The organism is Ectobacillus panaciterrae DSM 19096 (assembly GCF_000430785.1).
Lineage (GTDB): Bacteria > Bacillota > Bacilli > Bacillales > Bacillaceae_G > Ectobacillus > Ectobacillus panaciterrae.
The window spans coordinates 169,905-223,212 of record NZ_AUMR01000004.1 but is presented as its reverse complement, the minus strand read 5'-3'; the positions used below and the strand labels follow the sequence as shown (position 1 = coordinate 223,212).

At 40.3% G+C, this 53,308-nt stretch carries 46 protein-coding genes, 2 pseudogenes, 1 riboswitch and 4 other annotated features (1 of these 53 running past the window's edge); of the genes and pseudogenes, 35 read left to right on the top strand and 13 right to left on the bottom strand.

Annotation, left to right across the window (positions count from 1 at the left end):
- From H540_RS31710 to H540_RS0102675, 7 genes and pseudogenes are all read left to right on the top strand, one after another.
- A partial coding sequence (locus H540_RS31710; RefSeq protein ID WP_211241881.1) for a zinc ribbon domain-containing protein occupies positions 1-183 on the top strand: 183 nt, incomplete at its 5' end.
- A 430-nt stretch (positions 184-613) separates the two neighbouring features.
- Positions 614-724: pseudogene (locus H540_RS34355) on the top strand (SMI1/KNR4 family protein); the annotation flags it as partial.
- A gap of 32 nt (positions 725-756) precedes the next feature.
- Positions 757-1,464, top strand: a pseudogene (locus H540_RS28815) (aldehyde dehydrogenase family protein); the annotation flags it as partial.
- A 305-nt stretch (positions 1,465-1,769) separates the two neighbouring features.
- Positions 1,770-1,849, top strand: a riboswitch (ZMP/ZTP riboswitch).
- 58 nt (positions 1,850-1,907) lie between these two features.
- The gene (locus H540_RS0102690) at positions 1,908-3,530 is read left to right on the top strand and encodes a glutamate/serine transporter AimA (RefSeq protein WP_028399306.1); all 1,623 of its coding nucleotides are present in this window, start codon (positions 1,908-1,910) and stop codon (positions 3,528-3,530) included.
- Positions 3,531-3,787: 257 nt separating this feature from the next.
- A complete protein-coding gene (locus tag H540_RS0102685) occupies positions 3,788-4,483 on the top strand; it encodes a DsbA family protein (RefSeq protein WP_028399305.1) in 696 nt (231 codons plus the stop codon).
- Positions 4,480-4,896 carry a disulfide oxidoreductase gene (locus H540_RS0102680; protein WP_028399304.1) on the top strand — a complete coding sequence of 139 codons (417 nt, stop codon included), beginning with the start codon at positions 4,480-4,482 and terminating at the stop codon, positions 4,894-4,896. The genes H540_RS0102685 and H540_RS0102680 overlap by 4 nt, the downstream gene beginning before the upstream one ends.
- A 105-nt stretch (positions 4,897-5,001) precedes the next feature.
- Positions 5,002-5,228: a binding site (T-box leader), on the top strand.
- 47 nt (positions 5,229-5,275) lie between these two features.
- Positions 5,276-5,503: a binding site (T-box leader), on the top strand.
- Between the two features lie 54 nt (positions 5,504-5,557).
- Complete coding sequence (locus tag H540_RS0102675; RefSeq protein WP_028399303.1) at positions 5,558-6,904, top strand: amino acid permease; 1,347 nt, start codon at positions 5,558-5,560, stop codon at positions 6,902-6,904.
- A gap of 184 nt (positions 6,905-7,088) precedes the next feature.
- Here H540_RS0102675 and H540_RS0102670 read toward each other — a convergent pair whose 3' ends face one another.
- Positions 7,089-8,282, bottom strand: a complete 1,194-nt coding sequence (locus tag H540_RS0102670) for an MFS transporter (protein WP_028399302.1) — start codon at positions 8,280-8,282, stop codon at positions 7,089-7,091.
- A gap of 1 nt (position 8,283) precedes the next feature.
- Positions 8,284-8,715 carry a MarR family winged helix-turn-helix transcriptional regulator gene (locus tag H540_RS28810; protein WP_034670188.1) on the bottom strand — a complete coding sequence of 144 codons (432 nt, stop codon included), beginning with the start codon at positions 8,713-8,715 and terminating at the stop codon, positions 8,284-8,286.
- 409 nt (positions 8,716-9,124) lie between these two features.
- Between H540_RS28810 and lysA the strand changes: the two genes are divergently transcribed.
- A complete protein-coding gene (gene lysA, locus H540_RS0102660) occupies positions 9,125-10,423 on the top strand; it encodes a diaminopimelate decarboxylase (RefSeq protein ID WP_028399301.1) in 1,299 nt (432 codons plus the stop codon).
- Positions 10,424-10,560: 137 nt separating this feature from the next.
- On the opposite strand, the gene H540_RS0102655 is transcribed toward lysA, so the two are convergent.
- A complete protein-coding gene (locus H540_RS0102655; protein WP_028399300.1) occupies positions 10,561-11,535 on the bottom strand; it encodes a ring-cleaving dioxygenase in 975 nt (324 codons plus the stop codon).
- Between the two features lie 619 nt (positions 11,536-12,154).
- Here H540_RS0102655 and H540_RS0102650 point away from each other — a divergent pair.
- Positions 12,155-13,243, top strand: coding sequence for a DNA alkylation repair protein (locus tag H540_RS0102650; protein WP_028399299.1), 1,089 nt, complete (start codon positions 12,155-12,157; stop codon positions 13,241-13,243).
- A gap of 88 nt (positions 13,244-13,331) precedes the next feature.
- Complete coding sequence (locus tag H540_RS32895; protein WP_155890916.1) at positions 13,332-13,472, top strand: hypothetical protein; 141 nt, start codon at positions 13,332-13,334, stop codon at positions 13,470-13,472.
- 86 nt (positions 13,473-13,558) lie between these two features.
- On the opposite strand, the gene H540_RS0102640 is transcribed toward H540_RS32895, so the two are convergent.
- On the bottom strand, positions 13,559-14,593 hold the full coding sequence (locus H540_RS0102640; protein WP_028399298.1) for a YeiH family protein: 1,035 nt from the start codon (positions 14,591-14,593) through the stop codon (positions 13,559-13,561).
- Positions 14,594-14,744: 151 nt separating this feature from the next.
- Here H540_RS0102640 and H540_RS0102635 point away from each other — a divergent pair, with 151 nt between their 5' ends.
- Both H540_RS0102635 and H540_RS32890 read left to right on the top strand, forming a co-directional pair.
- Positions 14,745-15,644: a LysR family transcriptional regulator gene (locus H540_RS0102635; RefSeq protein WP_028399297.1), complete on the top strand. Its 900-nt coding sequence runs from the start codon at positions 14,745-14,747 to the stop codon at positions 15,642-15,644.
- Between the two features lie 69 nt (positions 15,645-15,713).
- The gene (locus H540_RS32890) at positions 15,714-15,851 is read left to right on the top strand and encodes a hypothetical protein (RefSeq protein WP_155890915.1); all 138 of its coding nucleotides are present in this window, start codon (positions 15,714-15,716) and stop codon (positions 15,849-15,851) included.
- Between the two features lie 53 nt (positions 15,852-15,904).
- Here the strand turns inward: H540_RS32890 and H540_RS31270 are convergent, their stop codons facing one another.
- Together H540_RS31270 and H540_RS0102620 are read right to left on the bottom strand one after the other, a co-directional pair.
- Positions 15,905-16,855, bottom strand: coding sequence for a 3'-5' exonuclease (locus tag H540_RS31270; RefSeq protein ID WP_051316963.1), 951 nt, complete (start codon positions 16,853-16,855; stop codon positions 15,905-15,907).
- A 233-nt stretch (positions 16,856-17,088) separates the two neighbouring features.
- Positions 17,089-18,456 (bottom strand): amino acid permease, encoded by a 1,368-nt coding sequence (locus H540_RS0102620; protein ID WP_028399296.1) that lies wholly within the window; start codon positions 18,454-18,456, stop codon positions 17,089-17,091.
- A gap of 155 nt (positions 18,457-18,611) precedes the next feature.
- Positions 18,612-18,845: a binding site (T-box leader), on the bottom strand.
- Positions 18,846-18,891: 46 nt separating this feature from the next.
- Positions 18,892-19,125 (bottom strand) — a binding site (T-box leader).
- Between the two features lie 554 nt (positions 19,126-19,679).
- Between H540_RS0102620 and H540_RS0102610 the strand changes: the two genes are divergently transcribed.
- The 7 genes from H540_RS0102610 (at position 19,680) to H540_RS0102575 (ending at position 29,012) form a co-directional block, all read left to right on the top strand.
- Positions 19,680-21,053, top strand: coding sequence for a sigma-54 interaction domain-containing protein (locus H540_RS0102610; RefSeq protein WP_028399295.1), 1,374 nt, complete (start codon positions 19,680-19,682; stop codon positions 21,051-21,053).
- A 126-nt stretch (positions 21,054-21,179) separates the two neighbouring features.
- Positions 21,180-22,139 carry an agmatinase gene (gene speB, locus H540_RS0102605; protein ID WP_028399294.1) on the top strand — a complete coding sequence of 320 codons (960 nt, stop codon included), beginning with the start codon at positions 21,180-21,182 and terminating at the stop codon, positions 22,137-22,139.
- Positions 22,140-22,166: 27 nt separating this feature from the next.
- A complete protein-coding gene (locus H540_RS0102600; protein ID WP_028399293.1) occupies positions 22,167-23,585 on the top strand; it encodes a sodium:solute symporter family protein in 1,419 nt (472 codons plus the stop codon).
- Positions 23,586-23,776: 191 nt separating this feature from the next.
- A complete protein-coding gene (locus tag H540_RS0102595) occupies positions 23,777-25,102 on the top strand; it encodes an aspartate aminotransferase family protein (protein ID WP_028399292.1) in 1,326 nt (441 codons plus the stop codon).
- A gap of 833 nt (positions 25,103-25,935) precedes the next feature.
- The gene (gene uptA / locus H540_RS0102590) at positions 25,936-26,538 is read left to right on the top strand and encodes an undecaprenyl phosphate transporter UptA (protein WP_028399291.1); all 603 of its coding nucleotides are present in this window, start codon (positions 25,936-25,938) and stop codon (positions 26,536-26,538) included.
- Between the two features lie 505 nt (positions 26,539-27,043).
- Positions 27,044-28,234, top strand: a complete 1,191-nt coding sequence (locus H540_RS28800; protein WP_051316961.1) for an MGDG synthase family glycosyltransferase — start codon at positions 27,044-27,046, stop codon at positions 28,232-28,234.
- Between the two features lie 55 nt (positions 28,235-28,289).
- Positions 28,290-29,012, top strand: coding sequence for a polysaccharide deacetylase family protein (locus H540_RS0102575; RefSeq protein WP_028399290.1), 723 nt, complete (start codon positions 28,290-28,292; stop codon positions 29,010-29,012).
- A 511-nt stretch (positions 29,013-29,523) separates the two neighbouring features.
- Here H540_RS0102575 and H540_RS0102570 read toward each other — a convergent pair.
- Positions 29,524-30,663 (bottom strand): MGDG synthase family glycosyltransferase, encoded by a 1,140-nt coding sequence (locus H540_RS0102570; RefSeq protein ID WP_028399289.1) that lies wholly within the window; start codon positions 30,661-30,663, stop codon positions 29,524-29,526.
- A gap of 1,046 nt (positions 30,664-31,709) precedes the next feature.
- Between H540_RS0102570 and H540_RS0102565 the strand changes: the two genes are divergently transcribed.
- Positions 31,710-32,384 (top strand): response regulator transcription factor, encoded by a 675-nt coding sequence (locus H540_RS0102565; RefSeq protein WP_028399288.1) that lies wholly within the window; start codon positions 31,710-31,712, stop codon positions 32,382-32,384.
- Positions 32,381-33,805 carry a HAMP domain-containing sensor histidine kinase gene (locus H540_RS0102560; RefSeq protein ID WP_028399287.1) on the top strand — a complete coding sequence of 475 codons (1,425 nt, stop codon included), beginning with the start codon at positions 32,381-32,383 and terminating at the stop codon, positions 33,803-33,805. Before H540_RS0102565 ends, H540_RS0102560 begins: the two co-directional genes overlap by 4 nt.
- A 288-nt stretch (positions 33,806-34,093) precedes the next feature.
- Here H540_RS0102560 and H540_RS0102555 read toward each other — a convergent pair whose 3' ends face one another.
- From H540_RS0102555 to H540_RS0102540, 3 genes are all read right to left on the bottom strand, one after another.
- Complete coding sequence (locus H540_RS0102555) at positions 34,094-34,753, bottom strand: PspA/IM30 family protein (RefSeq protein WP_028399286.1); 660 nt, start codon at positions 34,751-34,753, stop codon at positions 34,094-34,096.
- 3 nt (positions 34,754-34,756) lie between these two features.
- Positions 34,757-35,383 carry a hypothetical protein gene (locus tag H540_RS0102550; protein WP_028399285.1) on the bottom strand — a complete coding sequence of 209 codons (627 nt, stop codon included), beginning with the start codon at positions 35,381-35,383 and terminating at the stop codon, positions 34,757-34,759.
- Between the two features lie 461 nt (positions 35,384-35,844).
- Complete coding sequence (locus H540_RS0102540; RefSeq protein WP_028399284.1) at positions 35,845-37,182, bottom strand: amino acid permease; 1,338 nt, start codon at positions 37,180-37,182, stop codon at positions 35,845-35,847.
- Positions 37,183-37,807: 625 nt separating this feature from the next.
- Here H540_RS0102540 and H540_RS0102535 point away from each other — a divergent pair.
- Together H540_RS0102535 and H540_RS0102530 are read left to right on the top strand one after the other, a co-directional pair.
- Positions 37,808-39,910, top strand: coding sequence for an RNA degradosome polyphosphate kinase (locus H540_RS0102535; RefSeq protein WP_034670182.1), 2,103 nt, complete (start codon positions 37,808-37,810; stop codon positions 39,908-39,910).
- Between the two features lie 78 nt (positions 39,911-39,988).
- A complete protein-coding gene (locus H540_RS0102530) occupies positions 39,989-41,095 on the top strand; it encodes a GGDEF domain-containing protein (protein WP_028399282.1) in 1,107 nt (368 codons plus the stop codon).
- 418 nt (positions 41,096-41,513) lie between these two features.
- Here the strand turns inward: H540_RS0102530 and H540_RS0102525 are convergent, their stop codons facing one another.
- Positions 41,514-42,701 carry an acetyl-CoA C-acetyltransferase gene (locus tag H540_RS0102525; protein WP_028399281.1) on the bottom strand — a complete coding sequence of 396 codons (1,188 nt, stop codon included), beginning with the start codon at positions 42,699-42,701 and terminating at the stop codon, positions 41,514-41,516.
- Positions 42,702-43,153: 452 nt separating this feature from the next.
- On the opposite strand from H540_RS0102525, the gene tnpB reads away from it, so the two are divergent.
- The 3 genes from tnpB to H540_RS0102505 all read left to right on the top strand — a co-directional run bounded on the left by tnpB (position 43,154) and on the right by H540_RS0102505 (position 46,444).
- Positions 43,154-44,275: an IS200/IS605 family element RNA-guided endonuclease TnpB gene (tnpB, locus tag H540_RS0102515; protein WP_028399279.1), complete on the top strand. Its 1,122-nt coding sequence runs from the start codon at positions 43,154-43,156 to the stop codon at positions 44,273-44,275.
- 435 nt (positions 44,276-44,710) lie between these two features.
- Complete coding sequence (gene sigK, locus H540_RS0102510; protein ID WP_028399278.1) at positions 44,711-45,421, top strand: RNA polymerase sporulation sigma factor SigK; 711 nt, start codon at positions 44,711-44,713, stop codon at positions 45,419-45,421.
- Between the two features lie 243 nt (positions 45,422-45,664).
- A complete protein-coding gene (locus tag H540_RS0102505) occupies positions 45,665-46,444 on the top strand; it encodes a phosphatidylserine decarboxylase (protein WP_028399277.1) in 780 nt (259 codons plus the stop codon).
- Positions 46,445-46,511: 67 nt separating this feature from the next.
- Here H540_RS0102505 and sda read toward each other — a convergent pair whose 3' ends face one another.
- Positions 46,512-46,667 carry a sporulation histidine kinase inhibitor Sda gene (sda, locus tag H540_RS0102500; RefSeq protein ID WP_028399276.1) on the bottom strand — a complete coding sequence of 52 codons (156 nt, stop codon included), beginning with the start codon at positions 46,665-46,667 and terminating at the stop codon, positions 46,512-46,514.
- Positions 46,668-46,944: 277 nt separating this feature from the next.
- On the opposite strand from sda, the gene H540_RS0102495 reads away from it, so the two are divergent.
- The 8 genes from H540_RS0102495 to H540_RS0102460 are packed head-to-tail and all read left to right on the top strand — an operon-like array spanning position 46,945 to position 51,930.
- A complete protein-coding gene (locus H540_RS0102495) occupies positions 46,945-47,457 on the top strand; it encodes a YqeG family HAD IIIA-type phosphatase (protein WP_028399275.1) in 513 nt (170 codons plus the stop codon).
- Positions 47,458-47,460: 3 nt separating this feature from the next.
- Positions 47,461-48,567 (top strand): ribosome biogenesis GTPase YqeH, encoded by a 1,107-nt coding sequence (yqeH, locus tag H540_RS0102490; RefSeq protein WP_028399274.1) that lies wholly within the window; start codon positions 47,461-47,463, stop codon positions 48,565-48,567.
- Between the two features lie 14 nt (positions 48,568-48,581).
- Entirely contained in the window at positions 48,582-49,415 is an 834-nt protein-coding gene (gene aroE / locus H540_RS0102485; RefSeq protein ID WP_028399273.1) for a shikimate dehydrogenase, read from the top strand.
- A gap of 3 nt (positions 49,416-49,418) precedes the next feature.
- Positions 49,419-49,709: a ribosome assembly RNA-binding protein YhbY gene (yhbY, locus tag H540_RS0102480; protein ID WP_028399272.1), complete on the top strand. Its 291-nt coding sequence runs from the start codon at positions 49,419-49,421 to the stop codon at positions 49,707-49,709.
- Complete coding sequence (locus H540_RS0102475) at positions 49,706-50,299, top strand: nicotinate-nucleotide adenylyltransferase (protein WP_028399271.1); 594 nt, start codon at positions 49,706-49,708, stop codon at positions 50,297-50,299. Before yhbY ends, H540_RS0102475 begins: the two co-directional genes overlap by 4 nt.
- The gene (yqeK, locus tag H540_RS0102470) at positions 50,265-50,834 is read left to right on the top strand and encodes a bis(5'-nucleosyl)-tetraphosphatase (symmetrical) YqeK (RefSeq protein WP_028399270.1); all 570 of its coding nucleotides are present in this window, start codon (positions 50,265-50,267) and stop codon (positions 50,832-50,834) included. Before H540_RS0102475 ends, yqeK begins: the two co-directional genes overlap by 35 nt.
- A complete protein-coding gene (gene rsfS / locus H540_RS0102465; protein WP_028399269.1) occupies positions 50,831-51,187 on the top strand; it encodes a ribosome silencing factor in 357 nt (118 codons plus the stop codon). The genes yqeK and rsfS overlap by 4 nt, the downstream gene beginning before the upstream one ends.
- The gene (locus H540_RS0102460; protein WP_028399268.1) at positions 51,184-51,930 is read left to right on the top strand and encodes a class I SAM-dependent DNA methyltransferase; all 747 of its coding nucleotides are present in this window, start codon (positions 51,184-51,186) and stop codon (positions 51,928-51,930) included. The genes rsfS and H540_RS0102460 overlap by 4 nt, the downstream gene beginning before the upstream one ends.
- Before the next feature lie 281 nt (positions 51,931-52,211).
- On the opposite strand, the gene comER is transcribed toward H540_RS0102460, so the two are convergent.
- Positions 52,212-53,036: a late competence protein ComER gene (gene comER / locus H540_RS0102455; protein WP_028399267.1), complete on the bottom strand. Its 825-nt coding sequence runs from the start codon at positions 53,034-53,036 to the stop codon at positions 52,212-52,214.
- A gap of 157 nt (positions 53,037-53,193) precedes the next feature.
- On the opposite strand from comER, the gene H540_RS0102450 reads away from it, so the two are divergent.
- Positions 53,194-53,308, top strand: partial view of a helix-hairpin-helix domain-containing protein gene (locus tag H540_RS0102450; protein ID WP_081414981.1) — the start only. The gene runs 395 nt beyond the window's last position; the window shows 115 of its 510 coding nt (coding positions 1-115); its start codon is at positions 53,194-53,196; its stop codon lies beyond the right edge, outside the window.

Sequence of the window (53,308 nt, the reverse complement as noted above, 5' to 3'; positions counted from 1 at the left end):
TCTCAAGCATGTCCATGTTGCCAAAGAAGAAAGAAAGTGCGGACACGCAACTACGTTTGTGCGTGCGGCTACGAAGAACACCGGGACATTCACGGTGCCCGCAACATCTTGGCAAAAGAACTGTACGGGAAGATGTGTCATATTCCGGAAGAAACAAAGAGAAAGTATCTACGGATTGCGTAAGCAAAAAGTAGTAGACGGTGTGTTCCCACCCTTCTGCATGTGCAGAAGTTGCTTAGTCAAATGAAGAAAAGGAGCCCCTGCATAGGTGCAGAGAGGAGATGGCAAATCCGCTTCTCATGGGACCTTGTCTTTGTTGGTGCTAAGAAACCTCCACTTCAAGGAGCGGAAGCGAGTAAGTGGGGGAGGCTCATTCAGATGTTCTTTTTCTTTTAGTCATAAAAACACCCCTTCAAACAAAAATATCCAAAGGGGTAAAACATCGTAACTTTTTTATAAACATCTCGTCTTTATTCAAAACATCGCATCTTTTTTATAAACATCGTGACTTTATTTCAAATCTACAGCAGTCGCTATATTTAGGATTTATCACCTTTATTATTGCTGGTGATCTTTGTGCCATTCGGTTGTTTAACACCTTTGCTTGCATAAGGTTTGGCATAATAAGTTGGCATTTTTTGATATAGGGAATGGAGATATGTTTGCTTTTGATCTAGATAAAAACCCATTAGATCCACCAGTTATATATTTAAGTCATGATGAGAAAAACGTTTGAAACATGCGCTTTGGTAGGCGAAGATGTCGCTTGAACTTGGCGGACACGCACCGTTTATTGTGATGGATGATGCTGATTTAAAAAAGGCAGCCAAAGGGCTGGTGCAGTCTAAGTTCCGTAACGCGGGACAAACGTGTATTTGTACAAACCGAGTGTATGTACAAGAATCGGTAGTGGATGCATTTATCCTTATTTTTCAAAACGAACTGGAGCAGCTAAAGGTTGGGAACGGACTCGAAGAAGGAATTGATATTGGTTCGTTAATTGATAAGTTTGCACTGGAAAAAGTAGAAGAATTGCTGAGCGATGCAGTGAAAAAAGGCGGGAAAGTCGTATATAGCGGCAGTAAGCCGGAGCAAGAGGACGGCCTTTATTATGCACCGACAATTGTATCCGGTACAACAGATGAGATGCTTTGCATGAAGGAAGAAATTTTTGGTCCGCTCGCTCCGATTGCATCATTTCAAACAGAAGAAGAAGTCATTGAGCGTGCCAATGCTTTGAATTACGGTTTAGCCGCTTATGTATATACAGAAAATCTAAGCCGTGCATTTCGCATCACGGAACAGCTGGAATACGGTATTGTCGGATTAAACGATGCAATGCCGTCTGCGGTGCAAGTTCCTTTTGGCGGCTATAAGGAAAGCGGACTGGGCAGAGAAGGCGGTCATTATGGCATTGAAGAATTTTTGGAAGTGAAATATATTTCTATCGGTTTAGATTTATAAGAATATCGTGTTCATGAGTAAACGGCAAGGAAAAATGAAAGGATGCTGACTTTGTTCGTTTGAAGGAAGCTCTGTAGAGTCTGTAAATGCATAAAAACGTTTTTCTGTAAACGTAAAGAGCAGCAAATCAAGAAAACAAAACGAGTGACCTGATAAGGTTACTTTTTTAGCAATACTTATATATACAAGTATCGATTTCTTAACATTTTTATATGAATTAGTGTAGAATGTAACGGGAATCTCATGGTGTTTCATAAAAAGTATTGAAAATCATTCGTTTATATATTATTCTTAAATAAGAATTCAGCTCTATATGCGACTGGCGTAACATGGAATACCATGAGGAAGCATATAGATATATGAGCCGTACGCCTGGGCAAGCACTTGATTGAAAAATCGGGTGCTTTTTGTTTTTCTATAAAAAGAAAAAGGAGTAGGGAAATATGAATCATATGCAAAGGAAAATGGGAACTTTTGCACTTACCATGACAGGCCTGGGCTCGATAATAGGATCAGGGTGGTTATTTGGAGCGTGGAAGGCGGCGCAAATTGCTGGACCAGCTGCCATTTTTGCCTGGCTAATAGGAATGGTCGTCGTTTTGTTCATTGCCTTGTCTTATGCAGAGCTTGGAACAATGTTCCCAGAAGCAGGTGGAATGGTGAAGTATCCTCAATACTCTCATGGATCCTTCGTTGGATTTTTGGCGGCGTGGGCGAACTGGATTGCGATTGCATCTACGGTTCCCGTTGAATCGATCGCTTCCGTTCAATACATGAGTACATGGCCTTGGGAGTGGGCAAGATGGACGCGTACTCTCGTACACAACAATACATTGACTTTTAAAGGATTGCTTATCGCATGTGTATTGCTTCTAGTCTACTTTTTCTTAAACTATTGGACAGTGAATCTTTTTGCTAAAGCAAATTCGTTCATTACTGTATTTAAGATTATTATTCCGGGCACGACAGCCGGAACTTTATTATTCACAGGCTTTCAAGGAGAGAATTTTACAAGTGGCGGAGTTGCGCCTTATGGCTGGGCAAGTGTTCTGACAGCGGTAGCGACATCAGGAATTGTCTTTGCTTTTAACGGTTTTCAAAGCCCGATTAATATGGCTGGAGAAGCAAAAAAGCCGAGCCGCTCCATACCGATTGCAGTGATCGGTTCGATTGTTGCGGCGGCACTTATTTATGTGTTACTGCAAATTGCCTTTATCGGTGCTATAGATGCATCTACTCTTGCGAAAGGCTGGAGTCATATTAACTTCAATTCTCCATTTGCAGATTTAGCGATTGCTCTTAGTATAAATTGGCTTGCGATTTTATTGTACGCAGATGCGTTTGTATCTCCATCTGGATCAGGAACGACTTATACAGCTACGACAGCACGCATGATTTACGGTATGCAAAAGAATGGATATATGCCTGAAGTTTTCGGCAGCATCCATCCTTTTTACGGCGTTCCGCGTCCGGCAATGATTTTCAATCTAGGAATAAGCTTTCTCTTTTTATTTTTATTCCGCGGTTGGGGTGTTTTAGCGGAGGTTACTTCTGTAGCGACGTTAATGTCCTTTATCATGGGACCGGTAGCGCTTATGGTATTGCGCCGAACAGCTAATCACCTGTATCGTCCATTTAAGTTGAAAGGTGCAGCAGTTATCGCACCTTGCGGATTTATTTTCGCTTCTCTGACATTGTATTGGGCGCGTTGGCCGCTTACTGGGGAAGTATTATTCATTATACTAATAGGATTACCGATTTATTTTTATTATCAGGCCAAAAACAAATGGTGTGGTTTCCGAGAGCAGTTTTCATCAGGTATTTGGATGCTTATCTATTTATTGTGTATGATGCTTATCTCTTATTTGGGCAGCGATAAGTTTGGTGGGCAAAATATCATCAAATATGGTTGGGATATGCTTATTATTGCAGTTGTCTCGCTCATGTTCTACTACTGGGGTGTGAAAAGCGGAAGGAAGACCGAGTATATGGCAGCAGCTGAGGAGATAAATAAAGATATAGCTCGTAAGAAATCATTCGATTATGAGAAAGAAGAGGCAATGTAATACGAAAAGGGGATTAGATGGGCGGAAAGAGTTACGAGAGGTGTATAATTGAGTATATTTTAAATTAAGGAAAAAGCAGCTTCCTCCGTCGGAGGCTGCTTTTTTTGTAACAAAATACGATTATTTTTAATTCTAAATATGATATATTCTATTTGAAATAAGTTATATAAAACAATTATCTATACAGGTAAATGCTTATTGTTTATGATTGAATTTGAAAGGAATTTTTCTTATAGAATATGTGATGAGGTGGAGTTATGGCAAAATCTAAGAAGAAATCAAAATCGGCAGCAAAGCAATCTTCAAAGTGGATATTTTGGATCATCGGCGTGTTCAGTTTATGTATATTAGGGTTAATCCTTATAGGCAATGCTCCTAAAAAGGGAGCAAACTTTGACTATAAAGGACAGCCGTATTTAGGAAAAGAATCTGCTCCTGTTCAAATTGTTGAATTCGGCGATTATAAATGCCCGGTTTGCAAAAACTTCAATAAATCTTTCTTTCCGCAAATCGAAAAGGATTTTATAAATACAGGAAAAGCGAAGTTTTACTTTATGAATTACCCGTTCATCAATGTGGATTCTACACGTGCTGCAGCATTTGCTGAAACGGTTTATCAAGAGCTTGGAAATGGAGCGTTCTGGAAATTCCATGAGCTTTTGTACAGCAAGCAGCCTGAAGATGCAAAATATGAGAAGATCGATGTATATACAGAATCGTTTCTAGCAGACGTATTAAGAGAAGCAACTAATGATGCGCAGACGGAGAAAGTGGTGAAGGCTTTTCAGCAGAACAAGGCTAAAGCTGCTTTAGATAAAGATGAGTCGTATGTAACAAAACTCGGAATCAACTCAACACCAACGCTGTTCGTTAATGGAAAAGAATTTAAAGGAAATACGATGGAGGACTTTAAAAAAATGGTAGAAGAAGCAGCGAAGGAGAAAGAAAAATGAGTAAGCCATTAGTTTTCTCTTGGCTGACAGCTATTACAGCTATGCTCGGAAGCTTGTTTTTCAGCGAGGTTATGCATTTCATTCCATGCACGCTTTGTTGGTATCAGCGCATTTTAATGTACCCTTTAGCTGTTTTAATCGGGATTGCGTTTTACAATGATGACCGCCGCATTTATAAATACGTTCTGCCCCTTTCGATTATAGGGATGATGATTTCTGGGTATCACTACGCTTTGCAAAAAATACCGTTTTTGCAAAAATTTGAAGTGTGTACGAGCGGAGTGCCATGTTCCGGCGAGTACATTAACTGGTTAGGGTTTATTACGATTCCCTTGCTTGCATTTACCGCTTTTACTATCATTACAGCGAGTATGTTTATGTTGAAAAAACAATACAACAGGGAAGTAGAATAAGTTTTAAGTAAAAGAGTGAAAAATTAAATAAGAAGAATCTGTTGACAGATTGAGAGAGACCGTTTTATAATACAAAACATACTTAAGTGAATGAATATTCTGTACGCAAAAGCAATGAAGGGAATACAGTAGGATTTACCTCCCTGTTTTAGAGAGCTGATGAGTGGTGAAAATCAGTACAAAGGTAAATGTGAATTTCGATCCCGGAGCATCTTTTTCGTAGTAAAGGCACGTCCTTTATGAAGGGAAAGACGGTCATATGATCGTTAACAAAGGAAAGTGGCAGACATAGTCTGCAATGAGGGTGGTACCGCGATTATGTCGTCCCTGCTGAGAAATCAGCAGGGGCTTTTTTGTTTTAGAAGATAAATGAATACATTTATATGCAATGAAAGGAATACAGTAGTACATATTTCCCTGTTTCAGAGAGCTGATGGTCGGTGTGAATCAGCACATAAATATGCATGAATTTCGATCCTGGAGCATCTTTTTTAAAGTAAAGGCAAGTTCTTTATGAAGGGAAAGACGGTCATATGACCGTTAACAAAGGAAAGAGGCAGACATGGTCTGCAATGAGGGTGGTACCGCGGTTTTAATCGTCCCTGTCGAGGAATCGACAGGGGCGTTTTTTTTATAACAACACGATGGAGGAGAGAGAAAAATGGATACAAGTCATACAGAGCTGCAAAAGAAGCTGCTGCCGCGTCATATTCGTTTTATGGCATTAGGGGGAGCAATTGGAACAGGAATTTTTAAAGGGACTTCTGAAACAGTATCTATCGCAGGGCCAGGTGTTATTTTTTCCTATTTGTTTGCGGGGCTGCTGCTTCTTGTCGTGATGACCGCAATGGCTGAGATGGCGATTGCTTACCCTGGTTTGAATATGAAGGGCTTTATTCGTAAAGCTTTTGGCACCGAGGTATCCTTTGTCATCGGCTGGCTGTATTGCTTCATGTGGCTGATCGTGTGCGTCATTGAAGTTATTGCGGCGGGAAGCTTTTTGCAATATTGGTTCCCATCTGTTTCGCTTTGGATCTTAAGCTTAGGGTGTGCCTTGCTGATTGTTGGCATTAACCTTCTGAATGTGAAGCATTATGGTGAATTTGAGTTTTGGTTTGCAGGCATTAAAATTACAATGATTGTGATTTTTATTTTACTGGGAGCAAGCATTCTCTTTGGAATTATTCCAAGCAGCCAAACTGGTTATATACAAAACTATGTAAATCATCAAGGATTTTTCCCGCATGGCTGGGGTGGTGTATTTTCGGCTTTATTAGTAGTTATCTTTTCATATGGCGGCTCTGAGCTGGTGGGATTAACTTTAAGTGAAACAAAGGGTGCGGAGAAGGTTTTACCTAAAGTCATTAAAGGCATAATTGGAAGAATCGTCTTATTTTATACGATCCCTATCATGGTAATTTGTGGACTGATTCCCTGGAATGAAATTAGCAATGAAGCGAGTCCGTTCGTACAGGTGTTGTCCACAGCCGGTTTTCAAGGTTCGGCACATATCATGAACTTTGTACTTATTACAGCTGTCTTATCCGCAGCGAATTCCGGTATATACGGCAGTACACGTATGCTGCATTCTTTGGCAATAGAAGGAGAAGCGCCTAAAGCTTTTGCTTATGTATCCAAAAACGGGATTCCTATATACAGCTTGATTCTAAGTGCGATTGTGCTTATTGGGGGTGCTTTTATCGCGTATCTTTCACCGGACCGCGTGTTTGGTTATCTGATGGCGATTCCAGGATTTACGGTATCTGTTGTATGGATCAGCATTTGCCTGGCGCAGTTGAAACTTCGTAAGACTTACGTGAATGTCCCGAACTTTAAGGTTTGGGGATTTCCATATATAACGGCGCTTACTGCGGGAGCGCTGGGTATAAGCTGTATAGCATTTATGTTCAGTCCACAAAATAGAATCAGTGTTTTTGTTTGCTTAGGCATGCTACTTGTATTGCTGACAGCCTCTCTGGTTACAAGCCGAAAAACAAAAGCAAGATAAGGAGATGCAGTGTATATAAAGGAATATGAACTGTATTTCGGTTTACATTTCATACTAAACGGTATATGGGAAAGGTTGTCGCGATTTGGAGAGTATGCTTTACTTGTATGAAATTTAGATGATGCAAAATAAAACAAAGCTCGCTGTTACCAGCGAGCTTTGTTTTACTTGATCCAAAAGTCTGCTAAGCGCTCTGTTTGGTCTCTTTGATAGAAGCAACAGCCGCTTTTTTATTCAATGCATAATACACACCGATTCCAAGCAAAACAAGAATTGAGCAGTAAAAGTATAAAGAACTAAATCCGACCTTCACAACGGTAAGTCCGACTATAAAGGAACCGATTCCGATGCCTAAATCGAAAATCGAAAGAAATGTCGCTGTTGCCAATCCTCTTCTTGCCGGAGGCGCCGCTTGAATCGCGAGCGTTTGAAAGCTTGGAAACAGCGTTCCCCATCCGAGGCCGATAAGGGCAGCTGCCGTTAGAAAAGAAGGTGCTGTTTTGGCTGCGCTTAGAAGGAACATGCCGCATGCAAAGCATACAATAGCGGGATATATAATACGATTGGCTCCATATATGTCGAACCATCTTCCAGTGAAAGGCCGAGATAACAGCAGAACGAAAGCATATATGACAAAGAAATAGCTCGCAGCCGCCGCTAAACCGATTTCCTTCGCATATATGGATACGAAAGAAAGAATAGAGGCATAGACTAATCCGAATAGAGCGGCTGTTAAGGATATACGAATGGCGGAAATCTCAAATAAGCTTTGTAGCTGTGCGTCTTTCACTGCAGGTTTGTTTTTCAACTGTTCTATCTTTGGAAGATGAATGAACAAGCCCATTATGAGTGCAAATAAAGCACAGCATGTACTAATCGTAAACACCATGTGTATGCCCCACTGACGAAAAATTGTCAAACCTAAAAACGGGCCTATTACCATTGCGAGATTCATAGACATCGCATAGTATCCCATTCCTTCTCCGCGCCGGAAATCGGGAATGATATCAGCAACAATGGTACCTGTAGCCGTCGTAGCCATGCCGAAACCGATTCCATGGAAAAAACGAAGAACGAGTAGGCCTGTCATAGAATTAGGAATAAAATAAAAGGCGCAGGCAGCTCCAAAAATGAGGAGCGATGTTATTAAAACCGGGCGCTTTCCGAAACGCTGAATCCATTGACCTGTCAACGGACGGCTAATGATGGCCGAAATCAAAAATACCGTTACGATCAAACCGGCTTCTGACTCACGGCCGTGCAGGCTTTGCAGTGCATAAATAGGCAGCGTGACCAGCAAAGCATAAAAGGTCAAGAACAGAAAAAAGCTGCTGCCGGAGACATTGATAAAATCTTTTGTCCATAATTTTGTTTTCAATTTACTTTCCTCCTGATAGCTGAAGCTGGTGAATCCATTCGGACACGAGTGCGTACAGCTCCTCTTGTGAAGACTCCGGAAAATGCGTGAGCAATGAGGCATTTACTTCCAAAATAGCATGCTCCCATTTCGGATATTCCGTAAGCGCCTGCTCCGTCAATTGAATATGCTTTGTTCGCTTATCCCCTCCTGGCACTTGTTTCACGTATCCTTGTTTAACAAGACGTTGAATCGTTCTCGTCATAGGCGGGGCTTCGACAGACAGGTATTCGCAAAGCTCTGTTTGCGTTAAAGTTCCTTTTACTTTTAACGTGTATAACACAGACCATTGTGCACTATAAATCCCAAACGGCTGTAAAGCTTCATTTACATTTTTGGTAAGGTTCCTGGACAACTGATGCACAGAGTGGAATAAGCTATGATTGTGTAACAAGATAATCACTCCTGAAATTGTTTATCTAGGTAAGTATATAATCAAAAATAACTGTTTATACAAAATAGTTACCTAGGTAAATGTATCATGAAAAAAGAGAAAGAGTCAAATTCATATACAAGTGAATAAAAAAATCGTTTTTTATAGTGGGGAGAGATTATCCGGCGACGTGCAGAAGCGATCAAACCTTTGTAGTGGTTCATGCAAGGGGAAACCAGAGAGAAGAAGCATACCATACTCCCTTTTGGTTGCACATCGCACATGGAAATGCCGAAATTATAATTCACTCATATGTAATTAGGAATTTTAATATAAATTAGCTTATTGGAGAGAAATCTATTAAAAGTCTCTTTCGCATACATATATAAAATAAGGGACAAAGCAGTACACAAGAGAGGAGGAAAAAATGATGTACCTGCATGGAACGAGTAAGATTAACGAAAAGGGACATTTGGAAATCGGCGGAGCAGATGCCGTTGAGATTACCGCAACGTACGGTACGCCTGTAATCGTATATGATGAAGAGTTGATTCGCGCACAGTGCCGGGCATATAAGCAAGCATTTCAAAAAGCTGGTGTTTCCTATAAAGTTTCTTACGCCAGCAAGGCTTTTCTCTGTATCAAGCTGGCTCACCTTATTCAAGAAGAGGGGCTCGCCTTGGATGTAGTTTCAGGTGGAGAACTGTATACGGCTTTACAGGCAGGATTTCCTGCGGAACGAATTCACTTTCATGGCAATAATAAAACAAAATCCGAAATCTGTATGGCTTTGGAAGCGAATATCGGATGTTTTGTCGTCGATAACTTTTGGGAGCTGGAGCTGCTGCATGAACTTGCAGAAGGACGCAAGCAGTCGGTAAATATTTTGCTTCGCATCACGCCGGGCGTAGAAGCGAGCACGCATGAATACATTACAACGGGGCAAGATGATTCGAAGTTCGGGTTCAGCGTAAAGAACGGTCAGGCGTTACAAGCGGTGCAAATGGTGATTGCAAAACCGCTTTATCGGCTTATCGGCATTCATTCGCATATCGGGTCGCAAATTTTCGAAACAAGCGGATTTATAAAATCCATTGAGATACTTGCTTGTTTTTTTAAACAGGTTCACAAAGAGACAGGACATACGATGGACGTATTGAACTTGGGCGGGGGGTTCAGCATTCGATACACAGACAAAGATGCCCCATTGCCAGTTCAACAATATATTGAGGTTATCATTCGTGAGACACGTAAACGGTTTGTTGATTATAAATATAAACTCCCTGCAATTTGGGTGGAGCCGGGTCGCAGTATTGTCGGAGAAGCGGGTACCACTTTGTATGCAATAGGAGCCATAAAGGAAATTCCCGGTGTACGCAAATACGTATCGGTCGATGGAGGAATGAGCGACAACATTCGGCCGGCGCTGTATAAAGCCCGGCATGAAGCCATGTTGGCAAATCGTGCATATGGGAGGCAAAAAGAGCTTGTGTCTATCGCCGGAAAATGCTGCGAATCAGGCGATATGCTCATTTGGAACGTTTTACTGCCGAAAGTGCAGCACGGAGATCTTTTAGCCGTCTCTTGTACGGGTGCCTACACCTATGCCATGGCCAACAACTACAACCGTATGCAGCGTCCCGCTGTAGTGTTTGCTTATAATGGGAAAGTGCAGGAAGTGATTCGAAGAGAGACGTACGAGGATTTGATTAGAAATGATATAGGGTGATTGGAGTCACCGAATATAATAAGGCAGTTAGTATTAACTGCTATATGTATTTTGTTAATTTAAGAAAAACTGAGCACGGGAAAACGCCCGTGCTCAGTTTTTTAGCTTTAGCTGCTTTCATTAGAATGTACTAGTGCTCATTCCGGCTTGGTGTTTAAAGGCTTCAGACGAGCTTCAATTTGTTTTCGCTGCGGTTCAAGAAACGGCGGCAAAGCGAGGGATTCGCCCAAATGCTCTATATCTTCGTCAGTATCGAAACCAGGTCCGTCCGTTGCCAGTTCAAACAGAATACCGTTCGGCTCTCTGAAGTAGAGGGAGCGGAAGTAAAAGCGGTCGACAAATCCGGAATTAGGAAATCCTGCTTGTTGGATTCGCTGCGCCCATTGACGAAGTTCGTCTTCATTGTCCACACGAAATGCAACGTGATGAACTCCGCCTCGGCCAAGGCGCTCAGGAGGAAGGTCCTTTCTTTCTTCCACGTGAACTTCCGCACCTGTTCCACCTTCGCCGGTTTCAAAAACCAAAATATCGGACTGACCATCTATGAAGGATGGATATTGTCCTTTTTTACGAAAGCCCATGAGTTCTGTCAAGACTTTCACGGTTGGTTCGGCAGAGCGGACAGTTAATTTGACCGGACCGAGCCCTCGGATTCCATACTCTTGAGGAACCGGGCTCTTATCCCAAGGAATTCCTCCTGCAACTCCTTCGTTTGTTTCGTCTGACACTAAGATGAAACGCTGCTCTTCAAAATCTTTAAAGGCAAGAGTAGAACGGCCGGCACGTTCCGCGATGTCCTCATGCTCAATATTCAATTCTTCAAAACGCTGCTTCCAATATGTTAATGCTTGATCATTTGGGACGCGAAGAGAGATGGCTGATATACTGCTGACTCCTTCGTAAGTGTGCCCAGCCATTGGAATTTCAAAGAAAGTCAACTCGGTTCCGGGGTTTCCTTTCTCATCTCCGTAAAACAAATGGTACACAGATGTGTCATCTTGATTGACCGTTTTCTTGATTAAACGAAGACCCAGCGCTTTTGTGTAAAAATCAAAGTTCTTTGAAGCTTTGGCAGTTAATGCGGATACGTGATGGATTCCTTTTAATTCCATAGTGATTGCCTCCTTAGTAAGGTGTTAATGAATAGTTTATCTTTACCAAATCTAATTTTTTTTGCAAAAACCAAATGTTTGAAATGATTTCAAGTATTACATTTTAAAAACATGATTTTAAATTAACTAACTTTATGTAAGTTAATATACTCCTTTGGAGGACTGTTTGTCAACTCATTATAAAAGTATAAAAACAGCTGCTTTTATTGTGTTCTGCAAAAAATTTGTAATTCATTAAAAGAGTGGTTATTATCTTTTGTAGAACAAAAAATAACTATTAAGCAGTTAAAAGAAAGAAAGCTTGTTTATTTTGAATTTTTTTCTCCGAATATAAGATTCACCTTGCACCATGCTAAAAGAGAATAAAAGTTGATCTTAAAGATAAACAGTAAGAGTCTGCATAGATATAAAATTGACTAGACAATAGTTGACTTGACAATTGTAGAAAGGGAATGTGATGAACAAATGAAATTGATGGATAAAGAAATTGTGAAACTGAAAGAGGTAATGGAGAGTTAATACAATAATTCAGATGGAATAAGAGTTTATCGCAGCGATGATAAGCTCTTGTTTTGTGTCGTATTGCAATCACACTTTTATGATAGGTGGAACGAAAACAATGACTAAAGCGTTAAAGGATATTTATAGCAAGGAGTTCATTTTTCATTTTGCGGGCGTAGTAAAACAAGTATATCAGGGGTTTCATGCGGAAGTTTTTTGTGAAATGATATTCGAGGGGAATTGGAAGGAAAAAGCACTTAAAGAGCGCATGAGACATATTACTAGATGTTTACATCAAACTTTGCCTCCCGATTATAGGGAAGCAATTGATATTTTGCTTCAGACGGTACCATATATACATGACCAAGAGTTGGCATATTTGTTTTTGCCGGATTTTGTGGAAGCGTATGGTTTGGATGATTGGGAAACTTCAATCTCTGCACTAGAAACCTTCACGCAATATACGACTTCTGAATTTGCAGTGCGGCCGTTTATTTTAAAAGACCAAGAACGAATGGTGATACAGATGGCACAGTGGGCAGTCCATTCCAATCACCGTGTAAGAAGATTGGCAAGTGAAGGATGTCGGCCGCGATTGCCTTGGGGGATGGCGTTGCAGGGTCTAAAGGGAAATCCGCTCCCCGTTATATCCGTATTGGAAAATTTGAAACAAGATGAATCGCTATACGTTCGAAAAAGTGTGGCCAATAATTTGAATGATATATCAAAGGACCATCCTGATTTTGTGCTGCGAATTGCCAAGGAATGGTATGGGAGCAATCCATATACAGATTGGATTGTTAAGCACGCGTGCCGTACGTTGTTAAAACAAGGAAATAAACAGGCCCTCTCCCTATTTGGCTTTGAAAATGCGTATGCCGTCCAAGTGGAAGATTTCTCATTAGATACTGATAGGGTCAGGATTGGCGACAGTCTCCATTTTTCATTCCGGGTTATCGCTGAAGATGAGATGCCGTGTACGGTTCGAATTGAATATGCTGTAGATTTTGTAAAAGCAAAAGGACATCGCTCGAAGCGAATGTTTAAAATAGCCGAAAATGTATTAAGAAAAGGCAGTGCCTTAGTATATAATAGAAAGCAAAATTTTAAGGATTTAACAACTAGGAAGCATTACGCAGGAGTTCATACGTTATCTATCCTAATTAATGGAGAAGTAAAGGCTTCTAAAGATTTTATAGTCGAGTAGAGCCTGATCTGTTTTGAATGGAAGAAGCCGAGGCTGTTTATTCGTTTGTAAAAGGAACTAAACGAATCTGGTGGAGGGGATGGATTGTATGAATGTAGCGACTTATTTATCTAGAATAGGCATGAATGCCGCTGTGAAAAGGCAGGGAGTGGAATTGCTTCGGGAATTGCAAGAGAAGCTGGAGAATGGTCTGCTGAGTATCAATTTACGACCATTCCCAGAACACTAAATGATTTCCAAGAGTTTTAAAGCAATACTTTAATATCAATTAAATACAAATTTTGTATTGGCACATGTTCACTCTTTTAATATGCATTACGCCAAGCCAAGTATATATACTAACCCATACCCTAAAACTGAGAGTAATATAGACCCAATTAAACCTGCTGCAAAAGACTTTAACCCCATCCGTCTAAACGCAGCAACATCCACGTTTAACCCTAATCCGGCCATTGCCATAGCAATCAGCATATATGCAACAAGCACTACACTGTTTGAAATAGAGGAAGAAAAAATTCCTAATGAATGAATCCCGCTCATCGCTAGAAATCCAAGAATGAACCAAGGAATAGGAATAGACTTCCATGAGGCTTTGGCATTTGAACTGTTTTGAGAACGTTCTTGTCGGTTTGACCATATACCTATAACAATAGCGACGGGTACGAGCAGTGCTACGCGCGTCAATTTTACGATAACTGCTGTATCTATAGCGATATTTCCTCCCGGAGCTGCAGCGGCGATAACATGGGCGATTTCATGAAGTGTGGCACCGGAAAAAACGCCGTACCCATGTGCTGATAATCCGATAACCGGGTAAAGTATCGTATAAATTAATGTAAAAATAGTCCCCAGTATAGCAACTGTCGCAGCTCCGATTGCCGTTTCATCGTCATTCGCTTTAATTTGAGACGAAATTGCGACGACAGCTGCAGCTCCGCAAATTGCTGTTCCGCATGCGGTTAAAATTCCCAGCTTCTTTTCAACTTTAAATAGACGACTTAATGCATAGACAACAATTAAGGTAAAAATGATATTAATAACTGCGATGGCAAATACTTTAGGACCGGCATGCAAAATATCAATTACATTCAGCCGCATGCCTAAAAGAATGATACCGAGGCGAAGCAGTTTCTTACTTGAAAAATTTGTACCTGCCGCTGCATAATCAGGCACCCCTGTCAAAGCCCTCCATGCCATGCCAATCAAAATGGCAATCACCAGTTGCCCCATAATACTTAAAAACGGGAGCTGTGCCAAGTATTTTGCAGCAATCGCAATCAGAAAGGTCAATCCGATTCCTATTGAAAAGCCTAGATAGTGCTGTTTTGGTTCAGCAAGTATTTGGTCCATTTATGAATCACTCCAATGTATGTTACATGTTCGGTATACATCCACTATAAAGAGAATTTAACAATAAGTGAAATATATATTTGATATGTTAATGATTAAAAAAACTTATGATAAAATAATAAGCGTAAGTGCGGTAAAGAGGAGGAGTGAAATGATTGTCGATACATTAAAAATTTTTGTAACAGTTGTAGAGCAAAAGCATTTTTCAAGAGCTGCCGAAATATTGAATCTGTCGCAGCCGGGCGTTAGTTTGCATATTCGGAATTTGGAAAACGAACTTGGCGTTAAGCTCATTACTCGTTCCCCCAAGCATGTACAGGTTACGGAGGCTGGAGAGATTTTATATATACGCTCTAAACAAATACTGTCTCATTATGAGGAAGCAAAGAAGGAAATCAATGAACTTTTTCATGTGGTAACCGGCAATTTGAGAATAGGCGCCAGCTTCACGATTGGTGAATATATTCTCCCTAAAGTGTTAGCGGAATATACAAACCAGCACCCCCGTGTAGACATACAAGTGATGATTTCTAATACAGAAGAAGTTATACAAGCTCTCCGGTTCAATACGATTGATATAGGACTAATTGAGGGGAAAGTCATACATGCGGATATAGAGGCAGACCCTTTCATGGAGGATGAAATGATTGTAATCGTTCCGCCGCAACACCCTCTTTCGCAGAGGAGAGTAATCGAAAAGGAGAGGCTGCAGAACCAAGTATGGATTCTTAGAGAACAAGGATCGGGAACACGTACTTATAGCGATCAGTTTATACGTGATTTACATTTAAAAATGCAGCGGCATTTTATTTTCAGTAGCATTCAAGGAGTAAAAGAGGCAGTTGCAGCTGGTTTGGGAATTGCCGTTTTATCAAGCTGGACAGTCCGGAAAGAGCTGGAAGCACGGGAAGTACATACATTTCGTATTAAGAATGTAACATTAAAAAGGCAATTTTCGATTGTACGCCAAAAGCAATCCGATGCTTCATCTAAAGCAGTAGAAGTTTTTTTACGGAAAATAGAAGAGTTTGCTGCTGAGCATAAGCTGTAAAACCTTAACAGCAAGATAAGTTATGATATTAAAGAATTTTACAATAAAGTGCTAAAGAATCCAAATAGTATGCCAAAAGATATGGAGTTTGAAGCGCTCTTGTATATCGCATCGGAAGCATACGAATATAAACATAATGAAGAGTTTGAATATGTGGCTGAATATGATTATGAAACATTTCGCAATAAAGAGAAATGGAAGGATTGAATCAGCAATTGATTAAAAAAAGCCCAACTACAGGGCTTTTTCACTAGGAATCTTCATTGGACCGAATCATCACGAAATGCTTCGTATATAGCATGCACAGCGAGTGCATCATCTTGTGCTCGGTGTGCTTGGGGAATGACATGACCGAAGTAAGAAGCTACATCTCCCAACTTGAAGGAGTTGATCTTATATTCCTGTTTGGCGCGCGCCAGCTTTCGTTTGGCGATACTGAGGGTGTCTTCTGTCTTTATCTTTAATTCTCCTTCAGTGTAGTGTTTCAAAAATGCGAGGTCGAAGGGCAGGTTATGGGCAATCAGCGGATGAGCGCCTGCAAACTCATAAAATTGCAGCAACGCCTCTTGAACAAGCGGAGCGCCCGCAACATCCGCGCTTGTGATACCTGTTAAATCGGTAATCTTCTTAGGTATACCCTTCTTCGGTTTTACAAATGTTTGAAAGACGGCAACCGGCCAGCCGTCAATTACTTTAACGGCAGCTATTTCAATAATTTCTGCACCTCTGCCAGGGTGAAAGCCAGTCGTCTCTAAGTCAAAAGCTACATACTCTCGATAAGGTTTCCGATTAGCGTATTTTAGCTGCAATTGCTTCTTCATCTCAGCAGTGATTTTTTTCAGCCCTTGGTCGTGCCAGGTTTGGAGTAATTCTAAATCGCCTTCAATGCAGCTAGTCATGTAATGCGGTGAATAACCGAGCGCTTTCCATTCAATAAATGGACTGGAGCGTAAATGTGAATGATGCTGGTTTGCTTCCGTCAGCAGCTCTAAACGTTTGGCAATGTTATTTTCCCGGTGGATGAACGTTGCTGTATGATTCAAAGCAAGCAAGCTCGGTATATATTGCTCTGCTTCCCGTGAAAAACACGTCCGGCATAAATGATGGGTTCCGCGGACACCGGATATAGCATCCTCACAACTTTGACAAATTGGAGCAAAAGAGGATGCTCGTTCTGAAGACTTCTCTAATGAGCGTTGCAGCCTATTCATAAAGTTTCCTCCTTTGTATATGCGGCTTTTTGCCATCTGCATAGAGTGATAGTTACATTATACAACTGTAAGAAGGAGAATGGATTATCTCTCATAACTTTTCTGTCTTGCAGAAATGAAAGAGGCAATGAGAAAGGTGCTGTAATTATTAAAAGGGAACCATTTTGAAATGGTTCCCCTTTCTGATTTACTACGTATGGTAAATACGTTATTGAAAAGATGAAATCTTTTTCTTAGCCGTGTAAAGTTTCCTTTAAGTTTGATTTATGTTTGCTTTTTTTTCCTTGCGCTATAGACATGATAGTTAAAGTAACGAGTATTATGACACAAACACTAGATCCTATTACATTATCTTTATTAAATAGAAAAGAGATAAAAATGACAGATAAGCATACTATGGCTGAGATGGTAGTATATGGGAACGCTCGGACGCGGAAAAAAGGCATATTTTCATATTTCGGCCGCAATTTCAATTGAGCAAGACAAATACTAATCCATAAAAGAATAACCGTGAATCCAGGTATAGACATAAGATAACCGATTACTTTATCAGGTGTCATGTATGCAAGCAATACTCCAGCTGCTAAACAAACACCATTTAATAAGATACCGAATACTGGAACACCCGTCTTTGATAGAGTAGAAAAAATCTTATGTGCTTCACCGTTTTGGGACATCGCATGCAATGTTCTTGATGTTGCATACATGCCGGAATTAGCTGCTGAAAGAACTGCAGTTAAAAGAACAAAGTTCATAATATGTGCTGCTCCCGGCAATCCAATTGCAGAAAATACTTGTACAAACGGACTATCTGTTCCTGAAACTTGATTCCAAGGAATTAAGCCGCATATCACAAGAATAGGAAGGACGTAAAAAATGACTACTCTCCATACCACTCCTTTGATAACACGGGGTAACACTTTTTCTGCGTCTTTGGTCTCTGTTATCGCTACCCCGATCAATTCAGAACCGCCGTATGAGAACATAACAATCAAAAATCCAGTCAAAATGCCTTTTATGCCATGAGGAAAGAAGCCCCCATGAGAAACATAGTTAGAGAAAGGCTGCTCCGGCGAAGATGAAGTAAATCCAAATAGAACGAGTGCACCTAACACGATAAATGCAATCAGTGCTGTTATTTTAATTCCTGCGAACCAGAATTCCAGTTCCCCGTAGTATTTTACTTGGAATGTATTTAATGCCACTATAAATATGGCACAAATGAGACTTAAAACCCATAGAGGAACCGTTGAAAACCAGTATTTCAAAAAGCTTCCTGCAGCTAGAATTTCTACAATTGTTACAATCATCCAATTTATCCAGTACAACCATCCAACCACAAAGGAAATTTGAAATCCAAAGGCCTTGTACATCAAGTGCTGAATATTAAGATTAGGATAAACAACAGCTAACTCGGCTAGTGCTGCCATCACGATTAATAGCAGAATCCCTCCTAATAGGTATGCAAAAATTACACTGGGGCCTGCTATATGTAATGTATCTGCACTCCCCTTAAATATTCCTGTACCAATCATCCCTGCCAAGGCAAGAAGTTGAACGTGCCTTGGCAATAACCCTCTTTTCAATTGTTGTTTTTCCATCTCTAAGTCTCTACCTTTCTATACTAATAAAATTTGTAAAGTTGTTGTTTCGCTTTTATCTTTTTTTGTTGTAAGTTCACTTCACAAGATAAACGAATCTTCCGTTCTAGTTTTTCACCTCCTTTATTCCATAAAAAAGTCCCTACTGGATTTCCAGTAGGGACGAATAGATTTCGCGGTACCACCCTAGTTGTGAGCATGCTTACGCTCACCACTTCATTACAATAACGGTTTTTACCGTCTTTCCCTTCATAAAGATAGTTAATCTTTATTACGAAAAAGATGCTCCGGGAGTGTAATTCACACTTAGATATGTACTGATTTGCACCAACCATCAGTTCTCTGTAACAGTGATCTAAGTCCTACTCGATTCCTTTCAACGCCTTATCTATTTTATTATGAGAATCCAAATAAAAAAGTCCCTACTGGATTTCCAGTAGGGACGAATAGATTTCGCGGTACCACCCTAGTTGTGAACATACTTACGCTCACCACTTCATTATAATAACGGTTTTTACCGTCTTTCCCTTCATAAAGACAGTCAATCTTTACTACGAAAAAGATGCTCCAGGAGTGTAATTCACACTTAGATATGTACTGATTTGCACCAACCATCAGTTCTCTGTAACAGTAATCTAAGTCCTACTTGATTCCTTTCAACGCTCTATATAAAAGTTTCATACACGTTAATTTCATTTGAATAAGTTATAGTCTAATAGTATATGAGTATCATTGTCAAGAACTTTAACATTTCCTATTATAAATAATCTAGTAAAAGATATAAGGGCTCACCACTTTTACTACTCCTTTCTCTATGTATCATTCAATTTGATGTTGCAAAGGGGAGTATTCACTTTTCTAAGAAAGCATGAATAAGGCTTCTATTCTGCTTAAGAAGAAAAGTTCTTTTATATAAGTTCACTTTGTTATTCCGACATATCTATCGTTTGCCACGTAGAACAAAAGGGAAACTGCGCTCCCTCTCTCTCTCCCTCTCCCTGCATGGGCTACGAAAAGGGTTTGACCGCTTCTACGCTTATTCGGATGATCTCTCCCCCCTAAAAGAAAAGTTTTATGTCGATTTTTTTAGTTGCATTTATATAGGTTTTATGGGCAACATTTAAGTTTAGTAAATGCAAGTTATACTTTACTTAAATGAACAAAAACGAATAAAATATTTATAAATGAATATTTTGAATATTTCAAGAAAGAAGGTGAACCATTTGATAGATATACAATACTTTGGTGATACGGAAGCCATCTTGGAATCTTTAAAGGATGATTTAATGGTTACAGATATAAATGGCATCATTCTAAAAGCTACAAAATCTACAGCTGCTATATACGGCCTTAAGTATGAGGATTTAATTGGCAGTTCCATTTATGAGTTAGAACGTGCTGGGATAATGACCCCTATTCTAACCCCTCTCGTTATTCAAAAACAAGAAAAGGTTACTCTTGTTCAGCTAACAATGACGGGGAAAAAGCTGCTTGTGACAGGCCTTCCTGTACTTAACGCAAAAGGGGATGTATATCGCATTGTAAGCTATTCACACGATGTTACAGATCTATTGGATATTCAAAATTATTTGCATCATATGCAAGATGAGCTGGAGCTTGTAAAGCTGGAGCTGCAGAGTCAATGGCAGCAGAAGTTTTTATCTCTAGGTTTAGTAGCTGATGATCCGGCTATGAGCAAAATAATGGAGACAATCCATCAAGTGGCGGAAGTAGACGTTAGTACTGTTTTACTTGGTGAATCGGGTGTAGGAAAGACAGCTATTGCAAGATATATACATAATGAAGGGCCTAGAAAAACCGGTCCGTTTATTGAGGTCAATTGTGGATCTATACCGGAATCGCTATTTGAAGCGGAGTTTTTCGGATATGAAGCTGGTTCTTTTACAGGTGCGAAAAAGAGTGGAAAGGTCGGGCTTGCGGAGCTTGCTGAGGGAGGAACTTTATTTCTTGATGAAGTAGGGGAGCTTTCTCTTGAGAATCAAGTGAAAATCCTGAAACTTATTGAAGAGAAGCAGTTTTATCGCGTCGGGGGCACGAAGCCACGAAAAGTAGATTTTCGCTTGATTGCTGCTACACATCGGAATCTGAAAGAATTTGTAGAGGAGAAGAAATTTCGGCAGGACTTATATTTCCGCTTAAACGTAATACCTATTATCGTTCCGCCGCTGCGTGAGCGGCCGGCAGACTTGATGAATTTTATTTATTTATTTTTGAATAAATTTTGTAAGCAATATGAAAGAGAACGGGAATTGGACGAAGCAGTTATACAATTTCTGCTGCGGCAAAAGTGGGAAGGGAATGTCAGAGAATTAATGAATTTAATGGAAAGGCTTGTTATTACGTCCCGCTCTAGATTAATTACAATAGAAAATATACCAGATTATTATAAGCAAGAGCATTACACTAAGAACTTTTCGGGCTCAGCCCGAACGCTTACTGAAACCTTAGAAATAGTAGAGAAGGAAGTATTATTAGAGGCTAAAAGAAAGCATAAAAAAACAGTGAAAATAGCCGAAGCATTAGGGATTAGTCAGCCTTCGGTAGTAAGGAAGCTGAAAAAATATGGAATCAATTAAGGATATTTGCTAGGGATGGCTATGCCATCTTTTTTCTTTTTAGTTTAAAAAAATGAGGGGTACCTCCCTGCTTGGCATAGTTCTTGCATTATTAAAAGGCGAGTAAAGAAATCGGGGAGGGAAACAATGTATAAGCCAAAAGATTCTTCTATGTCACCACGTTTTTGCGGTGTAAAAACGTTTATGAGACTCGAACAAAAAAGTACCACTGAAGGCGTAGATTTTGCTGTGTTGGGAGTTCCTTTCGATACGGCCCAATCTTATCGTGTAGGAGCACGTTTAGGTCCCAATCATATACGCAATGCTTCTAGCTTATTGCGTCCGTACAATCCAGACCAGGATATCGATATCTTTGAGTATTGTTCAGGTGTAGACTATGGGGATTTAGATGTTATACCGGGAAACATCCAGCGAACTTACGACAACATCGTAGAAGGATTGACACCTCTATTGCAAAAAGGAATAACCCCAATCATTTTAGGCGGGGACCATTCAATTTCCTTAGGAAACTTGAGAGCGTTCGCAAAGCAATTTGGTCCGATTGCGCTTATTCATTTCGATTCTCATAGTGATACATGGGATCACTATTATGGAGAAAAGTATATGCACGGAACCCCGTTTCGAAGAGCTGTTGAAGAGGGATTAATCGATGTAAGACACTCTATTCAAATCGGGATGCGCGGACCTTTATACGGGCCAAATGATATCGATGATGCAAGAGCGCTGGGATTTGAAGTCATCACAATGAAAGAAGTACGGAAAATAGGATATCAAGAAGTTCTTCAAAGAATCCATTCACGAGTTCAAAATGCATTGGTTTTTGTCTCATTCGACATAGATTTCATCGATCCGGCATATGCTCCTGGAACTGGAACACCCGAAATAGGGGGTCCTACTAGTATTGAAGCTGTTGAACTTGTTCAAGGATTGGATGGACTAAACATCGTGGGCTTTGATTTAGTAGAGGTTTTGCCTGCATACGATAGCGGAGAAATAACAGCTGTCGCAGCATCGAGCATCGCATATGAAATGATTACACTGGCGGCTTTGCAAAAGCGTCGAAGTTTAGTTGCTTCAAATAAATAATAAATACTGAGGAGAGGTGCATTCTTAATGAGCAAAATCGATATTATTGAGGTTCTTCTATATTTTGCACTCCTAATTATTGTTGGGGTTATCGGTTCCAAAAGAGCCAAAACATCCGAGGATTATGCTCTGGCTGGTAGGAACCTTGGCTTTTTCATGTATCTCGGCTGCCTGGCTGCTGTAATTTTAGGTGGTGCTTCGACAATCGGGACGGCTTCACTTGGTTATAAATTTGGTATTTCCGGTGCTTGGTTTGTGTTTTCGATTGGGCTTGGTATCGCTGTATTAGGTCTTTTCTTTATCACTAAAATTTCGAAATATAAAGTACTAACTATCAGTGAACTTTTAGGAAAGCGCTATAATGAGCGAGCGAGGCTCATTAGCGGCGTGGTGGCCGCCATTTATACGCTCATGGTATCAGTGACGCAGGTCATCGGGATCGGCACGATTTTTAACGTTCTTCTTGGCTGGGATTTAAAGATAACCATGGTTTTAGGCGGCGGAATTGTGGTGTTTTATACGATCCTCGGTGGCATGTGGAGTGTAACGGTTACAGACATCATCCAGTTTGTTGTCAAAACAACAGGTGTGTTTTTCATTATGCTTCCAATCTCGCTCTCTCATGCAGGTGGTTGGAAAGCGCTTACGGCGACGCTCCCAGCAAATTATTTCGATTTGTCCAACATGGGGTATGATAAGATTTTTCAATACTTTATGCTTTACACCCTGGGCATGGTAGTCTCGCAAGATATCTGGCAGCGTATTTTCACGGCGAAAACTGCGAAAATCTCTAAATGGGGCGCGATTTTCGCAGGTGCATACAGCGTTGCTTATGCGGTCGCTCTGAGTATTATTGGAATGTGCGGAGTGATTTTACTGCCTAACTTGGCTGATCCGCAGAATGTATTTGCACATATGGCAATTTCCATTCTGCCGCATGGTGTTCTAGGGATTATACTAGCAGCGGTTTGCTCGGCTCTAATGTCTACGTCTTCAGGTACATTGCTCGCGTCCTCCACAATTATAACGAATGATCTTTTAAAACAACACGTTTTAAAAAATATTAGCGATAAGCAGCTTGTTTTCGTATCACGTGTCACTACATTGACGGTTGGCCTGTTGGCAATTGTGTTTGCTCTTTGGATTCAAAATATATTGGTAGCATTAGATGTGGCATATGCGATCTTATCAGGCGCGATTTTTGTACCTACTGTAATGGGCTTTTTCTGGAAACGAGCTACAGCAAAAGCAGGCTTCTATTCGATTATTGTGAGTACAATTGTTGTTCTGGGAGGACTTGCGGTTGAAGGATTAAGCGCTACGAATCCGATACTTTACGGGATTGCAGCGGGGGTTGTAGTGATGTGCGTCACTACTCTACTTTTTAGCAAAAATGAAACAAGTTTAATCATGCATTCACAGGAGGAAGAACAGATTTTATCCTAAGGAAGTGAAAGCATAGAACTCGCGAGAAACTGAATTTGATCCTGTAAGCAACAAATTTCCTTCAGAAAAGCAAAATGGTCAATAGAGATGTTGATATGAAGCCATCTTAAATAAAATATAAAAATTATCTTTACACACAAGGATAGCAACAGCAGCACTAGGAAAATAAATCATTGCAAAGGAGAATTCATATGACTACAAATTGGAGCCATTTAATCGAAAGAATGCCGGAGCTATTAGCCCCAAGCATGGCTAAAGATCATCCAAATCTGCCGGTAATAAAAGAAGAAGGATGCTATTACTATGGGCTGGATGGCAAAAAGTATTTGGATTTCACATCAGGAATCGCGACGACGAACGTTGGACATCGTCATCCTAAAGTTGTACAAGCCATTAAAGACGGTGCCGATTCTCTTGTGCATGGTCCATCTGGAGTCATTATGTATGAAGCCATTTTACGCTTGGCAGAAGAGCTTGGGAAAATCCTGCCTGGGAACCTGGACTGTTTCTTCTTTGCCAATAGCGGCACAGAAGCGATAGAAGGTGCTATTAAGCTAGCGAAATATGTTACAAAGAGACCGTATGTCATTTCTTTTCTCGGCTGCTTTCACGGGCGTTCCATGGGCTCTTTGAGTGTAACTACTTCAAAAAGCAAATACAGAAAGTTTTTACAGCCTAATGGATTAACGTATCAAATTCCATATGCAAGTACGAAAGATTGTCCGCAAGGTATGGACCCAGAATTATATTGTATAGAGAAATTAGAAAGAGATTTTGCAACTCTCTTCAATCATCAGGTAACTCCGGAAGAAGTGGCGTGTGTCATTGTGGAGCCTGTCTTGGGAGAGGGGGGATATATTGTGCCGCCGGCAGGATGGCTCAAGAAAATCCGCGAGATTTGCGATCGCCATGGCATACTGTTAATTTTCGATGAGGTTCAAACAGGTTTTGGACGTACAGGCGATTGGTTTGCTGCTCAAGCATTTGGCGTAACGCCGGATATTATGGCAATTGCAAAGGGAATTGCATCCGGTCTGCCGCTTAGTGCAACTGTTGCATCAAAAGAATTAATGCAGCAATGGCCCCTTGGAACGCATGGAACTACTTTTGGAGGAAATCCTATTGCGTGCTCGGCTGCGCTTGCTACATTGGAAGTCATGAAGGAAGAAAGACTTGTAGAGAATGCGAAAGAAATGGGAAGCTATGCTGTACAAAAGCTCCATGAGCTAAAGAAGAAGCATTCTGTTATTGGTAATATTCGTGCTATCGGACTAATGATAGGGATTGAAATTGTTTATCCAGAAGCGCATACTCCGAATGGAGAGGGATTATTTAAAATTTTGGACATTGCACTGAAAAAGGGAGTATTATTTTATTTCTGTGGAAATTCAAGTGAGGTAGTTCGAATGATTCCTCCTCTTTCGGTAAATAAAGATCAGATCGATTATGGATTAGCTGTTCTAGACTCGGCGATCACGGAATACGAAGAAGAATTAAAAGTTTTAATTAGGAACTAAGGTGTTTCGTCTTAAAGAAACCCGCATGGCTTAGCCGCATCCCCGGATGAAAAAAACTGTTTTTTTTTCGGGATGGACTAGAGCAGCCTCCGTGTGAGATAGCGGTCAAACCCTTCAAGGTGTCCTCTAGGGGCGATAAAACCTACGGGTATATCCTTGTTGTATATCACGGGGTGTAAATAAGGAAATATCATTTTCACAGAAACACCTCTCTTGATAATATTTTAAAAATTCTGTATACTTAAAAATTCCTAAAAAGAAAGTGGAGACTTCCACTTTCTTTTTTTAGATAAGAATTCTTTCCTTTGTTTACAACCCATGCTGCTCGCAGTATACGACAAACAAACGAATCAATCTGTATGTTTCGTTACAAACACAGGGAGGCGTCTAAAAGGGTTTGTCTTTTACTACACGCAGCAGGCACACTATGCCCATCTAAAAAAGGACTGAGCACGGGCAGGTGCTTTGAAATTTCCGGCACAGTCTCCTTCTCCTACCCAGGAACTCGCAATCGAATGACTAGCAAAGAAGCCAAATGTAATAGTACGAAGGAGATTTTTTAGCATGAAGCAGCTTGTGAGTAGGAACTGCTTAAGTATGCATTAATCTATAATTATGAGAAAATTTTAATGTAATTCTAATCAATTTTTTAATATCTATTCAGTTTAACTTAAAAAACAATATGTAAAATAACTACAAAATGTATTGAGTAGAAAGTGAGTACTTTTTATGCAGAAGGTGATATTCAATCAAATTTATTTATAGAAGAGGCATTAGTCCATCTTATTTTTAGTAGGAGTTGTCATTGCAATATATCTTAAAGGAGAAAATATATGAGCGGATTTATTCATTCCTTTTTACTCATTCTAATGAAGTTAGGATACGCAGGAATTGCTCTCGGATTAATGGTAGAGGTGATTCCAAGTGAGATTGTGTTGGCATATGCAGGGTATCTCGTTTCACGAGGGGAAATCAATTTCTTAGGGGCAATTCTGGTCGGCACGATTGGGGGAGTCATTGCACAGTTATTTTTGTATTGGATTGGGAAATTCGGTGGAAGAGCATTTCTGAAAAAATACGGCAAGTTCTTTTTGATACGTGAGAAACATATTAGTGTAGCGGAAGCATGGTTTGAGAAGTATGGGGTAGGAGTTATTTTTACCGCCCGTTTTATTCCGGTCGTTAGACATGCCATTTCGATTCCAGCAGGTATTTCTAAGATGTCGTTCCGTAAATTCACCGTGTATACGACGTTGGCTATTCTTCCATGGTCAGCTTTTTTTATTTTTCTTGGACAGAAACTCGCATCAAATTGGGAACGAGTCAATGAAATGGCGAAACCGTATGTTCAACCGGTTATGGTAGTTGCAATATTGGCATCCATCGTCTATCTAATTGTCTTGACTAGAAAAAGAAACACACAGCATCATGCTTAAGGCAGAGCCTTTCGCACAACTGATAGTACTTATGATAAATTAGCGAAACGGGTTCCTATATTATTAAGGTATAACCATACGTCACAAAATGATATGTAGTTATAAAAAGAGCCTATGCATGTAGCACATAGGTTCTTTTATATTAGATGTTATAATTAGGTAACAATTAGGTTATATCTTAAATTACGGCTTAAAATGCTGTTAATAATAATTATGTTGGTATCAGAAGTAAATGGTGTTGAATAAAATTAGCAGTGTACTTCTCGTTTTTTGTATTCTTGTTTTAGGCTGTACGCATAAGGCGTTATTTTTTGTATGGATAAGAGAAGGAGGAGCGCTTTCTGTATTCATAAGTATCGTATTCGTCATTTTAATAATAAATTATGTTTTTATTTATAAAAAAATCGAAATTTGAGATAGGATTCAAAAACTACAGGAGAAAGAAAGGATTGTAGGAGGTCAGCTAGAATGAACTTGAAGATATGGAACAAGGGAGCTAATATATATGAAACCAAGCCGAAGAGATAAGATTCTTATTCTTTCTAGCACCTTTGGGGAAGGACATCAACAGGCTGCCTATGCGATTCATGAAGCTACGCAGCTACGCCAACCGGTTATGGAATCAGTTGTTTTGGATTTTATGGCATGGGCTCATCCTTACCTATATCCTGCTAGTCATTATCTCTATATGAAAGGAATTCAAATTTTTCCTGCTATATATGATTATTTGTATCAAAAAACTAGGAGAAGAAATTCCTTTTCAATGAGTCTTAAAACAATTTTATCACTTGAGAAGGGTCAAATGTTAAAGTTATTGCAGGAGGTTCAGCCGTCGGTAGTTGTGAGTACATTTCCTTATCCGGCAGCAATCATGTCGAAGTTAAAGGAATACGGATTAACAACTGTCCCAACTGTCACCATTATTACAGATTATACCGATCACAGCTATTGGATTCATCCTTATACTGACCAATATATCGTCGGATCAAGCCTGATTCGACAAGCTTTGCATCGCCAAGGAATTCCAGATGATAAAATCACCGATACAGGAATCCCTATTAAAGCGGCATTTTCTAATTTCCACTCCAGTGAAAGGTTGGCTATGAAATATGGGTTAGATTCAAAGGTGCCTACGATACTGGTGATGGGTGGAGGATACGGAATGATGGGCGATGGATTATCAATATTTCAAGTTTTAAATGAGTTACCAGAACCGATACAGATTCTGATTGTATGTGGTCACAATGAGAAATTGCGGCATCAAGTAAGAGAGGGACTGAAGCACTCGAAGCATCGTATCCATTTGGCGGGATATATTGACTATGTGCATGAGCTCATGGCTGTTTCTAATCTTATTATTACAAAAGCAGGCGGAATAACAACTTCAGAAGCTCTAGCGATGGGGTTGCCTATGCTGCTTTATAACCCTCTGCCTGGACAGGAACAGGATAATGCACGATTTTTGGTGCAATCGGGAGTCGCGGTACAGGCTGAAAATCTTACTGATTTACGTACTAAACTCTCCAACATGTTATGTAATCCAAAGTTCTTATCGAACATGAAAGAGAATGCGAATCGATTTCATGCAAAAGCGGCCACTGCTGCCGCTCTGGATGTTATTGTTCGGGCAAGCCATCAAGAACCTAGTCCCATTGCCAAACTTGCTCAGGATAGGCCTATTAAATTTCAGTCTTAATTACAAAATCTGATATAGATAACAATATGTAATACAGTGAGGTGAGAGATTTAACATGGAGAATATATTACTATGGACGGCTTTAACTCTATTGTTGGCATATGGAATTATTCCAAGTATACTGTCACGCGGTTTAGGTTTAGGTGTATTTCAAAGAAGCCGCACGAACCATGAGGTAGCCTTCACATTCGATGATGGTCCCGATCCGAAGTATACACCACAACTCCTTGATCTTCTAAAGAAATATAATATCAAAGCCGCATTTTTTGTCTTAGGCTCGAAAGCAGAACAAGTTCCTGAATTGATTATTCGTATGCATCAAGAAGGACATTTGATTGGAATTCATAATTATGTACATCGGTCCAATTGGTTAATGACACCTTGGACAGTACGTCGTCAACTGAATCGTTCCGCTTCAATTATTGAACGAATTACAGGTGTGCGTCCGGTCTACTACCGCCCTCCATGGGGATTATTAAACTTGTTTGATTTTTTATTACACAAAAAATTTCAGGTTGTATTATGGTCTATAATGGTAGGTGATTGGCGAAGTAGGGGCGGGAGTGAAAGAATTAAAAGAAGACTGCTTCATAAGATGCACGGAGGAGCTGTCATTGTTTTACACGACAGTGGAGAAACATGGGGAGCCGATATAGATGCACCTTTACACACCATCAAGGCATTAGAGGATGTTTTCAAAGAGATCCGATTTCGGGATTATACATGTGTGCGGATAGATGAAATGATTCCGCTAGAAAACAGAATTAAGTTAAGCTAGAAACAGCACTATATAAATGCAACTAAAAAATCGACATAAAAACTTTTCTTTTAGGGGGGAGAGAGCATCCGACTAAGCATAGAAGCGGTCAAACCCTTTTCGTGGCCCATGCAGGGGTAAGCCATAGAGAGGGAGCGAGTGCAGTTTCCCTTTTGTTCTACGTGGCAAACGATAGATATGTCGGAATAACAAAGTGGACTTATATAGATATATCTGCCTTATGTTAATTATAAAAAATATAAAGCTATTATTAAAGATAAGTAAAGTAAGAAACACGATACAGGTTCATCTGTATCGTGTTTCTTTTCCAATTATGGAGCAGCAGTACCAGTATCTCTAATTTGTCACCCTATTTTTTATGGTTAAGTGATTTTTTTAATATTCCAATAGGTAAGCTTGTAAAAACTAAAGACATAATAGCATCCCGCGGTCTAATATGTTTGTCTAGATTTTAATGAAAATGATGAATGATATCTCAGGGTATTTCTGCTAAAACCGAAATTCCATTTCCTTAATTAGCATTTTGCGCTACCTTATGTTGATAAAAAGAGTGCAGGATATCTGACGTGATTTGGTGAGAACTTTCTTTTTTGTATAAATTCTCTAACGCTGTACGCATCTTATCCAATTTATTGGAGTGAGATAGCAAATGCAATGTTTCTTGAACAACTGTTTCTTTGTTCCTCAAAACAATTGAGGCTCCTTTTATATCAAAGAACATGGAATTTTCTTTTTCTTGGCCTGGAACAGCTTTATATAAAATGGTCGGAAGTTTTTTGGCAATTGCTTCTGATAAAGTAATGCCTCCAGGTTTTGTAATCATTACATCTGCTACTTCATACAATTCATGAATATGTTCTACATATCCAAAAACCTTTAGTTGATGTTTATACATTGTTTGTATGTTTTGTAATTGATTATACAAGCGTTCATTTCGCCCGCAAACTACTATCACTTGGGTGTCACTTTCACGCAACAGGCGACTCGTAATCCATTTGATATTCTTTACAACCCCTTGCGCACCAGCCAAGATAAGGATTTTTTTTCGATTTGGATCTAGTTTGTATGTTTGTATCACATCCCCATAACTTTTAATACTTTCAAATTCCTTTCGGATGGGGATTCCGCTTACATATATCTTTTCAATCGGAATTCCGTTTGAGAGAATTTTGTGCTTTACTTCTTCTGTAGCTACATAGTAGCGATCTATCTCATCATGAAGCCATGTGCGATGAAGGCAGTAATCTGTTACAATTGTGTAAAGCTGAAATTTCCCCTTTGTTTTTTTCCTCCATTCAGGAACCGTTCCAACTGGAAATGTAGTGATAACAATATCAGGCTGTTCGGTTTGTAAAAGAGCCTCGAGCCTTTGCTCGCCTAGTTTTACATACCAATGAGTAGCTTTTGTTCCATACATTTTGTCCATGAAATAGAAGAAGTGTTTATAGAAAAATGAACCATATGTGAATGCTTGTTTATATAGAAACTTTGCTATTTCATTCCAACGAGGATATGCTTCAGCATATAAATCATGAACTTGTACGGTACCTACCCCAAATTCCTCGAATGCATGCTTTAATACATTCGATACTTGATAATGCCCATTTCCGAAACTGGCTGTAATGAGTAATATTTTAGGCTGTTTTATCATAATCCTCATCCTTTACAGTAATTTACTAAAAGCTCTTTCTTATAGACTACATACTTGTTGTATACTACTTCATAATAAAAGCGTTCAAATGATGTACTATCCCTTATCTTTTTTGCTTGTTAAGCTTTTTGAAGAATCCCGTTATATTAGGATACAGGAGACGATGCGTGAGAAAATATTCAACATATCTAAAGTTGATACGAACAAGTGTTTTTTAATATAATGAATTTGATACCATTGTGGTCCCAGTTACCTAATCAAACAACTGCAGAGGTTCATATGAAAGTCTTAATCATAGAGCATGTAAATATGTGCTGGGAAATGGTAGTGCCAATAATGCTAAAAACAAATTGCTAAACAGTAGCGTATAACCGTAATGGAATGTCACATAATCCTTTCCTAACGATGGGCGATGCTTACTTTGTACTATAAACCGCTTCTCCAACATTTTCATGAATCGTACATGAGAAGTTTATGAGAAGGAAATGAAAAGTTTTTAAGGTTAGAAAATGTTGCTTATAATTTTAAAACATAATTCCCAATTTCATTGTTTTGAAGCAACCGAAGAATTTCGTTTATGAGAAATTTCTCATCAATTTATTAAGTCTCTTTTACTTTCTATTAAGTGTCCTTTAAAAAGAAAAGTGTAAGATATGCATAACACAAGGGAAACCATTAGTATCAGGAACGAGTGTGATGTATATAAAACTGAATAAAAAAATCGTCTTTTTATAGTGGGGAGAGATCAAAAGACGTGCAGAAGCGGTCAAACCTTTGGTTTCATGCAAGGGTAAACCAGAGAGAAGAAGCATACCATACTCCCTTTTGGTTGCACATCGCACATGGAAATGTCGAATTTATCATTCACTTATATAGTTTTAGGTATACTCACCGGTGATAATCCTATGCTTGAACTAAGCAAGACCAGGCCGATTGCGGAGTATATAGTTATTGCAACAGGAGGATTATAGGCTGTTCTATGTTATATTTGCGGAGAAGGAAGATACAGGTGGCTGATTCACCTGATAATATAGGAGGGGTAAGAGATGCAGCGTATCTTAATTGTAGAAGATGAAGAGAGTCTAGCAGAATTTTTGCAATTGGAACTGAAGTACGAGGGCTATGAAGTCGCTGCTGTATATGACGGCCGGAAAGGACTAGAGGAAGCTACACAAAATGAGTATGACTTGATTCTGTTAGATCTTATGCTTCCCGGGTTGAATGGGATTGAAGTGTGCCGCCGTTTACGAGCAGTAAAAGACACACCTATTATTATGTTGACAGCCCGAGACAGTGTGATGGACCGTGTCACTGGGCTTGACAGCGGCGCCGATGATTATTTATCTAAGCCGTTTGCAATTGAAGAGCTGCTGGCACGGATGCGTGTCATTTTTAGAAGAGAACAAAAGCGAGAAGTGGAAAAGAAGATGCTTCTTTGTTTTAAAGATTTAGAACTCGATGTGGAATCTCGCATCTTAAAAAAGGAAGAGCAGGAGATTGAACTGACGAATAAAGAATTTGAGCTGCTTGTAATGTTCCTGAAGAATATCAATCGCGTGCTAACAAGAGACGTACTTTTGGAACAAATATGGGGGTATGAGTCAGCTGTAGAAACAAATGTCGTAGACGTGTACGTCAGGTATCTGCGCAACAAATTGAGCGATTCAGATAAAGAAACATATATTCACACCGTACGCGGTGCAGGGTATGTGATGCGATGATGAAACGAATTTGGATTTTTATCGCTTCTTTCCTTCATAACCTCCCAATTAAGTGGAAGTTGACCTTGTGGTCTACCTTCCTTTTATTTGTTTTATTCGCTTCTTATAATCTGCTGCAATACGTTGTTCTGGATCATTGGACGGTGAACTATGAGGAACAACAAGGCAGTCGCCAGCTGCAAGAAGTACAAGCATATCTTACAGATAAGAAGGAGAATTTGTCTGCGCAAACTGTTGCAGAGAGCGAGGAATTTCTCTCCAGCATTAATGATAGGCATCAGCTCATTCGGATTTCAGATGACAAAGGTCACCCGATTGTTACTGTTTCGAATGAAGTGGAGCCAGATTGGATTCCCCCTGAGCACGTAAATTCTCGGCAATATACAATTAAACATCATCATGAAGATCGTTTGCTCGTCATGCGGCAACCGATTCAGCTCGGGACATTTTCTGGAACCATTGAAATTATCAGAAGCATGGATATGTTTGATAAGTTTATTGATAAGGTTTTTATCGTGATGATATCAGCTGGAGTGGGAGGGCTGCTGTTAAGCTTTTTTGGCGGAAGAATTATTGCAAACCAATTGTTGTCCAACTTACAGACAATCACGGATACCATGCATCGAATTCGTACAAATGGTCTGATGGAACGCGTACCTGTTCGGAATAACCGAGATGAGCTTGCAAAGCTGGGAAGATTGTTTAACGAGCTCATGGATGATGTGGAAGAATCATTTTTGCAGCAGAAGCAGTTTGTCGAAGATGCATCTCATGAATTGCGAACACCGCTAACCATTGTTCATGGACATCTATCCATGCTGAATCGCTGGGGGAAACATAATCCTGAAGTCCTGCAAAAGTCACTTCAATCCAGCTTGAAGGAAATAGAACGTTTGAATAGTCTTGTGGCAGAACTGTTAGAGCTGTCCCGTGCAGAGTCGGAGCAAACACACTCTGTTGCGATAGAGGCTGCTGATGTAGACAGCATTACCGAACGGGTAACAAAGAACTTTGAAGTATTGTACCCTAATTTTATGTTTGAATGCCTGCTAGAGGCCGGGGATACACGAACAAGCATGCCAGCTCGTTACTTTGAACAAGTATTAGTTATCTTAATTGATAATGCTGTGAAGTATGCAAAGGAGGAAGAGAAGCAAGTAATTCTGCGCAGTGGAATTACAAACGGACACATTTTCATCCGTGTAGAAGACAAAGGGCTTGGCATACCTCAAGCCGAACTGCCGTATGTGTTAAATCGTTTCTATCGGGTAGACAAAGCAAGAAGCCGCAAACAAGGTGGCAACGGTCTTGGTTTGGCAATCGCAAAGCGTTTAATTGAGAAGTATGGCGGTCGTATTATGCTGGAGAGTCAAGAAGGAGAAGGCACAGTGGTAACACTTCTATTACCAGTAAATCAATAATTGGGGGTGGAGAAGAACAGAATAAGTTCTTCTCCTTTTGCTTTACAGTGGCGCATTTATTTCTAATCAGAATGATGAGGGTTCAAAGCTTTGGAATATGTATCTCGCTTGCTGCGATTTGCTCTGCGAGTCCAACGAATGATTAATAAAAGAACCAGATGAGAATTTTCTAATGGAGCATGTGTGGTTGAGAAACGATGGTCAGTATAAAATATGGAAAAAGCCCGCTCATCCGGAGGGGGAAGAATGAGGAGCTTTTTCCATGTTATACATCTATGAAAAAGGGGACTATTTGTTTGCTTTTAATTGCTCCAGTGCTTGTTGTACTTCTTCTTGCAATTGCGGATCTAACACTTGTGCTTTCACAGTGTGATTTAACTGATAGAAGTAGTTGCTGGCTGCCGCGTCCGCTTCTAGTTTCTGAACATAGGCTTCTACACGTGCAAAGCCCTTTACTGCATTTTCTGTGTGGAAGGAAGAAAGTGCAGCGTTGCTTGATTTGATGGCTTGTGCAGCGTTCAATCGGGAAACGAGCACGAGCTGTTTATGTTGTAATTCCTGATATTTCTCTTGTAGCTTGTCAATTTGCTCATATAAAGCTACTGTTTGTTGCTTTGTTACTTCATATTGTTCACGATACAATGCGGCTTTTTTCTCGTTTGTAATCTTATCCTGTAACGCTAATTGTGCCATACTATCTTCATCTCGTGACACAGCGAGCTCAGCTTGACGTGCTCTCTTTGCGACAAGAGCCTCTGCTTCCGCAATCAGTGCTTCATATTTCTTCTCCAGGTATAGTTGTTGCGATAAAGCATGCTGTGCTTTTGCAATCTGTTCTTCTGTTTCTCGCAAGTATTGCTTCAGCATGCTCATCGGGTTTTCCAGTTTGTCCAGCGTCTCGTGAACATCTGCCATGACAATATTTCGAATGCGTTTGATAATACCCATGTTTTACTTCTCCTCCTTACGAATGTTTCGTTCCCATTCATCTAAAATATTTGCGTTATACGATGTTGGTGTAAAACTGTACATATGGTCGTCTGCCATCCAGCTTGTTGTTTCTTTTCTTTGCTTGCACTTCTTATATACCCAGGTAATGCCTGCAGCCAGTGCAAGGATCGGGAGCAGCGGGAATAAACCGACAACAAGGAGCAGGATGCCTGTCCATTTTTTAGCCGTATTTCCTTCAGACCTGCGAAGAAGCAGCCAGCCAGAGAGAACAAGACCAAGTTCTAACAGGAATGGGACAAAGAAGATGCCGTCAAACTCTTCTTTATGATGTTCACTTCCCTTTTCACTTTTCTCATCATGATGTTTATGGCTATGTTCGCCTTTCTCATCGCCATACTTTTTATCTGAAATATCTCCTTCAAAATTAGCGGGACGCTCTTGTTTTGCGGAGAAGGCTTGTCCCTCTATTTGGGAAAGAATTGCATGTTCAGATCGTTGTTTCTCGTGAGCCCATTTCTCCATTTTTATGCTATGTAATCCAAAGAACATAATAGCGATAAAAAGCGGAAGGATGAAGAACCATTTCAACCAACGTAATCTCTTGTGTTTCTTCCCTTTCTTTTTCATATTTTCACCTCCTGCCTGAGAGTAATCTTTCTCATGTAATGGAGTAAATAAGAGGAAAGAAACAAGCACGAAGCTTCCTTTCACTCGAATTTGGAAGTGATGATGTTGCTGTTGTATCACTTCGTCATGTCTTACTGGTTCTTAGTGTAAAACAGGAATGTTGGAGCGAAATGAAAGAATGATGATGGAAGAATGAAAAATATATAAGAAATTTCTAATTTTATAAACAAAACGCCTTTGTAGACGTTTTGTTTTTTTGTTTGTATGCACATGTTTGGGAATTTTGAACTGCTGCGTACTGATAAGAGGGAAAATCAAGTATTGATTAAGAGAAAGAAAGCAAACTGTGTTGCAGAGGCAGGAGACAGAAAAAAAGCCGTTTCACACGGCTTTTTTTCTTCTTTCTTATTGCTCATTTTACTGTAAATATAAAATAATGCTCCTTTTTAAGCTAAGGGTCATTATTTCGATTCCTTTCTTCCAACCAGAACGGACAGAAGAGATAAAAGGATGAGAATACTTGCGCATACAATGGAGTTAATTATATTGCCTGCGTTGAACAAGAAGAAGATAAAAATAATTGCCAAGGCTGCTGCTGCAAATAAAGTGCTGTACGGGAATAACCACACGTGAAAATGCGGGATTTTAGGATACTGTTTGCGCAACTTGAATTGTGCAAGGCAGATGCTAGTCCAAATAAACAAAACAGTAAAGCCCGGAATGGACATCAAATAGGCAAAGACATGCTCTGGTGTAAGGAACGCAACAAAAGCTCCAATCAACAAGCCGATGCAGCTGACAAGAATCCCCCAGATAGGAACACCGCGCTTAGTAAGGCGGGAGAATAGAGCGGGGGCTTCGTTATTTTGCGCCAGCGAATACAACACGCGGGAAGTAGCATACATTCCTGAATTGGCAGCCGATAGCACAGCGGTCAATAAAACAAAGTTCATAATATGCGCTACACCTTGTAATCCAGTTGCAGAGAAAACCTGTACGAAAGGACTCCCTTGCTTTCCTATTTCGTTCCAAGGGATGAGCCCGCTGATAACAAGAATAGGTAATGTGTAAAATAAAATTACTCGGAACATAACCCCTTTTATTACTTTAGGAAGCGTCTGTTCCACGTTTTTTGTTTCTGTTACAGTCACCCCGATTAATTCTGAACCTCCAAAAGAAAAGACTACTATTAAGAGGGAGGTGAAAACACTTCCCCATCCTTTTGGAAGGAATCCGCCGTGACTGGTATAGTTTTCAAAATAGACTGCTTCATGATTAGGAATGAGTCCAAATAATAAGGCGAAGCCAAGCAAAATAAATAAAATAAGCGTAATGATTTTGATGCTCGCAAGCCAAAATTCGATTTCACCGTAAAGTTTGACGCTAATTAAATTAATCGCGACAATCAGTGCAGTACATGCTAAACTGAGCAGCCATAACGGAGCAGATGGGAGCCAGTATTGCAAAAAGCTTGCACCTGCCAAAATCTCAACAATAATAACCAAAATCCAGTCAACCCAGTAGAGCCAACCGATGACAAAGGAGAAACGAGAACCGAAAGCTTTTTGAATCATCCCTTGAATGTTTAAACCTGGATAAGCAATAGCCATTTCCGCTAATGCGGTCATAACAATGAGTAGAAGAAATCCTGCAAATAAATAAGAAAAAATGATGCCGGGTCCTGCGGCTGAAATCGTATCTGCACTTCCTTTGAAAATTCCCGTCCCAATCATCCCGCCTATTGCCATAAGTCTGATGTGGCGCGGCTGCAGTTCGCGTTTCAGATGTTGTTGTGCCATGTCTAATCCACCTTTTTAATAGTAATGAAAATGTAGTTGTATAGCTTTAAAATTGAAGTATAGTGAATGAACAAGTAACAACAAAATTTGCTCGGTTCCGTAAGCTGTGGAAGAAAGAGCGGCAGAAGACAAAATAGCCAAAGCCTTTAATATGTTTAGTTTTTGTTCGCCTAAGGCGGTTGATTTTAGATGTCTTCCTATTAAGAATCGTTTAAATGCTGAAAACATGTTTATTACACTATCATTATGTAGATTTCATAATGAATATTGTATCATCAATAATGAATAAATAGCAATTTCATCCTTTGTTAAGAAATCTGTAATTGAATCTTAATGTTTATATTATTCATGTTTCAGGAATTACTATGAAATAAATAAAAAGGAAATGAATGGGTATTTATGTGTGCTTATAGAAAGACGTTTTTTTTATTCACTCATATATATTTGTAAATGTGATGTTGTTCTTGTTTAGCAACGATAATCCTAAAAACTCTTTAATTTTATATTTACAATAAATTTTTTGGTGTTAAAATGAATTTTATTAATCTATATAAACTAAATATAAAAATGTATAAATTTAATAAAATTTGGATTTACAACGTGAATTAAAGGATGGGAATTTGTAATGAAAGAAGCTATTGTGGTAGGGGAAACAAATAATCTAGATAATCCTATATACTATAACAATCGTGAATTAAGTTGGTTAGCATTTAATGAACGCGTGTTGGAAGAGGCAATCGATGAAAGAAACCCTTTATTAGAACGATTTAAATTTCTCGCGATTTTCAGCTCGAATTTAGATGAATTTTTTATGATTCGTGCAGCAGGGTTAAAAGATCAAGTTAAGGCAGGATTTAAGAAATCAGAAAATAAAGCTGGCGTGACTCCCAAAGAACAACTGTCTCTCATCTCTCAAAAAACATATGAAATGACTGAATTGCAATGTCGGATATATAAAGACTGCCTTCTCCCTAAACTGGAAGACGAAGGTGTTTCCATTATTTCAATGGAGGAAGCAAGTAAAGAGAAGCTGTCCTTTTTGGAAACGTATTTTGATACACAAATTTTCCCCGTTTTAACTCCAATGGCTATTGATGCGTATCGTCCATTTCCAAAGCCATTAAGCAAAAGTTTAAATTTAGCAGTTGTAATTGAGGAAACGGAAGAAAAAAATATGAAAATTGGACAATTAAGGGGAAAATTAGCACTTGTACAAGTACCAGCTATATTACAGCGTTTTGTAGAATTGCCAGATACCCCCGAAACAAGAATATTTGTCTTGTTAGAGGATATAATCGCATATTTTATATATAAATTATTTAAAGGATTTACTGTCAAAAGTGTAACCCCGTTCCGTGCTACAAGAAATGCAGATTTGACTATCCATGAAGCCGAGGCAAGTGATTTACTTCTTGAAATTGAAAAAGAATTAAAGAAACGAAGATGGGGGGCTGAGGTTCGGCTTGAAATCCAAGGTCCTGGTTACGATCCAAATCTGTTAAAATATTTACAGGAAGAACTTGAAATTCATGAAAAGGACATATATATGATCGAGGGTTCGCTTGATTTAACCTTTTTATTTTCATTCTATAAATGTATTGAAACAACACATGAACATCTTACTGATGAAACCTTTATTCCGAAGTCACCACAAGATATAGAGCCTGGTGAAAACATTTTTGAAAAAGCATTAGAACAAGACATTCTTCTTCACCATCCATACGAATCGTTTGAACCAGTAGTGGATTTTATCTCAGATGCCGCTGACGATCCAGATGTATTAGCGATTAAGCAAACCTTATACCGTGTCAGTGGTGATTCTGCCATTATTCAGGCATTGAAACGCGCAGCGGAAAATGGAAAACAGGTAACCGTTTTAGTGGAATTGAAAGCCAGATTTGATGAAGAAAATAACGTGCATTGGGCAAAAGAACTGGAACAAGCAGGATGTCATGTGATATATGGAATAGCGCACTTAAAAACACATAGTAAAATTACACTCATTGTGCGTCATAAATACGGACGAATTGAACAGTTTGTTCATTTAGGAACAGGTAACTACAATGATGCAACAGCTAAGATATATACAGACGTAAGTTTAATCACAGCGAATCGCAAAATCGGAATCGATGCCACGAATTTTTTTAATTATTTAAGTGGTTATATGGAAAAATCAACCTATCACCATTTATCAGTAGCACCATTTGATATTCGAAATGACTTTATTTCGTTGATTAATCAGGAAATTATGTTCCATAACAGATATCAAAATGGCCATATTATCGCGAAAATGAACTCACTAACGGATAAAATCTTAATTAAGAAGCTCTATGAAGCCTCGAGTGCAGGGGTGAAAATCGATCTTATTGTACGGGGCATTTGTTTTTTAAGACCTGGTATAAAAGGGGTTAGTGAAAATATTACAGTACGCAGTATCCTTGGTCGCTTTTTGGAACATAGTCGTATCTATTATTTTCATCATAATGGTGAACAAAAAATCTTTTTTTCGTCTGCTGATATGATGACACGAAACATGGTAAATCGTGTAGAAATTCTTTTTCCCATTTTTGATTGTCGTTTGAAAAAGCGAGTTCAAACATGGCTGTCACTGTGGTTGGCTGACAATGTAAAAGCTCGTGAGCAAGACCAAGAAGGAAATTATCATTATGTGCAACGTACAGAACATGAGCCGATTGTACATAGTCAATTAGAGCTATTGGAAAGATAATAAATAACGATTACTACCGATAATAAGATATTATGTTAAATCTTTACTGAATGCCTTGGAAAGGGAATATTTAATATTATGATACTTGAAGATTTTTTTGTGAATTTCTCCATATTATGCACCGGGATATTTCTGATACATCTATGCTTTCGTAGAGAGAGTGTGTCATCAAAATCCTTTATGGAAAGGAGAATCAGCAAAGGAGTTTTATATGGGCTATTCGGTGTGGTGCTTATGCATTTTGGCATCCACTTAAAAGGTGGTTTGCTGATTGATCTTAGAAGCATTCCCATGATGATCGCCGCACAAGTAGGTGGATGGGTATCCACTCTCGTGGCGACAATCATCATCATTACTTGCAGATTGACGTTCTATCCCATCTCTTATTCATCCCTTGTTAACGTTGTTGTTCTTACTTTAGCAGGAACGGCATTTTCATTCATTTCTTATTCCAGCATGAAAAGGGAACAAAAATGGCTCTTCATGACTATATCGTTCATTGCAATTATCGGTTCTTCCATTCACTTCATTATACCCGAATGGAAAAAAGGATTCACTATATTAGTCCAATACGTCTTTGCTGTTGCAAGTGGCACTATAATGACTCATTTGCTTACCTCTTACCTTTGGCGATTTCATGACAACTATCTGAAGCTAAAGGAGGATGCCCAAAAAGACTACCTAACGGGTTTGAATAATGCTCGTTCCTTTGACTATGCGATCAATTCTGCCTTCTCAAAGGCAATGGAGCATAAAGAAGATCTATCCCTGCTTCTCATTGATATTGACTACTTCAAGCAAGTAAATGACACGTACGGTCATCCGGCTGGCGATGCAGTGCTTAAACAGCTGGGGTTAATACTGGTACAGTCATGTCGCTCTGTGGACATCGTCTCCCGCAATGGTGGAGAAGAATTTAGTATCATTCTGCCAGCTTGCGATTCTACTACTGCCAGATCGATAGCAAACAGGATACGAACGTCTGTAGAACAGAGTGTATTTGTCGTAAATGAGAATGTAGAGTTAAAAATAACCGTTTCAATCGGATATTCCACCATCAACCATAAAAACAATATTTTCGTTGAACAACTGATACGTCAAGCAGACGAAGGGTTGTACACAGCAAAACAAACTGGCAGAAACCGAATTAGCCGATGCCCACATTTTGAAAGCCGCATGGTATGATGCCGGCTTTTTACTTGTTTAGGGGAATCCAGTAATTTTGTTTGGTAGATGCTTCTCAATAAATAAAGCTTCACCTTTTTTACATATCTCCTTCGAATTAAATTATATACAAGTGAATAAAAAACCGTTGATAGTGGGGAGAGATCAAAAGACGTGCAGAAGCGGTCAAACCTTTGGTTCATGCAAGGGTAAACCAGAGAGAAGAAGCATACAATATTCCCTTTTGGTTGCACATAGCATATGGACATGTCGAAATTATAATTCACTCATATATAGTAACAAAATTTGTTTACTTACTTTCGGTAATCTGGGTTATGTAAACACAATACCCTCCTATCTAAAAACGATAGGAGGGTATTTGATTATGATCCAGCCTAGAAAATCATAGATTTCTTGTACCAGAACTTTCTCACATGATTTAGCTGCGCTCTACAATTGTCGCTACCCCTTGTCCGCCGCCGATACAAAGTGTTGCTAATCCTGTCTTGCTATCACGTTTTAACATTTCGTGAATAAGTGTTACTAAAATGCGGGCACCGCTGGCACCGATTGGATGCCCTAGCGCAATAGCACCGCCATTTACATTTAATTTTTCTTTATTAAAATGAAGTTCACGATCCACTGCAATAGATTGAGCTGCAAAAGCTTCGTTTCCTTCAATTAAATCGATATCTTCTAATTGGATAGCTGCTTTTTCAAGAGCTTTTTTCACTGCTTGAACAGGACCGATTCCCATAATGCTTGGATCCACACCTGCATTCGCATTCGCTTTTATCGTTACTAATGGTTTAATTCCTAATTCATCTGCTTTTTTACGGCTCATTACGACAAATGCCGCAGCACCATCGTTAATTCCTGAAGCATTAGCAGCTGTGACAGATCCGTCTTTTTTAAACGCTGGACGAAGCTTTCCTAATCCTTCTGCTGTAGTGCCGAAACGAGGAAATTCGTCTTGAGCAAATACTGTTACTTGCCCTTTTCGACCTGGTACTTCTACGGGAACGATTTCATCAGCAAAGCGATTCGATTCGATTGCAGCTTGAGCCTTTTGCTGACTCCAAGCAGCGAATTCATCTTGTTCTTCACGTGAAATGCTATATGTATCACAGAGATTTTCAGCCGTAATCCCCATATGATAGTCATTGAAGGCACACCATAATCCATCTTGAATCATGCTGTCTACTAAGTTTTGGTTCCCCATCTTAAATCCGTTGCGAGCCCCATTCAGCAAATAAGGAGCTTGGCTCATATTTTCCATGCCTCCTGCCACAACCACTTCTGCATCGCCGGCAAGAATAGCTTGTGTTGCTAAATGAACCGCTTTCAGACCAGATCCGCATACTTTATTAATAGTAAGGGCTGATACCTCTTGAGGTAAGCCTGCAGCAATAGCAGCTTGTCTTGCTGGATTTTGTCCTAGTCCAGCTTGTAAGACGTTCCCCATGATGACTTCATCTACTTGATTTACATCTACCCCAGCTTTTTCAAGTGCTCCTTTGATGACAACTCCACCTAACGAAGGCGCGGAAACATTTTGTAAACTACCTCCAAAGCTTCCAATTGCAGTTCTTACAGCACTAACAATAACAACCTCTGTTTGAATCATGTTGAAATCTCTCCCTTAACATTAATGGCTATTGATGTATCTCTTCAATGCAATAGTAACATGAATTTGTATTTCATAATAATATTAATCTTCATCATTTTCCGACAATTTCTGCATTTCCATATACATCCATAGTATATTTATCGTTTGTAGGCGAGAAGACCCCATCCTCAAGGAATGGGAAGGGCGCAGCCCAATGAGTAGGGTGGAGATGAATCGCCTTCGGACAAGGGATGGTTATATGCCATCCCGATTGTCCGACTGTTATCTGCAGAAGATACAGGATCATTTGTGCACGAGTGCCAAACCCTTTCTGTTCTTTGTAGAAATCCAACCTTTCCAATCGTGTGTTTGTAGCGGACGGAACATTTGTTTGTTTTTTTCTTTAATTTCCTTATTCTTCCAGTGTATACGTGTTATACTACCTATATGGAACAAGGAGGTGAAGCATCATGTTAGTTAACAAGGCATACAAGTTCCGTATCTACCCAAACAAAGAACAGTCCACCTTCATCAATAAAACCATTGGGTGCAGTCGCTTTGTATTCAATCGCTTCCTTACCCTATGGAATGATGCCTACAAGGCAACAGGTGAAGGTTTGACGTACAACGCTTGCTCGAAACAGCTCACAGTGCTTAAAAAAGAAGTGCCATGGCTGAAAGAAGTAGACAGCGTCGCCTTGCAATCTTCCCTCAAGAACCTTGACGATGCCTTTAAACGCTTTTTCAAAAAACAAAATGACGCGCCGCGCTTCAAAAGCAAACGAAACAAAGTCCAATCCTATACCACAAAGCATACGAATGGAAACATTGCAGTAGAGGGCAATTACATGAAGCTCCCTAAGCTTGGCCTTGTTCGATTTGCCAAAAGCCGTGAAGTGGAAGGCCGTATTCTCAATGCCACAGTAAGGCGAAATCCATCTGGCAAATACTTTGTATCCCTATTGACAGAAGTAGAGGTACAACTCAAACAGAAAACGGAATCAAGCGTTGGCATCGACTTAGGAATCAAGGACTTTGCCATTTTAAGTACAGGAGAAGTATTCTCGAATCCAAAATGGTTTCGTACGCTGGAAGCCAAATTGGCGAACGCCCAGCGTCTTCTGTCCAGACGTACAAAGGGCTCTGCCAATTGGAACAAACAACGCATCAAAGTTGCTCGTATTCATGAACGTATTGTGAATGCCAGAACAGACTACTTGCAGAAAATTTCTACCTATGTGGTCGAAAACCATGATCTCATCGGGATAGAAGATTTGCAGGTGTCGAACATGCTGAAGAATGGCAACCTTGCCAAAGCCATCAGTGAAGTAAGCTGGTCGCAGTTTCGCACGATGTTGGCGTACAAAGCCAAATGGTACGGCAAGCAAATCGTTGTTGTGTCCAAGACATTTGCAAGCAGTCAGCTCTGCTCCTGTTGCGGCTACAAACATAAAGACGTGAAGAATCTCAATTTGCGTGAGTGGACATGCCCCTCTTGCGAAACCCATCACGATCGAGATTTAAACGCAGGACAGAATCTTAGAAACGAAGCGATTCGTCTCTCAACCGTCGGAGCGACGGGGGTAGCCTAATCCATAACTGGCCGATAGGCTGGTGTTCTTAGGAATCCCCCACTTCAACGAGCGTTAGCGAGTAAGTGGTGGGTAGTTCAATCTTGGCAATCTTGATGGCAGTGTTTCCATACACTTCTGAAACTTTATCATTATTTATTAAGATATTAATAGACAGCATTTATCGCATCGGTGCGTGCCTATTATTTTTAAATTATATACTTTATGGTTTATTCGAAATTTTAGATGAGATTTATCTTCTGATAACACTGATTACGTAAACAATACAAGATGGCTGATTGCAGTCATCTTTTTATTTGTGCCTTTACAATCCCGCTTGCAACCAATCCGCTCACACCCCCAAATAAATTTATCTTTTTCCCCTGTACAAACACGGACATCCCTGCGCCCACATACATATAGTAACGAACACTATTTTTCACGGGGGTGAAGAGGGTGAGCATGTTAGCCGCAATCGGATACTTAGTACGAGAATTGATTCTCTTCGTATCGTACGTCAAAAACAACGCATTCCCACAGCCGCTGTCACCGGATGATGAGAGAAGATACTTAGAACTCATGGAGCAGGGCGACGCAGAAGCTCGCAACATTTTAATTGAACATAATCTTCGTTTGGTGGCGCACATAGTAAAGAAGTTTGAAAACACGGGCGAAGACGCAGAGGATTTAATCTCCATCGGGACAATTGGATTAATTAAGGCGATCGAGAGCTATTCGCAAGGGAAGGGGACGAAGTTGGCGACGTACGCAGCGCGTTGTATTGAGAATGAAATTTTAATGCATTTGCGGGCGTTGAAGAAGACGAAGAAGGATATTTCGCTGCATGATCCAATCGGCCAAGATAAAGAGGGCAACGAGATTTCTTTGATTGATATTTTAAAATCCGAATCGGAAGATGTGATTGATACGATTCAGCTCAGCATGGAGCTTGAGAAGATTCGGGAGTATATTGATATTTTGGATGAACGGGAAAAGGAAGTAATCGTCAATCGGTTCGGTCTTGGCATGGAAACAGAAAAAACGCAACGGGAGATCGCGAAGGTGCTTGGGATTTCAAGAAGTTACGTATCGCGTATCGAGAAGCGAGCGCTGATGAAGATGTTTCATGAGTTTGTGCGGGCGGAGAAGGAGAAGAAAAAATCGTAAACCCTAGCGAAATGTTAGGGTTTATATTTTTTTGATTGTAAATGTGCTTACCATTGGGAAAGAAAGCAATACTAATAGGAAAAGAAAAAATCCTGCGGGAAGTGTGTTGATAAGAAAATAGCTGAGTGTCAGCCGAAAAAATCAAATAGCACGCACTCTTTATGGATTCGAAATAAGATTTAGAATATAATAGCACTATTGTAATGTAAGCTGTTTACATTCGTAAAGAGGAGGATCTACAGTTTGCGACGCACATTATATCGATTGTTTATTGAATTGACGAACGGCCGCTTTACTTCATACATATTGCGAAAGTTTGCACAGTCCCGCCTGAGCGCACTTGTTATACCATCCTATGCGCGCGTATTCCACATCCAGCAGGACGAGATGGAAAACGATTTGAAGAGCTACCGTACGCTGCATGAGTTGTTCACGAGACGGCTGCAGGCCGGCAAGCGTCCAATTGATGCCGGAACGGACAGCGTAGCGAGTCCAGTGGATGGTGTACTGGAGGATTTTGGTCCGATTACAGAGGACAAAGAATTTATTATTAAAGGAAAGCGTTATTCTATTGTGGATATGCTTGGAACTGAAGCAACTGCGGAGCCTTATAAGGGCGGTACATACATGGTGTTGTATTTAAGCCCGAGTCACTATCATCGCATTCACAGCCCTGTATCGGCCACAGTGTTGAAACGCTTTACGCTTGGAAGGAAATCGTATCCGGTTAACAAGCTTGGGCTGAAATACGGAAAAGAGCCGCTTTCGAAAAACTATCGTATTGTGACTGAATTAGACTGCGAAGGCAAGCATGTAGCAATGGTGAAGGTAGGCGCGATGTTCGTGAACAGCATTGAGCTTTTGCATGAACGAGAAGTAGTGCAAAAGGGCGAAGAGATCGCTTACTTTACGTTTGGATCTACAGTTGTTCTTTTATTTGAGAAAGGAACTGCTGAAGTTGAGATGTCTTTACAAAAGGGGCAGGGCATTCGCGTAGGCGAACGCCTGGCGCGCATGGTATAGGAAAAGGTTGTAAAGAAGCTGCTTTTGTGATAGAAAGAAAGAGCCGTCTTTTTTCAGATGGCTCTTTTTACACTTGCTGCATATATGCGGATTGCTGGAGCTTGTCCTCTAAAGAACGTCGGATGATCTCTTGCTTTATAAGTAGAATGAACTCGGGATTTAATTTTAGTTCTTTTGCTTTATAATAAGATTCAGTGAGCAATTCATCAGATAGTTTTTCCATAATTTCTGCCGCTAAAGGCATGTCACCTCCTGATAGGGAATGATAAGGAAGCTGAATTGTTCTGTTGAGTATACTGTACCAGAAATTTCCTAATGTCACAAACAGTCGGTTGTCCACACAATATGGTGGATAACCTGTGTGAAAAATGTGTGTAAAGTTAGAATTTACTGAAAGTGCCTGTGTGGAAAATGTGCACAAGGTTATCCACAGCTTTTGTTGCGAAAAATGCTGTCGAAACATTTTATTGAAATTCCTCATAAGAAGAGGTGGAATCATGTTGAAATTGTTTTTACCGAGCGAGTATGTTAAGAATGTGTATCAAATTACGCCTGAAATTTTAAAAGAACGCGGTGTAAAAGGAATTATTACGGACTTAGATAATACGCTCATTGAATGGGACCGTCCAAGTGCAACTCCGGAGCTTATTCGTTGGTTGAAGGAAATGCAGGATAACGGCATTAAGGTAACGGTTGTGTCCAATAATAATGAAAAAAGAGTAAAATTTTTCTCTGATCCTTTGCAAATTCCGTTCATTCCTAAAGCGCGCAAGCCAATGGGGGGAGCCTTTCGCAGAGCGTTGAAGGAAATGAAGCTGCAGCCGGAGGACGTGGTAGTCATTGGAGATCAGCTTTTAACGGATGTTCTGGGCGGCAATCGTTTAGGCTTATATACGATTCTTGTTATCCCAGTTGCATCGTCTGATGGATTTATGACTCGATTCAATCGTAAAGTTGAAAGACGCATCATGAATAATTTTAAACGCCAAGGTTTGATTCAATGGGAGGAATAATCTTTGACAGAAAAAATGAAGTGTGTGGGCTGCGGTGTTGCCATTCAAACGGAAAATAAGAATGAGCTTGGATACGCGCCGTCGTCTGCGATTGAAAAAGAATATATAATATGCCAGCGCTGCTTCCGCTTGAAGCATTATAATGAAATTCAAGATGTATCGTTAACGGATGATGATTTCCTGCGCATCTTGAACGGCATTGGTCAAACGGACGCGCTTGTTGTGAAAATCGTTGATATTTTTGATTTCAATGGCAGCTGGCTTCCTGGATTGCACCGTTTCATCGGGAACAATAAAGTGCTTCTTGTCGGAAATAAAGCAGATTTAATTCCGAAGTCCGTTAAAGCGGAAAAAATGATTCACTGGATGAAATACAGCGCCAAGGAGCTGGGGTTAAAACCGACAGATGTCTTTTTAATCAGCGCAGCGAAAGGTCAGGGCATTCGCGAGCTTGCTGAAGCGATTGAGGAGTATCGCGAAGGAAGAGACGTATATGTAGTAGGATGTACGAATGTCGGCAAATCCACTTTTATTAACCGTATGATTAAGGAATTCAGTGAAGAAACGGATAATGTGATTACAACGTCCCATTTTCCTGGCACAACGCTTGATCTCATTGATATTCCGCTTGATGAGACATCTTCTATGTACGATACACCAGGCATTATCAATCACCACCAAATGGCGCATTTCGTAGATAAAAAGAGCCTGAAGGTGATCACGCCGACGAAGGAAGTAAAAGCGAAAATTTTTCAGCTGAACGAAGAACAAACATTGTTCTTTGGGGGCATGGCACGCTTCGATTATATAAAGGGCGGCCGCCGTTCGGTCGTTTGCTATGTGTCCAATCATGTGAACATTCACCGCACAAAGCTTGAAAAGGCAGATGAGCTTTACAGCAATCATGTCGGTGAATTATTAAGCCCGCCTTCGCCGGAAGAGCTGGAAACATTTCCAGAGCTCGTAAGACATGAATTCGTCATTCGCGAGCCGAAGACGGACGTTGTTATCTCCGGTTTAGGATGGATAACAATCAACGAACCGGGAGCGAAGGTTGCAGTTCATGTGCCAAAGGGAGTCAGCGCATCTATACGTAAATCATTAATTTAAAAGTGGAGAGGCTTATGAAACAATTATATGGTGTAATCGGTAATCCGATTGGTCATTCCTTATCGCCGCTTATGCACAACGATGCATTTTCCGCTTTGGGGATCGATGCGCACTATCATGCGTTTCGGATTGAAGAGGAAAAACTCGCAGACGCGGTGAGCGGTTTTCAAGCTATTGAGATTTCGGGATTTAATGTGACAATCCCGCACAAGGTTGCAATTATGAACTATCTTGACGATATTGACGAGCTTGCGAAGCAAATCGGAGCCGTCAATACAGTAGTAAATGAAGGCGGAAGGCTCGTTGGATATAACACGGATGGAATAGGGTACGTCCGCTCGTTGCAAGCTATTAGTAAAGACCCGCTTTCAAAGAAGCGCATTTTACTGTTAGGGGCCGGAGGAGCATGCAGGGCCATTTATTTTTCTCTTGCCTCCGTCGGTGTCACAGAGATAGATATTGCGAATCGGACAGTATCACGTGCCGCAGCGCTTATTGAAGCGTGCGAGCATACGATTCGTTCCCGCGCCCTTACACCAGAAGCAGCAGCGGGTATGCAGCAAGAGTACGATATTATTATTAACACGACGGCAGTCGGTATGTATCCGAAAACAGAGGATACGCCGCTCGTCATTCAAAAGCTGAAGAAAGACGCCATTGTATCTGATATTATCTACAATCCGCTGCAAACAAAACTATTAAAGGATGCACAGCGCGCAGGCGCCGTTACACAAAACGGCATCGATATGTTCGTCTATCAAGGAGCTATGGCGTTTGAGCTGTGGACAAAGAAATGGCCGGACGTTGAGCGCATGAAGCAGCTAGTAATTCAGAAACTCGGAGGATGACATATGTTAACAGGAAAACAAAAGCGTTATTTACGCTCGCAAGCACATCATTTATCGCCCATTTTTCAAGTGGGAAAAGGCGGAGTAAATGAAAACATGGTAAAGCAAATTGGTGAAGCGCTTGAAGTGAGAGAGTTAATTAAAATAAGCGTGCTGCAAAATTGCGAATACGATCGTCATGAAGTGGCAGAGGAGATTTCATCTGGCGCACAAGCGGAATTGGTGCAAGTGATCGGCAATACCATCGTTCTGTACAAAGAGTCGAAAGAGAATAAACAAATCGTATTGCCATGAGCAAAATAGGCATTATCGGCGGCACATTCGACCCGCCGCATAACGGTCATCTTCTCATTGCCGATGAAGTGTATCACGCGCTGGGGCTTGATGAAGTTTGGTTTATGCCGAATCAGATCCCGCCTCACAAAATGGAAAAAGATGTTGCAAGTGCGCGCGACCGCGCGGAAATGCTGAAGCTTGCGATTGAACAAGAGCCGCACTTTACGCTTTGCCTGATTGAACTCGACAGGCAGGGACCGTCTTATACGTATGATACTGTGCTACAATTAAAGAAGAAGCACCCGGATAAAGAATTTTATTTTATTATCGGCGGCGACATGGTAGAGTATCTCCCGAAATGGCACAACATAACCAAGCTTTTAGAGGTTATTGCATTTGTAGGCGTGGCTCGTCCCGGATATTCGCTGTCTTCGCCTTATGATATTATAAAGCTTGAAATTCCGGAGTTTGCTGTATCTTCTTCGCTTATCCGCGACCGGTTTCAAAGCGGAGGGACCACTCATTATCTGCTTCCGAAGAAGGTGCAGGATTATATTGAGAGGAATGGATTATATGGAACGGGAACAAGCGCTGAAGATCGTTCGTGAACAAATGCATGAAAAGCGTTACATCCATACAATTGGTGTAATGGAAACGGCAATCAAGCTGGCACGCCAGTACGGAGTCGATGAACAAAAAGCTGAGCTGGCTGCGATTTTTCATGATTATGCAAAATGCAGACCAATTCACGAGATGGAAGAAATTATAAAACGAGAGAATATGCCGAGTGATTTGCTGGCGCATAACAAAGAGCTGTGGCATGCGCCAGTCGGGGCGTACTTAGTAAAAAAGGAGGTCGGGATCACCGACCCGGAAATTTTGCAGGCTATTGCGTATCATACGAGCGGACATGAGCAAATGACGATGCTGGATAAAGTCATTTGGGTGGCAGACTATATTGAACCGGGACGGAAGTTTCCTGGTGTGGAAGAAGTGAGAGAGCTTGCCCGTCAAGATTTGAATCTGGCGCTGCTGCAAGCCCTTAAAAATACGATTTCATTTTTAATGTCAAAAAACCAGCGCATTTATCCGCTTACGTTTCATACGTACAATGCTTTCATAAAGGAGGAAACAATTGGATGAAGGAACGTGAATTATTAAGCTTAGCAGTAAAAGCTGCTGACGATAAAAAAGCAGAGGACATCGTGGCTTTGAATATGAAAGGAGTTTCTGCGCTAGCAGATTATTTCTTGATTTGCCATGGGAACTCTGATAAGCAAGTACAAGCCATTGCGCGTGAAATGAAAGAGAAGGCAAATGAGCAAGGCTTTACGGTAAAGCGTGTAGAAGGCTTTGACGAAGCGCGTTGGGTTCTCGTTGATATGGGAGATGTAGTGGCTCACGTATTCCATAAGGAAGACCGCGATTACTATAACCTGGAAAGACTTTGGGGCGATGTGCCGCGCGAAGATGTGGCAGAAGAGCTGAGTCGATGAACTACGAACAGTTTGCATTGCTGTACGATGAACTTATGAATGATGTTCCCTACGAGAAATGGGTGGCGTTTGTAGAATTAAAAAGACAGGAGGCCGGGAGTACCGGAACCTCTCTGTTGGATTTAGCTTGCGGAACAGGGAACATTACGCTGCCTCTTGTCCAAAAAGGATATGATGTAACAGGTGTAGATTTGTCTGAGGACATGCTCTCTATCGCGCAGCAAAAACTTGCCCAAGCAGGACATACGGTGCCGTTTTACCAGCAGGATATGCGCGAGCTTGAGCTTCCGCAGCAATTTGACTGCATCACTATTTTCTGTGACTCCTTAAACTATGTAACAAAGGAGCAGGGGGTAAAAGAGACGTTTGCCCGCGTACATCAGCATTTAAAGCAAAACGGTTTGCTTTTATTCGATGTTCATTCTTTGTACAAAATTCATCACGTATTCATGAACGAAACATATACAATCAACGAAAACGATGTAGCGCTTATCTGGAATTGCTTTCCGGGAGAGGATTCAGACAGCGTAGAGCATGATATGACGTTTTTTGTACAAGGCGAGGACGAAGACGTATACTATCGTTTTGACGAATTTCACGTACAGCGTACATATTCCATTGAAAATCTGCAGGCTTGGTTAGAGGAAGCTGGATTTTCAATTATGAGTATTACTGGTGATTTTACCGAAGGTGTAACTGAAAAAACAGAGCGAATTTTCTTTGCAGCGAAAAAAAAGCCGTGATATTCACGGCTTTTTTCTTGTAATGATAAGAAATTGTAAAATTTCGCGTATCTCCATTCCTTTTTTGTTTGAAACTATGATGCTTGCAGTATGCCATACATAAAAGAACAAACCTGTTACTTAGTAAAAAACACAGGCGAGGGCTTCCGAAAGGCTTTGATCGTTACCATACTCAGCGGGCGCACTGTGCCCGCTTAAAAGGAATTTAGAACGAATTTCCTCCCGTACTAAGTTTTTTAAAATATAAGAAGGAAAACATTGAGGTATGTCGTAAAGTATAATCAGCAGTCTTTAAACTGCTCGCTCACCCGCTCAAGATCCTCTTTGTATTTCGCATGCGTTTTTCTGAATACATGCTCGAACATATCGCCAAGCTCCTGCTCCATGACTCCAATGCCTTCTCCTGTTACGCCGCCTTTTACACACACTTTCTCTTGTAAGGTCTGCAACGTGAAAATGTTCTTTTCGATAAGCTTTCCCATTCCCACTAGCATGCCGCTAGTTAATTCAGTCGCTTGCTCGCGTGAGATCTTCGTTTCTTTCACCGCCGCTTCTATAAACCGCTGCAGTAAATAGCTGAAAAAAGCAGGACCACAACTCACGATGTCAGATGCTACTCTTGTCACGTCATTTTCAATCAACACAGGTGTAGAAATGGTTTGAAATAAAGTCAGCAGCTTTTCCTGCCAGGCTTTTGAGCAGTGTTCTCCAAAGGTGCAAAGAGACACCCCTGACAAAGCGCGGTTCGTAATGCTTGGAATTACCCGTGCCGTGCTGCAAGCTACAATGGATTCGAGCTGCTGTGTGCTGATCGGGCTTGTGATGGATAATAAGCATTTCTCCTTTGTGAACGAGGAAGCATTCTCTTGTAAAATAGGATGGATTTCGTGAGGCTTAACACAAATGATAACGAGATCCGAACGTTCAACAACCTCTTTGACGGTTTTTCCTATATGAATGGAAGGATACTGTTCCTTAATATGATAAGCTTTCGCGAAAGTCCGGTTAATAATGGTGAGACACGAAGGCTTGATTGCGCGTGCTTCAATGAGCGCATCGATTAGGATTTTCCCCATATTTCCTGTCCCTATAATGCCTATGTTCAATGTTTCATCCCCTCCTTCGCAACATCTTTCTCCTAAACAATATGAGCCGTTTGGCAATTTTATGATTTAGGCTTACTGTCAAAAAGGAGTGTGCTTCATAGTGGAAAAATATAAAAAGTGGATCGTGCTTTTTTTAGCTGTATTTGCCGTGATTGGTATGTTTTATTGGAATACGCAGGAAACCGCTCTTCCGGCTGCTCCCGCTCCTCAAAAAGAAGAGAAGAAGGAAACGAGGAAAGAAACGAAGAAAGAAATTTCGACTGCTATGATAG

What these genes read in the sequence shown, in the direction of transcription:
- H540_RS0102690 (WP_028399306.1), top strand. Translation starts at nt 1,908, where the DNA reads ATGAATCATATGCAAAGGAAAATGGGAACTTTTGCACTTACCATGACA.
- H540_RS0102685 (WP_028399305.1), top strand. Translation starts at nt 3,788, where the DNA reads ATGGCAAAATCTAAGAAGAAATCAAAATCGGCAGCAAAGCAATCTTCA.
- H540_RS0102680 (WP_028399304.1), top strand. Translation starts at nt 4,480, where the DNA reads ATGAGTAAGCCATTAGTTTTCTCTTGGCTGACAGCTATTACAGCTATG.
- H540_RS0102675 (WP_028399303.1), top strand. Translation starts at nt 5,558, where the DNA reads ATGGATACAAGTCATACAGAGCTGCAAAAGAAGCTGCTGCCGCGTCAT.
- lysA (WP_028399301.1), top strand. Translation starts at nt 9,125, where the DNA reads ATGTACCTGCATGGAACGAGTAAGATTAACGAAAAGGGACATTTGGAA.
- H540_RS0102655 (WP_028399300.1), bottom strand. Translation starts at nt 11,535, where the DNA reads ATGGAATTAAAAGGAATCCATCACGTATCCGCATTAACTGCCAAAGCT.
- H540_RS0102650 (WP_028399299.1), top strand. Translation starts at nt 12,155, where the DNA reads ATGACTAAAGCGTTAAAGGATATTTATAGCAAGGAGTTCATTTTTCAT.
- H540_RS32895 (WP_155890916.1), top strand. Translation starts at nt 13,332, where the DNA reads ATGAATGTAGCGACTTATTTATCTAGAATAGGCATGAATGCCGCTGTG.
- H540_RS0102640 (WP_028399298.1), bottom strand. Translation starts at nt 14,593, where the DNA reads ATGGACCAAATACTTGCTGAACCAAAACAGCACTATCTAGGCTTTTCA.
- H540_RS0102635 (WP_028399297.1), top strand. Translation starts at nt 14,745, where the DNA reads ATGATTGTCGATACATTAAAAATTTTTGTAACAGTTGTAGAGCAAAAG.
- H540_RS32890 (WP_155890915.1), top strand. Translation starts at nt 15,714, where the DNA reads ATGCCAAAAGATATGGAGTTTGAAGCGCTCTTGTATATCGCATCGGAA.
- H540_RS31270 (WP_051316963.1), bottom strand. Translation starts at nt 16,855, where the DNA reads ATGAATAGGCTGCAACGCTCATTAGAGAAGTCTTCAGAACGAGCATCC.
- H540_RS0102620 (WP_028399296.1), bottom strand. Translation starts at nt 18,456, where the DNA reads ATGGAAAAACAACAATTGAAAAGAGGGTTATTGCCAAGGCACGTTCAA.
- speB (WP_028399294.1), top strand. Translation starts at nt 21,180, where the DNA reads ATGTATAAGCCAAAAGATTCTTCTATGTCACCACGTTTTTGCGGTGTA.
- H540_RS0102600 (WP_028399293.1), top strand. Translation starts at nt 22,167, where the DNA reads ATGAGCAAAATCGATATTATTGAGGTTCTTCTATATTTTGCACTCCTA.
- H540_RS0102595 (WP_028399292.1), top strand. Translation starts at nt 23,777, where the DNA reads ATGACTACAAATTGGAGCCATTTAATCGAAAGAATGCCGGAGCTATTA.
- uptA (WP_028399291.1), top strand. Translation starts at nt 25,936, where the DNA reads ATGAGCGGATTTATTCATTCCTTTTTACTCATTCTAATGAAGTTAGGA.
- H540_RS28800 (WP_051316961.1), top strand. Translation starts at nt 27,044, where the DNA reads ATGAAACCAAGCCGAAGAGATAAGATTCTTATTCTTTCTAGCACCTTT.
- H540_RS0102575 (WP_028399290.1), top strand. Translation starts at nt 28,290, where the DNA reads ATGGAGAATATATTACTATGGACGGCTTTAACTCTATTGTTGGCATAT.
- H540_RS0102570 (WP_028399289.1), bottom strand. Translation starts at nt 30,663, where the DNA reads ATGATAAAACAGCCTAAAATATTACTCATTACAGCCAGTTTCGGAAAT.
- H540_RS0102565 (WP_028399288.1), top strand. Translation starts at nt 31,710, where the DNA reads ATGCAGCGTATCTTAATTGTAGAAGATGAAGAGAGTCTAGCAGAATTT.
- H540_RS0102560 (WP_028399287.1), top strand. Translation starts at nt 32,381, where the DNA reads ATGATGAAACGAATTTGGATTTTTATCGCTTCTTTCCTTCATAACCTC.
- H540_RS0102555 (WP_028399286.1), bottom strand. Translation starts at nt 34,753, where the DNA reads ATGGGTATTATCAAACGCATTCGAAATATTGTCATGGCAGATGTTCAC.
- H540_RS0102550 (WP_028399285.1), bottom strand. Translation starts at nt 35,383, where the DNA reads ATGAAAAAGAAAGGGAAGAAACACAAGAGATTACGTTGGTTGAAATGG.
- H540_RS0102540 (WP_028399284.1), bottom strand. Translation starts at nt 37,182, where the DNA reads ATGGCACAACAACATCTGAAACGCGAACTGCAGCCGCGCCACATCAGA.
- H540_RS0102535 (WP_034670182.1), top strand. Translation starts at nt 37,808, where the DNA reads ATGAAAGAAGCTATTGTGGTAGGGGAAACAAATAATCTAGATAATCCT.
- H540_RS0102530 (WP_028399282.1), top strand. Translation starts at nt 39,989, where the DNA reads ATGATACTTGAAGATTTTTTTGTGAATTTCTCCATATTATGCACCGGG.
- H540_RS0102525 (WP_028399281.1), bottom strand. Translation starts at nt 42,701, where the DNA reads ATGATTCAAACAGAGGTTGTTATTGTTAGTGCTGTAAGAACTGCAATT.
- tnpB (WP_028399279.1), top strand. Translation starts at nt 43,154, where the DNA reads ATGTTAGTTAACAAGGCATACAAGTTCCGTATCTACCCAAACAAAGAA.
- sda (WP_028399276.1), bottom strand. Translation starts at nt 46,667, where the DNA reads ATGGAAAAACTATCTGATGAATTGCTCACTGAATCTTATTATAAAGCA.
- aroE (WP_028399273.1), top strand. Translation starts at nt 48,582, where the DNA reads ATGAAACAATTATATGGTGTAATCGGTAATCCGATTGGTCATTCCTTA.
- yhbY (WP_028399272.1), top strand. Translation starts at nt 49,419, where the DNA reads ATGTTAACAGGAAAACAAAAGCGTTATTTACGCTCGCAAGCACATCAT.
- H540_RS0102475 (WP_028399271.1), top strand. Translation starts at nt 49,706, where the DNA reads ATGAGCAAAATAGGCATTATCGGCGGCACATTCGACCCGCCGCATAAC.
- yqeK (WP_028399270.1), top strand. Translation starts at nt 50,265, where the DNA reads ATGGAACGGGAACAAGCGCTGAAGATCGTTCGTGAACAAATGCATGAA.
- rsfS (WP_028399269.1), top strand. Translation starts at nt 50,831, where the DNA reads ATGAAGGAACGTGAATTATTAAGCTTAGCAGTAAAAGCTGCTGACGAT.
- H540_RS0102460 (WP_028399268.1), top strand. Translation starts at nt 51,184, where the DNA reads ATGAACTACGAACAGTTTGCATTGCTGTACGATGAACTTATGAATGAT.